A 57671-nucleotide genomic window follows, 5' to 3' on the forward strand; every position below is an offset into this window, starting at 1 on the left:
AGTGTCGATGTTTTGGTGTTTAATTTGTTGATTTTTCCACCGGTCCAGATGATGATATCTTCATTATTCGGCATCCAGTTGAAGTTGGGATACACGCCAAACATTGCCCAAGCCGTTTGCTGGTCTTTGTCGAGTTTGTCATACACCGGCCATTCTTCTCCGGTTTCCAAATCGTGTAAATACAAAACGGTACTCGTTCGCACTCTTTTGATAAAAGCCAGTTTCTTACCATCGGGAGAAATCTGTGGACGCGCTGCACCACCGGGTCCGCCGGTAATGTCTTCTGTTTTTCCGGTCTCAAATTCGTAACGTTTAATTACATAGATTTGGTTGTTTGGATCTTTGTTGTATTGGAAAAAACCTCCGGGATACATGTCTTCGCTGTAGTAGATGTATTTGCCGTCTCTGGAGATATTGGGTTCGTTTACGTCCTGTTGGTCATTTTTACGTTTGGTCAATTGTACGCCGCTTCCACCGCTGATATGGTATTGCCACATTTCTCCGGCACCGGCCGAGCGCTGTGACGTAAAGTTTTTTCTGCCTATGATATAATTCCCGTTGGGCATCCATGCCGGATTACTCATCAGCCTGAAATCTTCTTTGGAAACTTGCTTGGCATTGGTACCATCGGCATTCATTACCCAAAGGTTGTCACCGCCGCCGGCATCGCTCGTAAAGGCAATCTTCTTACCATCCGGGCTAAAACGCGGCTGTACTTCAAACGGAATTCCCGAGCGCAATACTTTGGCTTTGCCGCCCGCAACAGGTATGCTATAAATATCGCCCAACATATCAAAAATGATAGTCGTTCCATCGGGGCTGACATCGAGGTTCATCCAGGTTCCTTCGCTGGTGGTGAAGTTTTGGGTTTTATAGTTAAAGCTGTCTCCCGGTTTGGACACATCCCATTTGGGTGTTTCTTTATCGGCTTTGTCTTTTTCCTGAGCGTTGGTTGAACTGAAAGCGGTTAAGGCAACAAGTAAAAAGGGTATTTTTCTATACATCGAAGAAGTTGTTTGTTATTAAAGTGCATAAAAATAAAGAAAAATAGGGATAAGGGAAAAGAAAAAGGGATAAGCTTCATAACTGAAATACTTATCCCTTTTCCCTAATTACTGGTCCCTTATTTTTTATTGAGTTTACTGTTTTTGTAGCCATAGGCAAAGTAAAATACCAAACCGATAGCCAGCCAAATACCAAACCATCGCCAGTTAGATACCGCCATACCAGTAAGTAAATAACAACATGAGATAAGTCCAAGTAAAGGAATAAGAGACAGATTTTTAAGAAATGCCAATACAGCCATTACGATGCACAAAATAATAAAGACTACCATTGGTGCATTGGTTGCAAAAAAGTCATCAGAATAGCTAAAAGTATCTGGGAAGAATGTTGGCAGGAAGTACTGTACCGCACCAAAAGCCCCCAAACATATCAATGGGAATATATACTTTGAATTGATATAAGGAATTCTGAATTTGCCTTTGGTGGCACGCTCTGCTAATTCGGATTCGCTTTGCGGAGACAGCATCAACACACCGCCACAAACCAAAACGAAAGCAAACAAGGTTCCGATGCTGGTAAAATCGAGTACAAAGTTTTCATCGGTAAAGAATATCGGAATACCAACCACTAATCCGGTTACGATAGTAGCAAAGCCCGGGGTTTTGTGTTTAGGATGTATTTCTGCAAACCTCTTAGGCATTAATCCGTCACGACTCATGGTCATCCAAATACGCGGTTGCCCCATTTGGAATACCAGCATTACGCTGGTCATGGCGACCACGGCAGCGATTGAAACAATGAATAACATCCATTTCACACCTTTTAAGGCAAAGATTTCTGCCAATGGGTCGCTTACGCCAAGTAAGTCGTATTTCACCATTCCCGTTAGGACTAAGGCCAAAATGATATACACAATGGTACAAATCACCAACGAATAAATCATGCCTCGTGGCAAATCGCGTTGCGGGTTTTTGCTTTCTTCCGCCAAGGTTGATACGGCATCAAAACCAATATAGGCAAAGAACACGGCAGAAACTCCGGCCATCACACCGCCAAAACCATTAGGCATAAATGGTGTCCAGTTGTCGATATCCACATACATTGCCCCAACGATAATTACTAAAACAATAATGGCCAATTTAATGTAAACCATTACGTTACTGAAGTTTTTGGATTCTTTAGTGCCTTTATAAACCAAATAGGTGATCAGAATATTTATTACAACCGCTGGTAAATCAAAGATGATACGCAGTCCGCCAATGATAGGCGCATTGTTCCAGGCGGTCAAGCCTTCGCCCGGTTTATTGGCTTCCAAGGCATCATGCGCGGATTGGTAATTGATGGTCAGCCATTCGGGTAAGTGCAGGTGGAAACTCTCGAGTAAATTGGTAAAATAACCACTCCACGAAAAAGCGATATAGATATTCCCGATGGAATATTCCATCAGTAATGCCCAACCGATAATCCAGGCAAATACTTCTCCGAAAGACACATAGGCATAGGTATAAGCACTACCTGAAACCGGAACACGTGAGGCAAATTCGGCATAACACATGGCAGTAAAACCACAGGCAATAGCACAAATAATGTATAAAAACACCACGCCTGGACCGCCGGAAAAGCAGGCATTTCCAATGGCGCTAAATGTTCCGCCTCCGATGATGGCTGCGATTCCAAAGAAAGTTAAGTCTTTTACGGTAAGTACTTTATGTAAGCCGGAATGTTCTCCATCGCCGCCTTCTTTTAGAATTACTGAGGTCGACTTTTTTCGGAACAGGTTGGATAATGACATGGTTTCAATTTTGGTTTAGTAAAAAACAAATATATAAAAACTAAAGTCATGTCAAGTTTAATGATTTTGATTAATAAACAGCCTGGATAGTGAAAGGCTATTAACAAATAAAAAAATTTAATTGGCAGATACTTTTTTTGAAGGGATTAACTAAGTACTTTTGCGCCATCAAAAAAAATAACATTTAAACCATACACAATTATGTCATTAGTAGGTAAAAAATTCCCCAACATTACTGTAGATGCAATCTCTTTCAAAGGAAATGACTTGAGAATCAATGTGCTTGATGAAGCCACAAAAAACAACAAAAAAGTAATTTTATTTTGGTATCCAAAAGATTTTACTTTCGTATGTCCAACAGAATTGCATGCTTTTCAAGCGGCTTTAGGTGAGTTTGAAAACAGAAATACAATGGTAATTGGTGCTTCATGTGATACAAACGAAGTGCATTTTGCTTGGTTAAATACCCCAAAAAACAACGGTGGAATCGAAGGAATAACTTATCCACTTTTGGCTGATACGACCAGAAATTTATCAGCAGCGCTAGATATTTTAGATGCAGAATGGGTTTATGATGCAGAATTAAACGACGAAATCCTTGAAGGTTCAAATGTAACTTTCAGAGCAACTTATCTGATTGACGAAACCGGAAAAATATTCCACGAAAGCGTAAACGATATGCCGTTAGGAAGAAACGTAAATGAGTACTTGAGATTAATCGATGCTTATACACATGTGCAGACTGTAGGCGAAGTTTGTCCGGCCAACTGGCAACAAGGTAAAGAGGCCATGACTGCTGACCGTTTGAGTACTGCAGCTTATTTAAGCCAAAACTAAAAAGTCAATATTTGATAAATAAAAAGCGTCCCGGTTACCGGGACGCTTTTTTTATGGTGTGAAAACTGATTTGTAATTGTCCCAATAACGCCAAATCAAAAACAGATTGCCTATGAAAAGTGCTGCTGCAATGGGTAATGTTTCGGGTGACATAAAATAGTTAATCAGTAGAATATTGATAGTTACCGGTAAAATAACAATATTGGCTAAGGTTACATATCGACCTATAACATACGATAAGCCACATAATAGTTCAACGGCTTTTGCCAAAGGAATTAAATAAACAGAAGCAATCAAACCGGTGTTGAATGCTTTAAAGCTTCCGGTTGCTTCAGTTTCCGGCGCTAATTTCAAAAAGAAACTAATTGAGGCATACAGTAAAAATAATCCAATAAGTACTCTGATAATGATAGTTGTGATTTTCATGATGATTGTGATTTAATGATTGTTCTACCAAAGTTAAACAAAAAAAGGCTAAAGAATGTCAGAATTAGTATTTATTTAAGCGTCAGTATTTTACCAATTAAAGATGCTAATTCGTTGAAACAAAAATAAAAATATTGTAATTTTGAATGCCTTTAAATGCATACTGCTTGAGAACCATTATTTCCAAAAAAATTGACCAGACCGATACTTTTAAGAGCCAATTATTGGCTTGGTCTCAGCAGTTTCGGGAAGTGGTTTTTCTGGATTCCAATAGCTATAACCAACAGTATTCCAGCTATGACTGCGTGTTGGCAGTTGAAGCTTTTACTTCAGTAAAGACCGACTATCACAACGCTTTTGAGGATTTAAAACAATACCAACAGCAAACCAGGGATTGGCTGTTTGGTTATTTGTCCTATGATTTGAAAAATGATGTTGAGGTATTGCAATCCAATAATTTTGAAGGTTTGGATTTTCCAGATCTGTTTTTCTTCCAGCCCAAGAAGTTGTTTTTGCTCAAAGGCGATGTAGTGGAAATGCACTATCTCCGAATGTGCGATGATGAAATGAATTTTGATTTTGAAGAGATTGGGAAGTGTTCAGTGTCTAGTGTTCAGTGTTCAGAAATTAGTTTAAAACACAGAATTTCTAAGGAAAACTACATCGCCAAAGTCAGCAAAATGCTCGAGCATATCCATCGCGGTGATATTTACGAAGCCAATTTTTGCATGGAGTTTTATGCCGAACAGGCAAAGATTGAACCTCTGGAGATTTATCAGAAACTGAATGGCATTTCTCATCCGCCATTTGCGGCTTATTTTAAAAACAACCATCAGTATTTGCTTTGCGCTTCGCCCGAGCGGTATCTGAGAAAGGAAGCTGATAAAATCATTTCCCAACCGATAAAAGGTACTGCCAAGCGTTATGCTGACGCAGTTCAGGATGATAAAGCTAAAAATGATTTGTCCCAAAACCCAAAAGAACGTTCGGAAAACATCATGATTGTTGACTTAGTCCGCAATGATTTGTCTCATACGGCTACGAAAGGCTCAGTGGAAGTTGAAGAGCTTTGCGGTATTTATTCCTTTGAGCAAGTCCACCAAATGATCTCAACAGTAGTGTCAAACGTTGAAAATACAACTTCGCCCATAGAAATCCTGAGAACCACTTTCCCGATGGGAAGCATGACCGGAGCGCCAAAAATCTCCGCCATGAAAATCATCGAAGAGCTTGAGGAAACCAAACGCGGTCTCTACAGTGGCGCGGTTGGCTATTTTACACCAACGAATGATTTCGATTTCAATGTCGTCATCCGAAGCATTTTATACAATGCCCAAAACGGGTATTTGTCTTTTTCGGTAGGTAGTGCGATTACTTCGCAGGCTATTCCTGAATTGGAATATGAAGAATGCCTGTTGAAAGCTAAAGCGATGTTTGAAGTGTTGAAATAGAAATTATTACTACTTTTGGGCATGCTGTCAAAATTCCAAAATCACATCAACGCCAATCTTCCTTTTCTCAAAGAGAAGAAGTTGCTATTGGCTGTCAGCGGTGGTGTTGACAGTGTGGTTTTGGTGCAGTTGTGTCATGAATCCCAACTTGATTTTGCGGTGGCACATTGTAATTTTCAGTTGCGTGGTGAAGAAAGTAATGAAGATGAAGCCTTCGTGAAATCACAATGTGAAGCATTGAATATTCCAATTTTTATTCAAAAATTTGACACCAAAACCTTTGCGCAACAATATAAATTATCCATTCAGGTTGTAGCGCGTAACTTGCGTTATGAATGGTTTTTAACTATTTTAGAGAAACATAACTTCGATTATATTTTGACCGCGCATCATCTTGATGACAGCCTGGAAACTTTCCTGATTAATTTCACACGTGGTTCGGGTTTGGATGGCTTAACCGGCATTCCGGAGCAGAATGATAAAGTGATTCGCCCACTATTAGTTTTTTCCAGAAATGAGATTGAAGCTTTCGCTAGAGAAAAGAATATCAGTTGGCGTGAAGACAGCAGCAATGAGTCGGATAAATACCTTCGGAACAAATTGCGACACGATGTGATTCCGGTTTTAAAGGAACTGAATCCGGGTTTGTTGTCGTCTTTTGAAAACACCATCAACCATCTGAAACAATCTCAGTCATTGGTTCAGGATGCTTCAAAGGATTTGTTCCAAAAAGTGGTCAGTGAAGAGGAAAATCACACGACTATCGACTTAGTAAAGTTGTTAAAACACCGAAATTTTAAAGCCTATTTGTTTGATTGGCTGCAACCTTTTAGCTTTGCCGATTGGACTTCTGTTTATGATTTAATCAATGCACAATCGGGGAAGCAAGTGTTCTCAGACACCCATATTCTCTTGAAAAACAGGGATTCTTTGCTGTTGTTTCCAAAGCAGCAAATGACAAATGATGCCGTGTTTTGGGTACAAAAGGATCAAAATGAAGTTAAATTTCCCTTAAAACTTTCGTTTTGTAATGCAAATGACATTTCTCTTCAATCAACAAATACTATATTTGTCGATGAAGATAAGCTTCAATTTCCGTTGACGATTCGCCGTTGGCAGGAAGGTGATTTTTTTCATCCTTTGGGTATGGCCGGGAAAAAGAAATTGAGCAAATATTTCAAAGATGAAAAGCTCTCCTTGTTGGAAAAGACCAATGTTTGGCTACTGTGTTCGGATGATAAAATCGTTTGGATAGTAGGGAAAAGACAGGATGAGCGGTTTAAGGTAACAGAAACAACAACTAAAACACTTCAAATAAACTACATTAACTAATGAAGAAAGTACTATTTTTTCTTTTGACTTTTTTGGCTTTCGCCAATCTAAATGCCCAAATCGTAAACCCTGTAAAATGGACCAGTAAAGTTGAAAAAATCAGCGACACCGAATTTAATTTGGAGATGGAAGGGAAGATAGATGATAATTGGCATATGTATTCTCAATTTACGCCTGAAAACGGACCATTACCGGCCGAATTCAGTTTCAAAGATACCAAAGGCAACTATGAATTGGTAGGCAAAGTCAAAGAAACGCCATATAAAAAACAATACAATGAGGTTTTTGAAGTAGACGAATATTATTTTGATAAAAAAGTAAAGTTTACCCAAAAAGTTAAAATCATTAATGCCAGCCTGAAGGCCATCAAGGCTACGATTGATTATCAGGTTTGTAAGGACGTTTGTATCAATCAGGACAATGCCTTTACTTTTCAACTGCCAAAAATTGAAAAAACAAGTTCCGATGTAGCTGTAACAACTGTTGACACTGCAAAAGCGGATACAGTTCAAACTGCTCCGACAGAAGTAAAACAAGCTCCGCCAGCCGTTGTAACCGAGCCAGAGAAAGCAGAAGACAAAGGATTGTGGACGATTTTTATTTTTGCGCTTTTAGGCGGTTTTGCAGCAACGTTTACACCTTGTGTTTACCCGATGATTCCAATGACCGTTAGTTTCTTCCTGAAACAGTCGGATAATAAGTCGAAAGGAAGGTTTAACGCTATTTTCTATGGCGCCTGCATTGTTTTTATCTGTTTTGCGATTACGATACCATTTCACATTTTTGAAGGGATAAGCCGGGATATTTTCTCGGAGATTTCAACCAATGTTTACCTGAATATCTTCTTCTTTATCATCTTTGTGGTTTTTGCCATTTCTTTCTTTGGTGCTTTTGAAATCACCATGCCTTCCAGTTTGTCTAACAAAGTAGATAGAGCTTCTGATAAAGGCGGATTGATTGGGATATTCTTTATGGCCTTGACGCTGATTATAGTGTCATTCTCCTGTATCGGACCTGCTCTTGGTTTTGTATTTGGGACTTCGCTGAATTCTGATGGAGGTGCCTTGATTCTCTCCATTGCGATGCTGGGTTTTGGTTTTGGTTTGGCGCTGCCTTTTATGTTCTTTGCCTTGACACCCAATTTATTAGGTAATATGCCTAAATCGGGCGGATGGCTTAATACTGTTAAAGTGGTGTTTGGTTTTATCGAATTGGCTTTGGCATTTAAATTCTTATCAAACGCCGACATTGGATTGGATTTGCATTTACTCGAAAGAGAAGTGTTTATCGCAATCTGGATTGCTGTTTTTGGAGCGTTAGCGTTATACCTTTTTGGAAAAATTACTTTGCCACACGACAGTCCGTTATCGCATCTTTCTGTGGGAAGAATGCTTTTGGGAGTGACTTCTTTAGCTTTTGCAGTTTACTTGGTTCCCGGACTTTGGGGCGCGCCGTTAAAACTGATTTCTGCTTTTCCACCGCCAACTACCTATAGTGAAAGCCCACAGGGTTTTGGTAGTAAAGCAACTGTTATGAGCGAAGATAAATTGCCCGATGGCGCTGAATTAGCCGTTCACAATTTGGTTTCCTTCACCGATTATCAAACCGGATTGGCGTATGCCAAAAAAGTAAACAAACCTATCATGATTGACTTTACCGGTAAGCAATGCGTGAATTGTCGATTGATGGAAAATAACGTTTGGTCGAATGAAAAGGTTTTGGAAATCTTAAAAAATGATGTGGTACTGATTTCATTGTATGGCGATGACAAAAAAGAACTGCCAAAAGACGAACAATATGTTACCGCAAAAGGAAAAGAAATCAATACAATAGGGAAAAAATGGAGCGAATTTCAAATCACCCGATTTAATAATAATGCCCGACCGCTGTATGTTCTTTTGGATCTAAATGAAAAGGAATTAAACGTTCCCGTAGCTTATACACCCGATATTGAAGAGTATTTAACATGGCTTAAAGACGGTATTTCTAAATTCAAATAGGCAAATTCTAATTCAGAACGGGCAAATTCTCAATGGAATTACCATTTGGAATTTTCTGACGCAACCTAATCAGGATTTTAATATCTTTATATTGTCAAAACAAACAATATGAGGAAAATCAATACCTTTTTGTGTTTACTACTTTTGGTAGTTTCATTCTCCGCCTGTGAATCCAATGATGATTCTAATAGTAACGATCAAAACGACGATACTTTCGCTGAAAACTTCGGGAGTGAAGTCTCAAGAAACTTCATCGGTCAAATCGTCGGCACAGACAATCAACCTTTACAAGGTGCAACTGTACAAATAGGAACTTCTACTGTACAAACCGATCTAAATGGTGTTTTTATCATTAATGGCGCCAATGTGCATGAACGCTTTGCCTATATCACGGTAACCAAAGCCGGTTATATTGATGGTTCACGGGCTATGGTTCCGACAAACGGAATGAACAATATAAAGATTATGTTGATTCCCAATACACCATTGGAAACCATACAATCGGGAGTTCCGAGTGAAGTAGTCATGCCAAATGGAACTAAAGTGGTTTTTGACGGTGCTTTTCAGGATGAGAATGGATTGGATTATTCCGGTTCGGTTCAGGTCGCGATGTTCCATTTATTGCCAAGCGATGAGAATATCAGTAAATTAATGCCGGGCATGTTATACGCCCAAACTCAAAGCAATGAAGAAGCGGTTTTGCAAACTTTTGGCATGCTTAATGTTGAATTACGCGGCAGTGCCGGACAAAAATTAAATATCAAAGAAGGTCATACCGCAGAAATAACTTTAAAGATTGACGATAGTCAAATAGGAAGTGCTCCAAATTCAATTCCGTTATGGCATTTTGATGAAGCCAAAGGCTATTGGAAAGAAGATGGCGTAGCGACTAAAGTGGGTAATAAATATATGGGAGAAGTGTCTCATTTTTCGTGGTGGAATTGCGATGCTTCATTTCCAATAATTAATTTAACCGTAACCTTGGTCGATAGTAATGGGAATTCATTGCCTAATGCAGGAATTGGGTTGGTTGCCAATGGCATTAGTTACAATAATTCAGCGATGGGCCATACAGACAATAATGGAAGTGTTTCAGGTCTTGTTCCTTCCAATCAAACAATGACTTTAAATGTTTATCAAGAATGTGGTATTGTTTTCACGACAACCATTGGCCCGTTTAATAATGACACTGTAGTTCCAATTACATTGCCCAATTCATCAGTAATTATATCAAAGATTAATGGTTCTCTATTAAAATGCAATGGATCAAATGTAACCAATGGTTATATTGTACTCTCAAAAAATGGTGTTGAAGAAATTATAAATGTTACTAATGGAACTTTTAGTTTTAGCACAATGTTCTGTGCTGGAGCAACCTCTTTCACGCTGAATGCGATTGATATTGATAATCTTCAGGCGGTACCAACCAGCACTCACACAATAGCCACGCCTATTACCAATGTTGGCAATTTAACTGCCTGTAATTCTATTACAGAATATCTATATTATAAATTAGATAATAATCCTGTGAAATATATATTTTCGAATAAAGGCGGTGGGTATAATTCAGCTAGCTTGCCTTTCACTGCCTGGGGTTATGATTATTCTACAGGCGCCAGTTTGTTTGTAATCGGTTACAGCCTGGTTCCGGGAGTATATGACAGTAGTGTTTTTCAAATTGATCAATTAGGAGGCGCTTATGTTTATGCAAACGAAAACATTACTTTCAATTTATCCAAATTTGGAAACATTGGACAGCCCATACAGATGACATTGGCAGGAACTTTTGATGATCAATATGGTGTTAATCATACCGTTACTGCGACCATCAATGTTATAAGAAATCAATAGTAAAAACTCCCGATACAATTAGGGCTTTGTTGTTCAAAGTTTGGTTTTTATTTTTCTAGTGCAGCCAAATTAGGTTTTATTGTCTTTATGTAGTCAAATCAAATTATTATGAAAAAAATCCATTCTCTTTTATGGTTACTATTTTTGGTAGTTTCATTCTCCGCCTGTGAATCTAATGATGATTCTAACGGTAACCAACAAAATGACGACACTTTCGCTGAAAACTTCGGTAATGAAACTTCGAAAGATTTTATCGGTCAGGTTGTCGACACAGACAATCATCCTATCCAAGGCGCAACCATACAAATAGGTTCTTCCACAGTACAAACCGATGTCAATGGTGTTTTTATAATTAATGGTGCCAATGTGCATGATCGTTTTGCTTATATCACCGCAACCAAAGCCGGTTATATTAACGGTTCTCGCGCGATGGTGCCAACAGGCGGCAAAAACAATGTGAGAATAATGTTGATTCCAAATACTCCGATAGAAACGATTCAGTCAGGAGTAACAAGCGAAGTAGCGATGCCAAATGGAACCAAAGTTGTTTTTGATGGTGCTTTTCAGGATGAGAATGGAATGGATTATTCCGGTTCGGTTCAGGTGGCGATGTTTCACTTATTACCAAGCGATGAAAACATCAGCAAATTGATGCCTGGCATGTTATACGCCCAAACCGAAACCAATGAGGAAGCGGTTTTAGAAACTTATGGCATGCTCAATGTTGAATTACGAGGCAGTGGCGGACAAAAATTAAACATCAAAGAAGGTCATACGGCTGAAATTGAAATGAAAATTGATGATGCTCAAATGACAACGGCTCCAAGTTCGATTCCGTTATGGCATTTTGATGAGGAAAAAGGTTATTGGAAAGAAGATGGCGTTGCGACTAAAGTTGGGAACAAATACGTTGGTGAAGTATCTCATTTTTCCTGGTGGAATTGTGATGTTCAGTTCCCAACAGTTAATTTCACTGCAACGATTGTTGATGTAAACAATAACCCGGTTTCTAATATCGCTGTAGCCATAGTTTTTGACTTTCCAAGAACAAATCTTACGGATGACAGCGGAAATGTTTCAGGATTAATTCCGGCAAATCAGGTTATGACCCTAAACATCTATGATGTATGCGGTAATATTATTTATACTTCACAGATTGGGCCTTACTCACAGAACACTAATCTGGGTCAAATACAATTGCCTGGTTCGAGTATACAGACCGCTAATGTATCAGGTAGTTTGCTTAAATGTGACAATACAATCGTAACCAATGGTTATGTAGTACTTAAAAACGGCAATAGGATATTAATATCCGGGTTAGATAATGGAAATTATGATTTTACTACTGTTACTTGTTCGGGTTCAAATAATTTTACGATTGAAGGATTTGATTTTGATACATTACAGAGTACAGGAGAGTTAAATTATCAGTTTGAATTTCCTGAAACACATATTAATGCATTGCAAGCCTGCAATGCGATAACTGAGTATATTACGTTTAATATAAATGGAGAAAATACCATAGTCACCGGTAACATCAGTTCACAAATATTTTTGAATACTGTGACTTATGGAAATAATATTTTCGCAAACCAGATGACAATTTATGCCAATTATGGTAATGTTCCCGGAGGTGGTGCAATACAAACTCCGGGTGTAGCTATTGAATGCGGAAGCACGATTCCTGGAAATTATACCTTAAATAATACAAGTGTCAGGATAAGCACCCAACCGAGCAGTACTCCTAATCAATATTTTTTTATTTATGGACCACCGGAAATATCCAATTATAATTTTAGGATTATTAAGTTTGGGGCTGTTGGAGATTATATTGATGTTTCATTTACAGGAGACATTGAAATACTAGGAGTTTCTTACCTTGTTAATGGTATAGCCCATGTGATAAGGGATCATTAATACAGATAAAAGCCCCGATTCATTCGGGGCTTTTTGTTTATTCCTTTTTCTTATTTTTCTGACGCAACCAATATGACTTTTTTCTATCGTATAAGAAAACCAAAACCTAACGTTATGAAAAAAATCAATTCTCTCTTGTGTTTACTACTTTTGGCAGTCTCTTTTTCAGGTTGCGAGCCAAATGATTACAGCAACCATAATTCCGAACCTAATGACGAAACGTTTACTCAAAACTTTGGAAATGTTGTCCATCGGGATTTTATCGGCCAGATAGTCGATACAGATAATAATCCCATACAAAATGTAACCATTTCAATTGGTGATGCAACAGTCGAAACCGATGTCAATGGTGTTTTTATGATCAATGGCGCCAGTGTGCATGAACAATTCGCTTACATCAAGGCAACCAAAGCCGGTTATATTGATGGATCGCGCGCTATGGTTCCAACATCGGGTAAAAACAATGTGAGGATAATGTTGGTTCCCAATACGCCATTGGAAACCATACAATCCGGTGTAACCAGTGAAGTGGCTATGCCAAACGGAACCAAAGTTGTTTTCGATGGTGCTTTCCAGGACGAGGCTGGCAATAATTATTTGGGAAGCGTTCAGGTAACCATGTTTCATTTAGCTCCAAGCAATGAAAATATCAACAAACTAATGCCAGGCATGTTATACGCCCAAACCCAAACCAATGAAGAAGCCGTTTTAGAAACTTTTGGTATGCTCAACGTTGAATTGCGTAGCAGTGCAGGGCAAAAACTAAATATCAAAGAAGGCCACACCGCTGAGATTACCATGAAAATAGATGATAGTCAATTAGCAACTGCACCGAGTTCAATTCCATTATGGCATTTTGATGAGGAACGTGGTTATTGGAAAGAAGATGGCGTTGCAACCAAAGTGGGGAACAAATACGTAGGTGAAGTGTCTCATTTTTCTTGGTGGAATTGTGATGCTCCTTTTCCAACGGTTGCATTAACAGTTAACATAGTTGATTCCAATGGGAGACCACTGTCTAATATTGCTGTTGGCTTGACAGTAAACAACCTATTTCTTAACGCAAGTATCGCCTATACAGATGATCAAGGTCAAGTTTCGGGTTTAATTCCTGCCAATGAAATACTCACGCTTCAATTGTACTCTGACTGTGGTGTTTTTTATACTGCCACAATTGGGCCATTTAGTACAAATACAGTTTTACCGACAATTACAATTAATAATACAAACGTACAATCCACTCATATTACAGGCGCTTTGTTAAAATGTAACAACAATAATGTAACCAATGGTTATGTTTTGCTTTTAAGAAATGGTGTAACTAGCTTGGCAACAATCACTAATGGTAATTTTAGTTTTTATGAAGTTTATTGCCCGGGTGATACCGCATTTTCACTCAAAGGATATGATGTAGAAAATTCAGAGATGACAGATGTTATTAACTACAATTTTACACCTAACACCACTAATATTGGAAATATTCAAGCCTGTACAGTTGTTAATGAATTTATATCATACAGAATAGATAATGGCAATCCGGTTTTTCTTTTTGATAATTTGTATTTTTCTCTTGCGGCAGGAAATGTTGTTCAAATTGATGGTGAGCATTTATTTCAAAACAAAGTTTTACATATCCAAGGAGTAGCAGGTGGACCAAGCAATCCTGTTTTTGTAAATTATGTTATACAAGGCACTGATTTTGGTTATGTTCAATCCTCAAATGTTAATAATGATATCGTTTATGTTTTGAATGCCATTGGAAATCTTGGCGAAATGGTAGATATCACTTTCAACGGTACGTTTCATAATACCACTGGAATACACACCGTCACAGGATTAATCCATGTTCTTAGAGATAATTAAATAAAAAAGCCCCGATTCATTCGGGGCTTTTTTTATCCTAAAACTTCACTGACTTCACTTTTCAGGAACGCCAGTGCCACATTGGTTGCGCCTTCATCCTGAAGTAAATTGCTTAGTATTTTTTCTCTTAGTTTATCTGCATCAACAACCGAAGTATCCGCAGTTGTTTTTCTGATGTGTTGAATAATCGTGTTTTTTGCGGTCATGATGATTGTCCAACATTCATCAGTAATATAAACCTGTTGGGTCAGATTGTGCTCGAATTCCTGTTCGATATGGTGAATCAACAAGTTTTGATAAGCTACTTTATCGTCATTTACCGGTGCTACTCTAATTAACAATTTCGCCGGATTGATGCGTTCCAAAAACAAAGCCATTCGCTCATAAGCCTGCAAACGCAATGGCAAAGCGTGTTTCTGATTTTCCTTTTGTGAAATCCAACGGCGTGTGTGCTGTTGGTCTTTGAAATAACTGTCAAATAAATAATACGCCACACCGCCCGTAATCAAAGCAGGTAAGGTGTAAAAAGCTAACTCAAGGATTTTATCTGTACTCATGGTATAATGGACTAAAAATTGTTGACAAATATAATAGAAATACACTAAAAATGTATTGTAATTAAGGGTCAGTAATCATAAATTTGAGCTTTCTCAAAAATGATGATAGACAAATATATATCGCAACTGAACGAAGCCCAACAAGCACCTGTTTTCCAGAAAGATGGCCCGATGATTATCATTGCTGGTGCCGGTTCTGGGAAGACCCGTGTGCTGACCGTTCGTATTTCCTACCTGATGAGTTTGGGTGTGGATGCGTTTAATATTTTGGCACTGACTTTTACCAACAAAGCCGCCCGTGAAATGAAAAAGCGTATTGCGGATATTGTTGGGAATAATGAAGCCAAAAACCTTTGGATGGGAACTTTTCACTCGGTATTTGCCAAGATTCTGCGTATTGAAGCCGATAAATTGGGTTATCCGTCCAATTTTACGATTTATGATACACAGGATAGCGTTCGATTGATTTCGGCGATTATCAAGGAAATGCAATTGGACAAAGATATTTATAAACCCAAACAGGTTTACAGTAGGATATCATCATATAAAAATTCACTGATTACGGTCAAAGCTTATTTTAACAATCCCGAACTGATGGAAGCCGATGCGATGAGCAAAAAGCCGCGCATGGGTGAAATCTATCAGCAATATGTGGAACGTTGTTTCAAAAGCGGCGCGATGGATTTTGATGATTTGTTATTGAAAACCAATGAACTGCTGAACCGTTTTCCCGATGTTTTGGCTAAATACCAGGACCGTTTCCGTTATATTTTAGTGGATGAGTACCAGGATACTAATCATTCGCAGTACTTGATTGTTCGCGCATTGTCTGACCGATTCCAGAATATTTGTGTCGTAGGCGATGATGCGCAGAGTATTTATGCGTTTCGGGGCGCCAATATCAATAACATTCTCAACTTCCAAAAGGATTATGAGAATGTAAAAACTTATCGTTTGGAGCAAAACTACCGTTCGACCAAGAACATTGTGGAAGCCGCTAATTCGATTATAGACAAGAACAAAACCAAGTTGGAGAAAGTGGTTTGGACCGCGAACGACTTTGGACCCAAAATAAAAATCCACCGCAGCATTACCGATGGAGAAGAAGGCCGGTTTGTAGCCGGAGAAATCTTTGAGCAAAAAATGCGCAATCAGATGATGAACGGACAGTTTGCCATTTTGTATAGAACCAATGCGCAATCCCGAGCCATGGAAGACGCTTTGCGCAAGCGCGACATTCCATACCGAATTTATGGAGGCTTGTCTTTCTATCAAAGAAAGGAAATCAAAGACGTACTGTGCTATTTGCGTTTGGTGATTAATCCAAAAGACGAAGAAGCTTTGGTGCGCGTCATCAATTATCCGGCAAGAGGAATAGGTGATACGACAGTAGAAAAACTAACGGTTGCGGCCAATCATTACAAGCGTTCTATCTTTGAGGTGATGGAACACATCGATAAGATTGATTTGAAACTCAACTCGGGAACCAAACAAAAGATAGAAGACTTTGTCACGATGATTAAGAGTTTTCAGGTGATTAATGAGCAGCAGGATGCTTTTGTCTTGACCGAACATGTTGCCAAGAAAACCGGATTGATTCAGGAACTTAAAAAAGACGCTACTCCGGAAGGCATTGCCCGTATTGAGAATATCGAAACCTTGATGGGCGGTATCAAGGACTTTATCGAAGGACAAAGAGAAATTGATGGTGCGCGTGGTGCGTTGTCTGAATTCCTCGAAGATGTAGCCTTGGCCACCGATTTGGATAATGATACCGGTGACGATGACCGGGTAGCGTTGATGACGATTCACCTGGCCAAAGGTTTGGAATTCCCCTATGTGTTTGTCGTTGGGATGGAAGAAGATTTGTTCCCGAGTGCGATGAGTATGAATACGCGAAGCGAATTGGAAGAAGAACGCCGTTTGTTCTATGTAGCGTTGACCCGTGCCGAACATCAGGCGTATTTGACTTATGCGCAATCGCGTTACCGCTGGGGCAAACTGACAGACGCCGAACCATCGCGTTTTATAGAAGAGATTAATGATGAGTATTTGGAATATATCAATCCAATGGACAACAGAGGTTATCAATACAAACCAACCATTGACTTGGATATTTTTGGCGATATCGACAAATCGAAATTGCGTTTGGCCAAACCCATAGCCGGAACACCGCCAAAAACTTATGGAGAAGAACCATCATCTTCGGTAAATATTCGTAAATTGAAACCAGTTTCGAGTCAGGCGCCCGGAAACACCAACTTATTCGATAGTAAATTAACCGTTGGCAATAAAGTAATGCACGAACGCTTCGGCAAAGGTGAAATCGTAAATCTCGAAGGCATTGGCGCCGACAGAAAAGCCGAAATCAAGTTTGAAGTCGGCGGCATCAAGAAATTGTTGTTGAGGTTTGCGAAGTTGGATGTGATAGGGTAAAAAAAAGATGAAAGAACATAGAGAAAAGAATATAGACTTTTGTTTGTTTCAAATGTTGTGGCTTAGTTTTTTAAAATAATTATCTTTTTTCTATATTCTATTTTCTATATTCTAAAAAAATTATGGCCGAATTCATCAAAATATACGAAGACAATCCTAACGAAGCCGCAATCAAAAAAGTGGTTGATTTATTGCGCAATGGCGGTTTGGTGATTTATCCGACGGATACCGTTTATGGATTGGGTTGCGACATTACCAATAGCAAAGCTTTGGAACGCATTGCCAAAATCAAGGATGTCAAACTGGAGAAAGCCAATTTTTCTTTTGTTTGCAGCGATTTAAGCAATCTTTCCGATTATGTGAAGCAAATTGACACTTCGACTTTTAAAATCCTTAAAAGAGCGCTTCCCGGACCGTATACCTTTATTCTTCCGGGCAATAACGATTTGCCAAAAGAATTCCGCAAAAAGAAAACTGTCGGTATTCGTGTGCCGGACAACAATATTGCTTTAGATATTGTGAGAATGCTTGGAAACCCAATTGTTTCAACCTCTATTCACGATGATGATGAGGTGTTGGAATATTCCACAGATCCCGAATTGATTTTTGAAAAGTGGCAAAACCGTGTTGACATGGTCATTGATGGCGGTTATGGCGACAATGTTGGTTCCACCGTAATTGATTTGTCAGGCTATGAACCGATTGTTTTAAGAGAAGGAAAAGGCGATCCTGATATTTTTTAGTATTCAGTTTACCTTTATTGTTATAAATAAAAAACGTCTCGATTTCTCGGGACGTTTTTTTTATCTGAGCACTGCTCACTGAATCCTGAATCCTGAACACTATTTTTTCTGGTTCTTCATTTCTTTCTCAACCATATCGTAAAACTCGTCAATTTTAGGAAGTACTACAATACGGGTTCTTCTGTTTTTCGAACGATTGTCAGCCGAGTTGTTTTCCACTAACGGAATATATTCTCCGCGACCTGCAGCAATCAATTGAGAAGGTTTTACGCCTAACTCTTTGGTCAATACCCTGATAATCGCTGTTGAACGTTTTACGCTCAAATCCCAGTTGTCAACCAAAATCGCATTACCTGTAAAAGGAACATTATCGGTGTGGCCTTCAACCATACATTCAAAGGTTGGTTTATCATTAATCACTTTCGCTACTTTCGCCAAAACTTCTTTGGCTCTGTCACTCACCACATAACTACCGCTTTTGAACAATAGTTTATCAGCAATAGAAATGAAAACCACTCCTTTTTCTACATTCACTTCGATATCCGGATCAGATATGCCTACAGAGCTTTTCAGACTGGTAACCAAAGCTAAGGTAACGCTGTCTTTTCTGGTCAATGCATCCTGAAGACGGGTGATTTTTAAATCTTTTTCTTTTAAACTCTCAAGAGATTTTTCTAAGTTTTGTGCACCTTTTGAAGTCAACATGGTCAACTCTTTTTGGTTGTTGATCAAATCTGAATTGTTTTGTTTCAGATAATCATTTTGCTTCGATAATGCCTCTTTTTCAGAAAGACACAAATTCAATTTGACAGTAGTTGAATTTAATAAATCGTTACATTCCTTGTTCTTTGCTTCGAGTGCAGCAATTTTTTTCTTTGTTCCACACGATGTCAACGTTAAGGCGACTAATGAAAGGGCAAAAATTACTTTTTTCATAGGTGTTTGATTAAAATTTTAACAAAAATACGATTATTTTGGTTTTGACAGGTTGAATTTATTGATAAACTCTTGTTAAAATCATTGCTCAAAAACGGTGCCGTTCTTCACGAAGTAGCGGTATACAATGCTTCCAGAGTGATAGTAGTTTTCAGTCGTTGTTCCGCTACGTTTTTTTAACATCTTGTTAATCAGTCTGTAAAAAGCAAAATGCGCTTTGATAATGGCCCAGCAATGAACAAATCTTCCCTTGAAAATAAATTGGATTCCGGCAATGCCATCTAGGCAAAGTCGGGTCAAAAGTACCGGAAACAGCTTGTTATCGGGTAAATTCTTCACCAGCATGAATAAAGAATTTCTGAAATTTAGGAATGTTTTTCTCGGATTGCTTTCGTTTAAAGTGGCACCACCAACGTGATATACTACCGATTTTGAAGTGTATTTTGCCTTATAGCCCAAATTAAAAGCACGCCAACACAAATCAATCTCTTCCTGATGGGCAAAGAAATCATCGTCAAAGCCTTTTAGCGCACTGAAAACTTCCTTCCGGATGAACAAACAGGCACCGCTCGCCCAAAAGATTTTGGTTTCGTCATCGTATTGACCATGGTCTTTTTCAATCGATTCAAAAATACGGCCACGACAATATGGATAGCCAAACTGGTCAATATAACCGCCTGCGGCTCCGGCATACTCAAAGTATTCTTTGTTTTTATAATCTAAAACTTTCGGTTGGACAATCCCAATGTTGGGTTCGTTGTCAAAAATGGATAGGACAGGAGTGAGCCAGTTTTTCGTCACTTCAATATCAGAATTGACTAAGGCATAATAAGGTTCTTCGACTTGTTGCAACGCCATGTTATAGCCTTTGGCAAAGCCATAATTGCCTTCGTTTTGAATAATTGTAATCTGAGGGAATTGGGCTTTGATCACTTCAATGGAATCATCTGTTGAAGCATTATCGGCAACATATATTTTAGCTTCATCGGAGAATGCCACCACTGAAGGCAGAAATTGCTCCAACAATTTGGCTCCATTCCAATTGAGTATGACAACAGCTATTTTTTTCAAGGTTTATAAGTTTGTAAAATCAGGTAACTCTTTTAGGAAAACATATTGTTCTTTTTCAAAGTCCATTTGACAAAAGTAATGATTTAGACCGTTGGTTACCATTAAGTATTGTGCATTCAATTTGAGGTTGTAGCGTGCAATTTGGTCAAAAGTGTTTTGGGTAATATTGATTTCCGGTGCTTTGCATTCAATTAATAAAAATATTTCTCCATTAGGCTGAAAAACAACAATATCGTAACGTTTACTTATGCCATTGATTTTTATTAATTTTTCAACGTTGAGGTATGATTTAGGGTATTTTTTTTCCTGAAGCAAAAACTGAACGGTATGTTGACGAACCCATTCTTCGGGTGTGAGAATGATAAACTTTTTCCTGATGTCATCAAAAATGGACACTTTATTTTCACTATTTTTGAAGCGAAACGAATAAGCAGGAAAGTTGAGGTTTTGCATATAGCAAATCTATCATCAAATAAGCGAATAACCAAATAACCAATTCAACTTATTTTGGACGAAGTAGTAAAGATTATCAACGATATAAAATCCGGAAAAGTCAAGCCCATCTATTTTTTGATGGGTGAAGAGCCTTATTATATTGATCGGATTACGGAATATTTGGAGCACAACCTTTTGACAGAAGACGAGAAAGGTTTCAACCAAATGGTCTTATATGGCCGTGATACTTCCATTGATGAGATTGTTTCCAATGCAAAGCGTTATCCGATGATGGCCGAACGCCAGGTGGTGATTGTAAAAGAAGCGCAGGATTTGGCCAAAACCATTGATAAATTGGAACCTTATGCCGAGAATCCACAACCGACAACGGTTTTGGTAATGGCTTACAAATACAAAACCCTTGACAAGCGTAAAAAAGTAACCAAGACCTTAGAAAAACACGGTTTGGTTTACGAAAGTAAAAAAATGTATGAAAACCAGGTCGGGCAATGGATTACCAGGGTTTTACAGGGTAGAGGTTATACCATTGAGCCCAAAGCCAATGCAATGCTGGTGGCTTTCTTAGGAAATGATCTAAGCCGAATTGCCAATGAGTTGACCAAGCTTGAAATCATTTTGCCAAAAGGAAGCACCATTACGCCGCATCATATTGAGGAAAATATTGGATTCAGCAAGGATTTTAATGTGTTTGAGTTTCGGAAAGCGATTGGTGAAGGCAATCAAATAAAAGCGTATCAGATTGCCACTTATTTTGCCCAAAACCAAAAAGAAAATCCTATGGTTGTGGTCAATGGTCAGGTTTTTTCTTTTTTCTCAGCTTTGTTGCAATACCATGGACTGAAAGATAAATCACCATCAAATGTGGCCAAGGTTTTAAAGGTAAACCCTTATTTTGTTAATGATTATATTGGTGCCGCCCGAAATTATCCAATGCGAAAAGTGAGCGGTATTGTGGCTACTTTGCGAGACATTGATGTCAAAGGGAAAGGAGTAGGCGCGGCTAATCTGGATGACGCCGATTTGTACAAAGAGATGTTAGTTAGCATATTCAGATAAAAAAAAGAAACCCTCATTAAATTAATAATGAGGGTTTTTTATTGAATTTAAAAGCTGAGAGTTATCTCTTTACTACACGAAGTGTTTTTACTACTTCATCCTGAGTGATTACTACATTGTAAACACCGCTTGGATATTGTGATCCAATAGCTGAAGATTCCATACTGTTCACTCCGATTTGTTGTTGGTCTACCAATCTTCCAATCATATCGTAAACTTTAATGCTTACCGGTGAATTACTTTCGGTAGTCACATCAATCAGGAAGTTGTTGGCAAATGGATTTGGATAAGCCGTTGCATTAAATGCTCTATCGGTTTGTGTTTTAACAATGACACCGCCTTCATCATTTCCATCACCATTTCCACCCGGAACAATCAATTGACAATCCTTACCAGAGTAATAATTACCAAATAACTGAACATCAACAAAAACTGAATAAGTTGCTCCAGGAGTTAAAGGCGCTAACGCTTCAAAATCACTCAATCTGAAATTGTTAAAGGTATGCTCCACAAATTGATTGTATCCTAACTCTTCACTGGTTAGGGTAAAGCGATACATTGTAGTGTAATTTACAGTATTAGAATACAATATTGTACTCATAGTCGCGGGTGTGATTCCGTCTTCGTCACAAGCAGTCATAAAGGCTTCCGGAGCCGGTGGTGTTGTAACCGTACATGGATCACCATATACTCCCCAAACTTCTTCACCGTCAATCAATACTTTTGCTTTTACTCTAACTATATAATCAGTATCGTAAGTTAGTGGTAATGCATTTGGTGCAGTACCAGCCATTATCATTGAGAAGTTGTTGTAAAGTCTTTCAAACTCTTTAACAACACCAGGATTAGAGGCCAATGCAACTTCATATCGGTAACCAAGAGCATAGCTCACGGAAGTACAAGCAATAGAAGATGACATAGAAGTAGCGGTTGTACCACAATGAACCAATTTAGTCAATGGAACACCAGGTGTTGAGATTAAACAAGGTGTGCTAAATGGTTGTTCTTCACCGTTTATCACAACAGCAACCATTACTGAATACTGAGTGTTGTAAGCAAGAATATCAGTCATTCCAAAGTTAAAGTTTCTGAATGCCCTTGGCAAATCAACAGTTGTATTTGTAGATAAATTAGTTATTCTGAACAAATAAGATAGTCCAGGACCTGTATAGTTTGCATTCGTAGCTGTGATGGTTGCTTTTGCTTTTGGCAAAGTACTGCCACAGAAGCTAGGTAAAATATTCACCAGGACTGGTGCGCAACCTTCTGATAAAAATCCGTCACAGTCATCATCGATACCATTGAAACAAACTTCAGTCGCATTAGGATGTACATTTGGATCATTGTCATCACAGTCACCACCAACTATAGCAGCGCCAGGAATAATTCCACAAAAATCAAGTGCAGTGTTATCATCTCCATAACCATCGCCATCAATATCTCCGTAATAAGTATAACAATCGTTGCTAAAGAATACATTGTCAAGATAAATCTGAGTAGGAGTGGTCGTATTTTGCTCTAATTTTATTCCGGCAACCTGATTTAAAATAGCATTAGTATATTGAGATAACTCAATGTTTATTGAATTCCAACCTGCTGTAAGATTAGTCTTTTCGATTAATTGCTCTCCACCATTCCATAAAAGAGAAATGAATATTCTTGAGGTAGCAGGATTCGAAGTTAAAGGCGCATTAAGATAAATATCTAAATGTAGATTCGTCATGCCTTCAACGTTGAAATTAGCATAGGTTTCAACTGCAGGATTTGGTCGGTGAACTAAACCAAGGTATCCGAAGTTTTCTAATTTCAAACAGTTATTTGTACCATTTGGAACTTCAGTCATCGTTGTTGCTGCTGTCCAATTGGCTCGTACTGCTTTAATATCAGTTGGGTAAAGCGTTGGTGAGCCTGTATACATCGAAACATATCTGTCCGGTGTTCTTGGATATGGCGCCGGAGAAGCAGTTGGTGGCCCATAAGCAACTACAAATTGAGCAGTTACACTTCCCGCAGCATAAGTTGCTGTTGCCGCTTGAGTAGCTGTAATAGTTGCAGTTCCGCCACCTACAATTGTTATGGTGTTTCCTGAAATTGTGGCTACTGATGGAGCACTACTGGTATAAGTGAAAGCACCTGCACTATTAGAAGTTGGCTGCGTTATTGTGAATGCCGGATCTCCTGCCGTTTTTGCCGGAATCGAGAATCCGGTAATCGTTGGCGGCTCAAGGGTTGGAGCTCTGTAGAAATAAATGTTGTCTACATAAATATTTTTTAAAGGTGTAACCGCACCGGTTGGGCTAACAAACTGAATATTATTAATTGCAGTTAATGGTGCGCCTGCAAAAGATGCCAATGGAATATCAAAGCTTGCCCATGTATTCACAGGTGTAATCGCTATATATTGCACATTGTTCAATCTTACCCAAACCGTACCATTATCAAGAGAATGAATATCAAAATGCAACGTTGACATAGGGGAAACATCTGTATTAGCAAAACTCATCTGAGCTAGAACATAATTTTGCAAATATTTTGTTGCATCTCCGGAAAGAGACACGTCACTTATTGTTGCGTTACCACCCCAAGTAGGTGTTGGTGTAATATTAGTATAAGCTCCACTATAACAAGAGATAACATCCCAGGCATTTCTGGCCGGTGGTGTAGGTGCTGGTGTATTTAATGGTGGAACAGCAACATTTAATGTAGCAGTTATTGATCCTGCTTCAAAAGATCCGCTAGCAGCTTGTGAAGCTGTAATGGTTGATGTACCAGGAGCTACTAAATGCACAGTGCTACCACTAATTGTTGCTACTGCAGGATTACTACTGGTATATGTCCAGGCACCTGGGCTATTTGAAGTTGGTTGGGTTAATGCAAAGTCAGCATCACCAAAAACTTTTGATGGAACCGTGAAGTTAGTAATCGTTGGTGGAGTACCGGCAACGTAGAAATAAATATTATCTACAAACATATTTCTTAAAGTACCTGCTCCAAGTGGATTTTCAATCTTAACAACATTAACTGAAGTTAAATTCACTCCAATTGCTGAATATTGAGACAAAGGAATATCTATACTCGTCCATGAATTTACACCGACATTAATGTCTTTTCTGTTAGTTCCTACCCATAACCATAAAAGAGTGGCATCCATTGAATAGATATCAACGTGTATGTGGGTCATAGTTGAAACATTTTTTGCAGCAAATGCAATTTGTCCAAAAGTAAAATTGTTTACATATCTGGCATTATTACCGGCTAATGAAACATCTGTAGTTGTAGTATTAGCGCTCCAGGTTGGCGTAGCTTCAAGAGCATAAGCGCCACTGTAGTAAGAAATAACGTTTGTTGCTACTCTTGCCGGAGGCGTTGGTGCTGCTGCAGGTGTTACCAATAACGAAGCCGTTTTACTTAATGCACCATAAGTTCCGTCTGAAGCTTGAGTTGCAGTAATAGTTGTTGTTCCACCGGCTAAAATAGTTACTGTATTCCCGCTGATAGTTGCAACTGCTGTATTACTACTGGTGTATGACCAAGTACCTGAACTATTAGATGTTGGTGCAGTTAAGGCAAATGCTGCGTCTCCAACAGCTTTTGGTGATGGAACGGTGAAGGCGCCTTGTGTTGGCGGTTGCAAAGAAGCTGGTCTATAGAAATAAATATTATCAAAATAAGAATTTCTTAAAGGACTTGCTCCCTGTGGGTTTTCAATCCTAACATTATTAACCGAAGTTAAATCAACGCCAATCGCTGAATATTGCGATAAAGGAATGTCAATACTAGTCCATGTATTTGGTGTAACAGAAATATCCTTTCTGTTAGTCCCTACCCACAACCATAAAAGAGTCGCGTCTAATGAATAAACATCAATGTGAACAGTGGTCATGGCAGAAACATTTACAGCGGTAAAATTGCACTGCCCGAAAGTATAAGTACTTATGTATCTAGTCGTATTGCCTCCTATAGAAACATCTGTATTACTTCCTCCACCGCCATTAGTCCAATTGACCCCTGCGGTATTTGTATAAGAATTGCTATATGCAGAAACAACATCCCAAGTGTTTCTTGCAGGTGGTACTGGTGCAGCGGCTGGGGTTACAGCAAATGTAGCTGTCGTACTTCCGGCACTGTAAGCTCCATTGGCAGCTTGTGTAGCTGTAATGGTTGATGTTCCCAATCCAACAACAGTTAAGGTGTTTCCACTAATAGTGGCCACTGCAGGATTACTACTGGTGTAAGAGAAAGCACCTGCGCTGTTAGAAGTTGGAGGGGTTAAAGTGAAAGGAGCATCACCAACCTGTTTGGAAGGAACTGTAAAGGCTCCTAATGTTGGAGCAATCGGTGCAGCCGGATCTCTCCAGAAATAAAGGTTGTCAATGATTAAAATTTGATTGGTTGTTGTGGTAGTACCCACTTTAAACTCGTCATACTTTATCTCGCGAATTTGTGTTAAATCCAAGCCAGGGAAAGTAGTCGAATTTACGTTGATGTTAACGCTTGTCCACGCTCCCGGTGTTAAAGTTATCGTCTGAGAGGTTTCAAAAGTACCTCCGGTAGTTTTAATTAAAAAGAGTCTTATTGAATTTAAGGTTGGAGAATAAATATCAACGTGTAATTTATTGATTAGCGAAACATTTATGTCAGATCCAATTCGAGTACCTTGATAAGTTGTGTTTGGATTTTGATATTGTTTTACAGGATCACCACCATATGAAGGTGTTGTCATGTTATTAGGGTAATTTGATGCTTGACCCCAGTTTGGGTTAAAATCAGTTCCTGCTACATCAGTGTATGCACCGGAAAAAATGGAAATAACATCCACGGCGTTTCTGGCCGGTTGTGTTGGAGCTGCGGGAATTACAGCTGATACGACAAGTGAGGCAGTTGTACTTCCTGCAGTATAGCTTGAGGTAAAAGCCTGAGTAGCAGTAATGGTTGTTGTTCCTGCGCCTACAATATGTATCTGGTTGCCGCTTACAATAGTCGCAACAGCCGTGTTGCTGCTGGTATATGAAAAAGTACCTGCGCTATTAGAAGTTGGGGGTGTAATAACAAAATCTGGATCAGTAGTTAACTTAGGGCCGACTGTAAATGCCCCAAATGTAGGAGCAGGATTTGGTGAAGTTACCGTAAGTGTTGCTGTTGTGTTACCTCCAATATGGGTCGCATCTGCAGCCTGAATTGCTGTAATGGTAGAAGTTCCTGTAAAACCTGTAATGCGTAATTGATTACCACTAACAATAGTGGCTACGTTTGCATTGCTACTGGTATAAGTAAAAGCCCCCGAACTATCAGAAGTTGGCGGAGTTATAACAGAATCAGCATCACCTACTACTTTAGGGCCAACCGTAAAGGGTCCGAATACCGGAGCAGGTAATGTCGCACAAGAAGCGGCAAAATTTGCATTGGTAGGAAGGTCCCATCTTACTTCTGTTCCGCTTATGATTACAAAAATAGTAGCAACATAAAGGGAAGGGGTTGAGGCTGCCGTAAAAGTATAGGTCAATGTTTTATTAGCATTACTCCATACAGGAGTTGCTGCTACATTAACTCCTCCCGGATTTGCTCCTATATTTGCGTTTGCAATACTAGAAACTGTATTTGCAAACTCTAGCTTCATTTCATAAGTTGTACCACTTACATTTCGACAGGTATAATTAAGTGTATACGTCGTGGGGTTTGCAGAAGTCCTTGGAGAAGCACAGTAAGTAACTTGTGCCAAACAATCATACCCGGTGGCTAGTAAAATGACTAACAAGAATATTAGTTTTTTAATTTTCTTCATAATATTTCATTAAATAATTAATAATGTTTCTTTTGTCTACAATAAACCAAGCAATATTTTGGGGTTGCTTTACATTTATTTAAAACTAGTAGGTAGATTATATCAGTTTTCTTTCTGTTGTTTTGGGAACAAGCTGAGCGAAAGATCAACTGGGTGAAGCCGGAGTAATTTTTTTCATAGTATTCATATTTTAGTGGAAAGTAAATTTATAGTTTTTGCGATTTCATCTACAACGATTGAGTATACAAAAACTATACACAGGGTCGTAAATATAAAAACCGGTTGTCAATTCACATTTCGCAAACGTTATAGTGTTGAGAAATTGTGAAATAAGGCTGTTGTAGTTGTGGAAATTCGCACTTTTTAAGATTAATGTTGTGTTAATGTTGTGTTATCTATTTGTTATATTCAATGATGTATGGAATTAAACTGTTTGCGAATGTGTCAAATTCTAATTTTTTTGACCTAAAAAAAACACATTGCAAAAAAATAATATTAATATTTTGAACTTTTGACAAATTGCGTAAAGGTTTTTTTTGGCTATTGTAGTAGGGATTAGCCGAAAAAAATCTCGTGAATAATTTAAAAACCAAAACTAAAGCTTCAAAATAATCACTCATTCAAATAAAGATTGGGTGAAGTTTTGTATCCCTTATAAAGGAATTTTTAGGTTTTAACTGAGCTATTTTATTGGGGAAGGTTGGTGCCGAATTAAATCAGAAGAATTCAATTTGGTGTTATTTGTGCGCATTAGTTATTATTTTTTCTCTAATGCCTCTAATCTTTTGATGATGGCTTCGTTAGCTTTGGTAAGCTCTTCATTTTTCTTTTTTAGCTCTTCTATTTGTGCTTGTTGCTCCTGAATTGCTTTTACACTGATTGATATAAAGTCGTTATAACGAACACCAAGCATGCCTTTGTCATCTTTAGTGATAACAGCATTATTGGCATCTCCGGCATCAATAAAGGCTTTTTCTAATTCCTGAGCGATAAATCCGTATTCTGTTTTGCCTTTAGCATCATTGTTACGGGTGTAAGATACAGGGCGAAGGGTTTTGATAAAGTCTAATCCCAAACCAGAATCCTTGATATTGTCTTTCCATCTTTTATCAGAAGTTATGGTCCAGGCTACCTGAACTCCTGCATAGCCGATAGCAGTGTTTCCAAGGCGAATCTGTCCATTAGTTGTTGCTGAAGGTACAGTTGCTCCATATCCTAAGGCAAGATTGTTTTCTCCTGTGGTGATGTTGTTCCCGGCCTGATAACCAACTGCTGTATTCCATAATCCTCTCATGCCTGATACATCTGTAACGGCATTCAGTGCCTGATAACCTACCGCTGTACAATAACTGATGTCCCCAGTTGTAGTGCCCATTGCTTCAGCACCAATAACAGTATTTCCGTTTGCTGCCCCGTTATTTAGGCCTTGTAAGGCATTGGTTCCAACTGCAGTGTTGTTTGTTGCTGTTCCTGCCGATCCTGCCGTACTATATCTTAAAGCATTAAGACCAATCGCGACATTATTACTTCCTATAGTAGTCGCCAATGCATTTTGACCTACTGCTACATTTCCACTTGCTCCGTTAGCTGCTGTTAAAGCATACTGACCAACTGCCACATTGTTACTTCCTGTCGTGTTGGTGGTTAAAGCATTATGGCCGATAGCGGTATTGTTTGCACCGGCGCCAAGAGTTGAAGCGGCAATAGCGCCTAATCCAAACCCAGTATTGGTAAGCCCGATTCTCCCCGCAACTGAATTGTTTCTTCTAAAAAACACGTCAACATTGGTACTCGCACCCGTTCCTATGTAATTCGCTGAAGTTACACCCGTATTTCCTGTGATGTTCCATGCATTGGATGATGATCCTGTTAATGCTGTCCAGGCAGATCCGTTATAATAATAAAAACCAACAGCAGTAACAGCCGCAGTAATGCCTGATGCTGTACCTGTTGCCACACTATTAACATAAATTATGGTAGATGTTGGAATGCTGGTCATGCTTTGTGCACGTTGTCTGTCTACTCTTGGAATTAAAATACCATCAATACTTGTAGCTGTTCCGGTTGGGTTTGCAGCCGTGACATCAAGTGTTGAACTTGGGGAAGTTGTTCCTATACCAACCTGTGCATTAGCAAAGTACGATAAGAATAAAACAGTTGATGAAAGTAAAAATCGTTTCATGGTTTTTATATTTTAATTTTAGAATTCATAAATTTTTTTTAAATGATTTCTAAAAGTTATGTTTTGTGTTAAAAGTTTTTGACAGCGAAAAATACGTAAGTTATTCTAAAAAACATTTTTATCGAAGTATATATTAACTATACAGATTTTAAATAGGGAATCTTTCTTGTTAAGTTATCCAAATATCAGGTTATCAGTGTGTTTACTCTGACTTTCTGTTTTGTATGGTTATTATTGATTTTTTTATTTGTTAAAATTGTTGAGTTGATGTATTGGTAATACAACGTTGTAGTGTTTGTTTATTTAAGTTTTTTCTTTAAAAAATAATTGAGTATTTAGCATTTATCCAATATTGATAATTATTTATCCTTAAAAATGTGCAATAATAGGAGAGAAATCAATAATTATTGTATTTCAACTTTTATGGCATATTAATTAGATATAATAAAAAAAATCAGAATTATTTTTATTAAAAATCAAAGCCTCAGTTTCGTTTCCGAAAAGAGGCTTTGATAAAAAAAAATACTCTGGGTTAATTATCGTTTTACTACACGAAGTGTTTTTACTTCTTCATCTTGTGTAATTACTACATTATAAACACCACTTGGATATTGATCTCCAATGGTTGTTGTTTCCATTTCAGAAACGTTTGTTTTTCTCTGTTCGATCAATCGCCCTACCATATCATAAACTTTAATGTCAATAACTGTTTCACTTTCAGTTCTAACTTCAATCATAAAGCTTTCTCCAAATGGGTTTGGATAGGCTTTTGCTTCAAATGGCATTTCGATCAATTCTGTTTTGGCCGGGAATGGAACGATTAACTGACAATCTTTTCCGGAATAATAATTGCCAAACAACATGACATCAACATAAATGGAGTAGGTTGCTCCTGGAGTTAACGGACTTAAAGCGGCAAAATCATTTAGCCTGAAAAAATTATAGGTATGCTCTACTGATTGACTATATCCCGTATCGTTGTATAGCGTAAATCGATACATACTGGTGTAGTTTACTATATTAGCATACAATATAGTACTCATGCTGGCCGGTGTAATTCCATCTTCGTCACAAGCCGTCATAAAGGCTTCCGGTGCCGGTGGTGTTGTAATCGTACATGGTTCACCATATACTCCCCAAATTTCTTCACCGTCAATCAATACTTTTGCTCTTGCTCTAACGATATAATCAGTGTCGTAAGTTAGTGGTAAAGCATTTGGCGCACTACCAGCCATTATCATTGAGAAGTTGTTGTAAAATCGGGTAAACTCTTTAACAACACCTGGGTTAGAGGCCAATGCAACTTCAAATTGATAACCGATGGCGTAACTCACAGAATTACAAGCAATAGATGACGACATCGAAGTGATGGTTCCGCCACAATGAACCAATTTTGTATTTGGAATCGAAGGTGTTGAAATGATGCATGGAGCACTAAAAGGCTGTTGCTCTCCATTTACAACTGCAGCTACCATTACCGAATACTGGCTGTTATAAGCAAGAATATCAGTCATTCCAAGATTAAAGTTTCTGAAGGCTCTTGGTAAATCAACGGTAACATGTGGCATTACAGACAAATTGGTTATCCTGAACAGATATGACACTGCATACGGTCCCGAATATGTTGCCGCAGATGCTGTAATGGTTGTTTTTGCTTTTGGTAAAGTATTACCACAGAAACTTGGCAATATACTTGTAAGCGCTGGTGGGCAACCTTCTGAAAATAGACCATCACAATCATCATCAATGCCATTGAAACAAATTTCTGTTGCATTTGGATGTACAGCCAATTTAGTATCATCACAATCAGAGTTATTGGCAACATATCCAACAGGTTGTGTACAGGATAAAATCGTAACATCAGGATTTCCATAACCATCATTGTCTGAATCTTGATACCATGAATCTGGGATTAAAGTTACAGTATGTGATGCAGTAGCACTACATCCGTTGGCACTGGTACCAGTTACGGTATAGGTTGTTGTTGCAGTTGGTGAAACCGTGATATTAGGAGTGCTGGCCAATTCGTAATAATTTTTAATAGAGTTTTCAACCAAAGCACGATTCGCATTAGAAAGCACAGAATCAAATAGCATCACATCGGTAAAATCACAATCTGAATATTCGCCATATAAACCACTTCCATTCAACTGAATTCCCTGCGGACCGCTAACACCATTGGAGTTATTTTCCAGTAATATTCCATTCTCATAGAATTGGGAAGTGTTGCCATCACTGGCCCCTGAATAGATATAGAAATTATTATCTGCAGGAGGATTACCGGGATTAGAAGTTAACCATCCATCAAAATAAGCCTGCCCTTTGGCACCGCCCCAAAATCCTAAAAGCCAGTTGTTACTTGTGGCAGAGAGTACCCGTTGACGTTCACCACCGGTTTGACGGGCACCATAAATGGCAGTGTAGGAAGGCGCATAGTAAGTTAGATTATATAAAAATTGTTCAAAGGAGAAATGCAAAATAGGTTTTTCTCCTCTTATAGTGAAGGATGGCTGATAAGATATATTATTATTAGACACATCGCCACCGCTACCTGATTGATCATATAAAGTTACACAATATCCTGTGGCTCCATTTAGCCAAGTGTTTATTGCAGCCATATCTAAATGATTACCGCTAAAGCCAAAATCCATTTCAGCATTATCTGTACTTCTTCTCAAGCGGATACAAAATCCTGCATAACTGCTTTTTAGTTTGCGTAGCCCTAAAGCCAACGTAGCGTTGGTCACTGTATTCAATGGAGGTGCTGAAGTTGTATTATAGATGTTCCAAACATAATTGTCAGCACCGTTTCCGGATAATGTTACCGACTGTCCGCAGGAAACAGTAGCGTTACCGGTTATATTTACCATAGGCGCCTGAATCACATTGACCACAACGGGTAATGAAGAAGTACTCACAAAATCAGGAGCATTTGTAATTTGGACGCTATAATTTCCTGCTGAAGAAACGATAATACTTTGAGTAGTAGCTCCGTTAGACCATAAATAACCTGGACCGGCGCTCGCGGTCAAAAGGACAGTGCTATTGTCACAAATTGTTGTCGAACCACTAGCAGTTATTGTTGGGAGAGCCGGATGGAAAGAAATAGCGCCAACTGAAAGTCCAACGCCTTCAGTAGTTTTAAACTCTACCTTGTCGTTTGGACCCAGAAATCCTGTCCAAACATTGGAATGGAAATCACAACAACCGGTGTCAATCCAAACTCTGGTGCCATTAATCCAAAGTTCGGCCCAGTCATCATGGGTATCAATGTCAATACTGTAATAACCACTTGGGAAACCTTGACGCTTGGCGCTCCAGGAATGATTGTCAACCCTAACAAAGCAACCCTGATATCCGGGAGCCGCAGATGGAGAACTGTTTAAGCCCCATTGGTTCTGGGTATTAAAATCAGTACCTGAAGCGGTATAATATCCTGCATAATTGGCATTCCAGGCTTGTCCGTCATCATAGCTGTCTCCTGTATTCCAGGCGTACACATTCCAAACATTATTCCCAAAAACAGTTGGGTTGCCCACCGGAGGTAATACCTCAATTGTTACCGTGGCCGTTGGAGCACAAGCAATATTTGGATTAAAGGTATAAGTTGTGGTCGCTGTATTATTAAATGCCGGTGACCAAGTGCCTGAAGCGCCTTCTAAAGAAGTCGAAGGCAATGGAAAATCAACAGTTCCGGGACAAACCGCGGAAATCGGTTCAAATGTTGTGGTATCGGCTACTGTAACTACAATGTTTAAGCCATAATTACCGGTATTGATGTAATAGCCTTCAACAATTACATAAACATAGCTACGTCCAAATATATTGAGATCGATGGTAGATTGAACTCCACAAGAATCATCATTATAGGCTAACAGCGTGGCTCCGTCTTCAGCATAAACACGTAAGACGCTATCGTAATTGGTTCCTGTACAAGTGTTCGCGCTTAATCGCATGGCACAAGATTCTAAATTCACTTTATACCATACATCAGGTGACAGAGCGCCTGTTGTATTAAAGAAACAATTGGCAGCTAAATTGTTTCCCGAAGTGGTATAATTTCGTGTAGAAACATTGATGGCATTGGCCATTGTAGCACCGGGAGGATTATTAATGGTTACTGTAGCTGCGCTTGAAACAGCTTCAGAACAAAGACCGGTGCTAACAACCGCCCTGAATTGTGTTGTTTCGGTTATTGGTGGCGTGGTATAAGTATCGGAGGTATTGGTTATTGGATTCCATGTAGCAAAAGGCACTGTAGCACTTTCCCAGCGAATGACCTGGCCTGTATTTCCGGCTAAGGATAATTGGGTACCGCTATTGTTGAAGCATAATGATGTGTCGCTATTAACCGTACCTCCAACAGCTGTTGGAGGTGTATTAAGCGTAACGGTTTGGGTACAGCTGCTTGAATTACCGCATACATCAACAGCAGTCCAAACCACAGAAGTAGTGCCCAAATCATATATTCCGCTGGCATCAGAAGTGTCGGTGAGATTGTTTGTAATCGTGTAAGGGGGTATTACATAGGTTCTAAAAACCAAATCAGATTCGTCATAGCCAATATTGCCACCCGGATAAGGATTTTGCCAATTAATTGGCGCCAGTATATTTGTTGATCCGATCATGATTGTATATTGATGACCGAATTCTACGTTTATAGCGGGGGTTAAAACATAACTGTTTGTAGTATTTAATTGGATAGATATCAGTTGCGAGTACCGCAAAGTGCCCGTTGGAGCTCCCGATGAAGATACTCCTCCATCATAAATCTCCAAGACGCCTGAACCATTACAACTTATTATACCTACATCAACTTGTTTCAGCAAACCGGTAATGCCTGCAGTAAAAGATTGACACATCGTGGAGCCAAAAAACATATTGATATTAGTCGATAAATTGGATTGATCCAGAACAGGTGAATTCATTTCAGGTCCTGGGACGCTGACTGTAGTAGCACAAGCGCTCGTTATTTCAATGTTGGCCGGACAATTGATAGGAGGAGCAACACATTGTGCAGTAGCGTAAAAACTAACAAGCACAAATACAAATTGCAAAAAAGTACTTTTGAATTTCATGGTTTTTTATTTAAAGTTGGTTTTGATAAGATTTTGTCTTGTAGGTTACAATAACAAATAAGTGCCGGGGGGATGCACATTAACAACTCAAAATAACACACTATTACTTACAACGACAATAGCGGTTTTCCCTGACAGAAATCAAAAAAAAAGAAATCGATAAATTTTAAGATTAAGCTTGTGACAGGTAGCCCAGTTTGGCCACTTCTCTAATCATACCGGCAACATTTTTAACATCAAGTTTAGCGAAGATGCTTTTGCGGTGGTTTTCTACCGTATTGACAGAAATATTAAGTTGTGTAGCAATGTCACTGGTGGTAAATTCTTTGGCGATAAGCTGAATGATTTCAACTTCACGTTCGCTCAAAGCATTGGGTTTGTTTTGAAAGCTTTTTTTGATCAGGAAGTCATAATCGTCGGGCAGTGAAATATGACCATCATAAACTTTATGGATAGCGGCCGATAAATCTTCCAAATCCTGATTTTTATTGACATAACCTCTCACGCCAACGGCTAAAAGATTTTCGACTAAAACAGCACTCGCCAGTGATGTGAAGGAAATGACTTTGATGGTTGGATAATTTTTACAGAGGTATTCATACACTTCCAATCCTCTGATTTCAATGCCAAGCAAATCCACCACAAAGATGTCAATTTCATTATTGATACTCAGATTTTCGTGCAGCTCAAATTTGGTCTTGGCAGTAAAAACCACCTCGATGCCTTCCTCTTCAGAGAGGAAACTCACCAAACTTCTCAAGACCACCGGATGGTCTTCAAAAAGAGCTACTTTTATCATTTTACAAATATTGCTATTTATTTAAAACTAAACCATAGCGGTTTTCCTTGACTATGGCAAGATAATCGAAAATGTGCAACCGCCCATTTTGTGATTCTCCACTTTGATATCTCCTTTGTTTTTCTGCATTAATTCATAAGACAGGTATAAACCAAGACCAAATCCCGATTCCTGATTGGTTCCCAATCCCGGACTTGTTACTTGCTTGAATAATTTATCCATTTTTTTTTCCGGGATACCGCTACCGTAATCCCTGACTTTAATGGCACCTTCGATGCAATACACTTCAATGATGCCATTTGGATTCGAAAATTTTAAGGCATTATTGATGATGTTTCTCAGCACAATCCTTAGAACCTCTGTGGGAAAAACAACTTTATCGTGCTCCAGGATGGCGTTGCGAACATTAATATTTTTTTCCTTGATTTTGGTTTCCAATTGTTTGATGACTTCTTCCACTAAATCGTTTAAATTGATTTCTGTTGTGCCGCTTACTTTGATGTTGAGCTCGGTTTTAGCCCAGTCGAGCAAACTCTCCAGCATTGCATCGGATTGTTCCAATTGTAAGCCGATTTCCTTGATATAGGAAGCAATGACCGGATTCTCGGACTTTTCTATTTCCTTGTTGGATAACAAAAGTTTTAAAGTGGTAATTGGTCCTTTGAAATCATGTGAGATTACCGAAAATATTTTCTGGTTCAGCACATTCAAACGAAGCAGTTCTTTGTTGTTTTTTTCAATTTGATCTTTTTGCAATGCCAATTCAGAATTGGTTGCTTCCTGTTTGCGCGAAAATTTAAAGAGATAAAAAATCAAAACACTAAATACCAAAATGGCGAATACAGTACCATATAAAATAATCCGTTGTCTTTTGATTACATCATTATTTTGTTTATTGATCAGTTTGAGCGATTCATTCTGCTGGGTTTTTAACTGATTCTGATATTTGGCTTCCAGCTCATCTATTTTCTGATTTCGCTTATTGAAGGCATAATCGTTTTCCAATTCCCTGATTTCATCCATCAGCATATTGGCTTCCTTGTACTTTTGATTGTTCTGAAGAATGCTGTATTTGGACATGCGGGTATTGATGCGATTGACTTCCAGTTTGCTCGAATCAGCTTCAGCAATGGCATGGTTCACTACGTTTAAGGCCTTTTTAAAATTGCCCATTTTGTCATAAACTTTGGCAATCTTATATTGTATTTCCGGGCTTTTCCATTCCAATTGGTATTCTTTGGTCAATTGATTGGCAATTTCATATTCAATTAAGCTTTTGGCATATTGGCCTTTCAGAAACAAACAGTAACCTAAAATGGAACTGTTGTCAATTTCGATATACAAACCGGAAAGATAAGGCTTGGCTTTAATCGCATATTCATAAGCCATATCATATTGCTGCATGGTGAAGTAATTGTCTGCCAAACTATAATAGATGAATTTGTTGGAGGAATCATCCCCTGAAGTCTTAAATTTCAATGCCTTTTTGCTACAATCAACAGCATCCTGATAACGGCCGATGTGTTTATAGTAAAGCCCTTTGCTGTAGTTTAATGTCTTAAGTTCTTCATTGGTCAGATTGTCATTTTGGGAAAATCGGTTCAGCATAATCAACATGCTGTCAACATCACTGTCACTTTCGAGATAACCATATTCTCTTTCAAAAGTGATTAAGCGTTTGGATTTTGCCTGAGAAAAAGCCGTCATTACCATAGACAACAACAGTATCATGGTGAAAAGATAATTTTGAGAAATTTTGGCTTTCATATGTTTCAAATTTAACAGAATTTCTCTATTAAAAAAAAATTGAGCATAATTAATAGCTTAAGAATCAATATCATCGATTAAAAAAACAATTAGTAGAGAAATCACTTAATTTTAAACCTGAATAAGAATTACTATCTTTATCAGTCTAATTGTATATCCATGAAAAAACTATTTCTCTTCGTTTCCTTATTTATTACCTCCGTTTTATTTGCACAGGAAACCTATATCCATTGTGGCAAGCTCATTGATACCAAAATCGGTAAGGTGTTTACCAATAAAACCATCATCGTTTCGGGTAAAACCATCAAAAGATTAGAAGATGGTTTTGTCAATCCGAAAGACAGCAGCACTAAGGTTGTCGATTTAAAAAACAATACGGTCATGCCGGGTTGGATTGACATGCACGTCCATTTAGAAGGAGAAACCAGTCCGTCAGCATATTTGGAAGAATTCACGCTGAACGATGCCGATGTAGCTTATAATGCGGAAGGTTTTGCCAAAACCACTTTGATGGCTGGGTTTACTACCGTCAGGGATTTGGGCGGAACTGGAGTGAATGTGTCGTTGAGAAATGCCATTAATAGTGGAAAAGTTATCGGACCGAGAATTTTTACAGTTGAAAAAGCCATTGGTTCTACTGGTGGTCATGCCGATCCTACGAGTGGTTACCGCAAAGATTTAATGGGCAATCCCGGACCAAAAGAAGGTGTGGTAAACAGTATTGATGATGCCAAACAAGCGGTTCGCCAACGCTATAAAAATGGTGCCGATTGGATTAAGATAACTGTAACCGGTGGTGTTTTGAGTATGGCCAAAAGTGGTTCTAATCCTCAATTCACCGAAGAAGAAATCGCAGCCATTGTAAGCACTGCCAAAGATTACGGAATGAAAGTCGCCGCCCACGCCCACGGCGATGAAGGAATGCAGCGCGCCGTAAGAGCCGGTGTAAAAACCATCGAACACGGAACAGAAATGAGTGAGGCAACAATGGACTTGATGATAAAAAACAATGCCTATTTGGTACCAACCATAACCGCCGGGAAAGCGGTAGCAGAAAACGCTGAAAAAGAAAATTATTATCCGGCGGTAGTTGTGCCTAAAGCTCGGGCTATTGGACCAAAAATTCAGGGAACATTTGCGAAGGCATATAAACGTGGTGTTCCAATTGCTTTCGGAACCGATGCCAGTGTTTTTGAGCATGGCCTGAATGCTAAAGAATTTATGTATATGGCTGAAGCCGGAATGCCGATAATGAAAGCCATTCAGGCGGCTACAGTAACCAATGCGATGTTATTGGATATGGATAAAAAAATAGGGGTAATCGAACCCGGTTTTTTGGCAGATATCATTGCCACCGAACTCGATCCGACACAAGATGTCAATGCAGTGATGAAGGTCGTTTTTGTGATGAAAGATGGTGTGATTTACAAGTAATTATTTAATTGAAATGAACTAATAATTCATAACTCATAATTTATAATTTTTACCTAAATTTGCTCTCCTAAAATTAAACACCACAAAATATGGGAATGAATAAAAATACAGTCCTTGGCTGGGCTACTTTTATTATGATTATCATGGGATTGCTCCTGATTGCTTTAGGTGCTTTCCGCTATGATGATACAGCCGGTTGGGGATTTGGCGCCGTTGGGGTTGGTTTCTTAGCCAATGCCTGGGTATTCAGTTCACTCAAAGGAAGAGTTTAAAAATCTCTAATGTTTCTAGTAATCCAATAATCTAAAAATCTAAAATATGTCAGATGATAAGAAAGTGATTTTCTCAATGCAACGCTTGAGCAAATCTTATCAAGGAAGTGATAAGCAAGTATTAAAAAACATCTATTTGAGTTTCTTTTATGGAGCCAAAATCGGGATACTGGGTCTTAATGGTTCGGGAAAATCTTCGTTGTTGAAAATCATTGCCGGCGTAGATAAAAACTACCAAGGTGATGTGGTTTTCCAACCGGGATATACTGTTGGTTATTTGGAACAGGAACCACAATTGGATGATACCAAAACCGTAATTGAAGTCGTTCGCGAAGGGGTTGCAGAAACCATGGCCATCCTTGATGAGTTCAACAAAATCAACGATATGTTTGGTTTGCCTGAAGTGTATGAAGATGCCGATAAGATGCAAAAACTGATGGACAGACAAGCTGATCTTCAGGACAAAATTGACGCTGCAGGCGCTTGGGAAATCGACAACAAATTAGAAGTAGCCATGGATGCTTTGCGCACACCGGAAGGTGATACGCCAATCAAACATTTATCCGGTGGAGAAAAACGCCGTGTGGCTTTATGCCGTTTGTTATTGCAACAACCTGATGTATTGTTATTGGATGAGCCAACCAATCACTTGGATGCGGAAAGCGTTCTTTGGTTAGAGCAACATTTAGCACAATATGCCGGAACGGTAATTGCCGTAACGCACGACCGTTATTTCTTAGATAACGTTGCCGGATGGATTTTGGAACTCGATAGAGGAGAAGGTATTCCTTGGAAAGGAAACTATTCTTCTTGGTTAGACCAAAAATCAAAACGTATGGAGCAAGAAGAAAAAGTAGCTTCCAAACGCAGAAAAACACTAGAACGCGAGTTGGATTGGGTTCGTCAAGGTGCCAAAGGCCGTCAGACCAAACAAAAAGCGCGTTTGCAGAACTATGACAAATTGTTAAACGAAGACCAAAAAGAACTGGACGAGAAATTGGAAATCTATATTCCGAATGGTCCAAGATTAGGGACCAATGTAATCGAAGCCAAAGGCGTAGCCAAAGCTTTTGGAGACAAATTATTATATGACAACCTAAACTTCACTTTACCACAGGCGGGAATCGTTGGGATTATCGGACCAAATGGTGCCGGTAAGTCAACTATCTTCCGAATGATTATGGGTGAAGAGAAAGCTGATGCCGGAGAATTTGTGGTTGGTGACACCGTAAAGATTGCCTACGTGGATCAGGCGCACTCCAATATCAATCCTGATAAATCAATTTGGGAAAACTTCTGTGACGGACAGGAATTGATTATGATGGGCGGAAGACAAGTGAATTCAAGAGCTTATTTATCTCGTTTTAACTTTGGCGGAAGCGATCAAAACAAAAAAGTAGCAACATTGTCCGGTGGTGAACGTAACCGTTTGCATTTGGCGATGACTTTGAAAGAAGAAGGAAACGTATTGTTGCTGGATGAGCCAACGAATGACTTGGATATCAATACACTTCGAGCTTTGGAAGAAGGTTTGGAGAATTTTGCCGGTTGTGCCGTGGTAATCAGCCACGACAGATGGTTCCTGGACAGGATTTGTACTCACATTTTAGCCTTTGAAGGTGACTCTGAAGTGTACTATTTTGAAGGTGGTTTCTCAGAGTATGAAGAAAACAAAAAGAAACGTTTGGGTACCGATGTGACACCAAAACGAATCAAATATAGAAAGTTGATTAGAAATTAACGAATTCTGTTGAAAATCCTGAGTAATCAGGATTTTTTTTTGAATAAAAACTTTATATTTGAAGTATCTAACTAACCCAATGAATAAGACTAAACTCCTTAGTTTACTTTTATTTTTACTGTTTTCCCTAACCATGGTTTATTCCCAAGAGAATAAAACGGAGAAAGCAGTAATTAAAAAATTACTTGATCAGGCAGTTGTTGATTTTGGTGATGCTGAATATGATAAGGCGCTGGAATCTTCAAAGCAGGCTTTGGTTAAGTCATTTGCTATTAATAACGATTTGCTAATAGCGCAATCCTATAATATCATTGGGGCCATCTTTAACGAATGTTCAGACTCGGCAAAAGCTATCGAGTTTTACAACAAAGCTTTAATTTACGCCAAGAAACTCAAGAATGACAAGATGCTCAACTGGATTTACGGAAACTTGGGCAGTGTTTATTATTTCAGTGAGATTGATGTTCCCAAAGGAATCAATTACTACAAAAAATCATTGTACTATGCCGTAAAGATCAAGGATACGGTTCAGATAGAATATACCAAGCTGAACTTAGCCAGTGCTTATTTTGCCATCGGAAAATATGATTTAGGCAATGACCAGATAGATGATATCAAAGAACAGGTTTTCAGGAAAGATAATGCAGAAGCTAAAATGTCATTGCATTTGTTATTGGGGATTTATGGCAGCAACAACAACCAAAAAGCCGAAAGCGAGGAGCATTTTTTTACCGCCAAAGCAATCGCAGAAAAGAATGAATTCAATTCCAACCTGATTAACATTTATGAGAATTTGGTCAGACATTATAAGTTGTATGATGACGATAAAAACATGCAGCTGTACCAGGCCAAATTAGATTCGCTAAATAAAGTAGTGTATTCTGAAGAGAAACTTGACAATCTTAAAAAAGCGGCTTCTCAAATTGAATTGCAGGAATACAAAATACAATTGGGCAGAATTGAAAAGGAAAATGAACAACATCAAAAGACCTTAAAGGATTCTAAGTTGATTGTAATCCTGTTCATCGTCATTTTGATTATTTTATTATTGCTTTTACTGACGTTGTATAAAAACATAAAGCTGAGAGAGCAGGCCAATTTTGAACTGATGCAAGCCAATGAAGCTTTGCAGGATGCCAAAGAAAAAGCAGAAGAAGCTTCCCAACTCAAATCCCAGTTTGTTTCGACCATTACCCACGAATTGAGAACACCATTATATGGCGTAATCGGAATTACTAATATCATTACCGATGAACATCGTGAATTGACCAATAGTCCGCATTTAAAATCACTCAAGTTTTCGGCCAAATACTTACTGTCATTGGTTAATGACATTCTTCAGATCAATAAGATTGAGGAGAAAAGAGTGGTTTTGGAGAATTTGATTTTTAATCTTACCGATGAAATCACTACTATTCAAAATTCGGTGGAATACATAGCCGATAAAAACAACAATAAGTTAATTATTGAAATCGATACGGCCATTCCGGAGTTCTTAATTGGTGACAAACTTCGGCTGTCTCAAATCATCATGAATTTAATGAGTAACGCTTTGAAGTTTACCAAGAACGGAGAAGTATCACTTTCCGCTGATTTGAAGCAAGTAGTTGATAAAAAATATTTCATCGAATTTAAAGTAAAAGATACCGGAATAGGAATTGCCAAAGAACATCAGCAAAAAATCTTTGATAAGTTTGTTCAAATCGAGCGCAAAGAAGAAGACTATCAAGGCACCGGATTGGGACTCTCAATCGTTTCCCGATTGGTACAGCTTTTTGAAAGTGAGATTCATTTGGAAAGCGAAGAGAATGTTGGGTCAACTTTTTATTTTACCATCGGTTTTGAATACGACGAAGAAAAATCAAGAGAGATTATCAATAACATCGAAGTGGATTTGTCGGATACACACATGCACAATATTTTGGTAGTGGAAGACAATAAAATCAACCAGATGGTGACCAAAAAGATCATCCAAAACAGCAATATGACTTGTACTATTGTAGATGATGGTTATGCTGCAATTGTAGCTTTGGAAAGAGAAAGATTTGATTTGATTTTGATGGATATCAATATGCCATTAATCAACGGGTTTGACACTACGAGAAGAATCAGAGAGAAAGGCATTATGATTCCGGTGATTGCGTTGACCGCTTTCGATAAGCAAGAAGTCACAGAAGAAGCCATTTCTGCGGGAATGAATGACATTATGGTCAAGCCTTTTGAGCCATCCAAGTTATTCCAGGTGATTACCAATAACATCAAAAACAAAGAAAGCGTTGATTAATACCAACGCTTTTTATTTTTTTTAGAAGTTTCTGATTTTCTCGACTTATTTTGTCCTTCAGGTTTCTTTTTATTTCTCAAATCAGGTTTTGCATTCGGATCCGGAACTTCGTCTTTCCACGGAAACGGATGGTCTTTGATGATTTTCACATTAACCTTAATCAGTTTCTGAATGTCTTTCCAGTAGGGTTCTTCGTCTTTTCCACAGAATGAAATAGAAATTCCGCCATTTCCGGCACGACCGGTTCTACCGATACGGTGAACATATGTCTCAGGAATATTGGGCAAATCAAAATTGATGACATAAGGCAGACTTTCAATGTCAATTCCACGCGCCGCAATATCTGTAGCAACCAAAACTGAGATTTCCTTGTTTTTAAAATGGTCTAAAACACGTTGACGTGCCGTTTGCGATTTGTCACCGTGTATGGCTTCGGCATTTACACCGTGTTTTTTCAAAGCTTTTACGACATTGTCTGCACCGTGTTTGGTTCTTACGAATACCAAAACATTGCTCAGGTTTTCATTGCGTATCAAATGATACAGCAAACCGCGCTTGTCTGATTTGTCCACAAAATAGATTTGCTGTTCAATGATTTCTGCCGTGGAAGAAACCGGAGTCACCGAAACATATTCGGGTTTGTTCAGAAAAGTATCGGCTAGTTCACGAATCGCCATAGGCATCGTCGCCGAGAATAAAAGCGTTTGTCTGTTGGTTGGCACCAATTTCACAATCTTTCTCACATCATTGATAAAGCCCATGTCGAGCATCAAATCGGATTCGTCCAAAACCAAAAAGTGCAAATGGTCAAAATCAACAAAACCTTGTTTGTGTAGGTCGAGCAATCTTCCCGGTGTTGCGATTAGAATATCAACGCCTTTTTTCAATTGGTCTACTTGTGGCACTTGAGAAACTCCGCCAAAAATGGTAAGTTGTCTCAGGTTGGTGTATTTTCCATACGTGTCAAAGCTTTCTCCAATCTGGACAGCTAATTCACGCGTTGGCGTCACGACAAGGCAACGGATTTGTTTTGTTTTTTTGGATGAACCTACCATTCTGTGTAGGTTGTGTATGATTGGAATAGCAAAAGCAGCTGTTTTCCCTGTACCGGTTTGGGCACAACCTACCAAGTCTTTTCCCGCTAAAATAAAGGGAATCGCTTTTTCCTGGATAGGTGTTGGGCTTGTATATCCTTCTTCAAAGACTGCTCTCTGAATACTATTGGATAATGATAAATCTTCGAATAACATAAATTGGGATTACGATTAAGTGTAAACCGCAGCAAAGATAAGGTTTTATGAGTTATGAATTAAGAGTTATAAGTTATGAGTTAAAATTCGGGATAAGGACAAGCGAAACAACTCATAATTCATAATTTATAACTCATAACTAAACGAGTTCTTTCCTCGACTTGATAAAATCTGTCACTAAATAACCTATCAATTTTCCGATAAGATGGTTGTTTTTTTCTTCGCCCAAATCGGGTGCGCCTTCGCAGATATGGATATAGGTCGCATTTTTATTTTTGCCAAAGAAAGAAACAAACTGACGCAATTCTTCAATCGAAAAACCGCTCATCGTCATGGCGCTGCTGGCAATATTAGGCAAAGCATCCAAATCGATTTCTATGCCGTAAGCGTCATTTTTGATAAAATCGTAAGCAGTATTCAGTTCCTGCTGGAAGTTTTTCTGCTGGCGTACCTTAATCTCATCATACGTATTGTAGTTTACGCGGTCTTCCATTTTTTTCAGGATGTCGATTACATTTTTGGAAGTATAGTTTTCATGTAAGCCAAAGATGAAATATTTTTTGAGGAAACCTTCTTCATAAGCATACGAAAAGCCATTCCCGCTGTGTCTTCCTTCCAATATTCTGAAATCGGAATGGGCATCAAAATTCACGGCATTGATGGGCTTGCCCAATCCAAGTGCGGTTCCTTTAATGTTTCCGTAAGCATTATTGTGTCCACCGCCAATGATGATTGGGGTTTTACCACATTTGATGATAGTCGTAACAATGTGCACTACTTCTTTATCGATTCTTTCAACTAGTGTGCTTAATAATTTTCTGTCAGCTGTTTTATGGAAATCGAGGTCTTTTGCTTCTTCCATTTCGGGTGTAGCATCCAATTTTCCCAACACCACAATCTGACTGCCTTTACAAAAACGATTGTGCTGAATATTGGCAATGCTGCTGATGGCGCTTTGCCAGGCCGATGCTGCTCCGGGACGACCAAAATTAGCGCGGACACCAACATCTTCGGGAATTCCCAGTAAAACATACTTGGCTTCGCATCTTTTGAGGAAGTCCACATAATTTTCATCTTTTGGGATTGTCAACATCTTTTCTCCAAATTTTACCTCGCCACTTCGGTGGTTGGTAACCTTTGCTAAGTCAGTAATTGTGAAAGGAATTAATCTTTCCATCTTGAAAAATATTTTCTCAAAAATATAATATAATTACTTATTTAACGTTAGTATGTTAAATATTATTAATTTTGTTAAAACAAAAAAACTATAACCTATGGAAAATCAAAACGGTAATTCGAAACTTAAAGCAATCGTAGCAATTTTAGCTATATTATTAGTGGGAAGTCTGGTTTACATTTTCAAATTGACCTCAGATGCTAAAAACTTAGAAACAGTTGTAACCACAACAAAATCCGAAAAAGAGGATGTACTAAAAGACCTATCAGAATTAAAAGCCACTTATGATGCGGCCATTGCAGAAAACACATCAATGTCTGATGAGCTAATCGCAGAGAGAGAAAAAGTTGTAAAACTAATGTCTGATTTAAAGTCAGCCAAAGGTGATGCAAACTCTTTGAGAAAGTACAAAGAGCAATACAAGCAAATGGAGGGAAAAATGAAAAACCTCATGCAGGAAGTTGAAGTGTTGAAAGCCCAAAATCAAACTTTAACAACCAAAATAGACAGTACCACCGTAGTTTTGGAAGATTCTAAGAAATACAACCAGGTATTAGTTGGTCAAAACGAAGAATTGGCTAAAACTGTTGAGAAAGGTCAAAAATTATCGGTGACCAATTTGAAAACTGCCGCTTACAAACAAAGAAGTTCAGGAAAGCAAATCGAGACTGACAAAGCCAGTAGAGCCGACTTGTTGCAAATTAGCTTCACTATAGCAGAAAACGCTATCGCAAAATCAGGAGATAAAGTATACTATGTTCAGGTAATCGATGCTAAAAACAATGTGTTGGGAGATAAAGCAACCATTTCATTTGGTGATACATCGTTGACTTACAGCTTTACAACTACTGTAAAATATGAAAATAAAACAGTAAATGTAAAAGAGCAATTACCAGGAAAAGACTTTGCCAAAGGAACTTATTTTGTCAATGTATTTGACAAAGGTGAATTGGTTTCAAAAAGCAGTTTCTCTTTGAAATAATAGAAATTTATATAATTGAAAAAGTCCCGAGCAATCGGGACTTTTTTTTATGCTATACTTTTTCCGTTGAGGATAACCTGGTCGATTAAATTACTGCCAAAGGCATAAGGCAATTCATAATAGGAGTTAAGCGGTTTGGTGATGATCAGATTGGCTTTTTTGCCCACCGTAATACTTCCATGGGTTTCTGATAATCCCATAGCATACGCACCGTTAATGGTTGCAGCATTGATCGCTTCTTCGGGTGTCATTTTCATTTTGATGCAGGCCGTAGCTACCACAAAATTCATATTTCCCGAAGGCGTAGTGCCCGGATTGAAATCGGAAGCCAAAGCCAATGGCAAACCGGCATTGAGCATTTTCCTGGCCGGCGTATATGGAATGCTTATAAAGTAAGAACAACTCGGTAAAGCGACAGCTATGGTTTCAACGCCTTTTAAAGCTTCAATATCTTCATCGGTTACAATCTCGAGATGATCTACTGAAAGTGCGTTATGCTTCACACAAGCGGCAATGCCGTTGATGGCGGTAAATTGGTTGACATGTATTTTAGATGGCAAGCCATATTTTTTCCCTGCTTCCATAATCCGCTGGGTTTCTTCCACAGAGAAATAGCCGGTTTCCAAAAAGGCATCGATATAATCGGCGAGTTTTTCTTCGGCAATCTTGGGTAACATTTCATTGATGATTAAATCAATATAAGCCGAATGGTTTTCTTTGTATGCTAATGGAAAAGCGTGCGCACCGAGAAAAGTGGCTTTGATGGCAATCGGATAATTTTGGGCCAGTTTCTTAATGACGCGCAACATTTTCAATTCGCCTTCAACGGTCAAGCCGTAACCCGATTTGATTTCGACTGCGCCTGTTCCTTGTTGGATGACTTCTTCCAAACGTTTCCTGGATTGGTTGTAGATTTCATCTTCGGAAGTTTCATTGAGTTTTTTAGCGGAGTTTAAGATTCCGCCACCGCGATTGGCAATTTCCTCATAGGTCAAGCCGTTGATTCGGTCCACAAATTCCTGTTCACGATTCCCAGCATAAACAATGTGTGTATGGCTATCGCACCAAGAAGGCAAGATGGTTTTTCCAGTGGCATCAATCGTTTTATCGGCATTGATTTTTGGACAATCATTCATTGAACCAAAAGCAGCGATCACCTCATTTTCAATCAAAAGAAAAGCGTTTTTTATTGAGGGCAAAATGGCCATTTCGCTTCCGGACACTTTATCAATGTTGGCTTCCCTGATTTGGAGTAATTCTTTTATATTGATGATTAGCGTTTGCATACAATGATTTTTGGTAAAAATAGTTTGAAAAAAATAAATATTCTTAATTTTAAACAAATTTAGAATTCGTGAGAAAAATAAAATATAAAAAAGGGAAGAAAGTTCAGCCTACTTTTTTGGATTATACCGGAACGCATAAGCAAGTAAAGACTGAAATGCAGTTATTTGTTTATGACACCAATGATTTGACGGAGTATAATGAATTTACCAAATCACAATTGGACAAATGTTTTGAAACTTCAAAAGTGAACTGGCTCAATATTCACGGATTGAATGATACCGAGGTTATCAAATCGGTTGGTGATTTTCTCAATGTGGACAATTTCATGTTGGGCGATATTTTGAATACCACCAAAAGAACCAAGCTGGATGAAAATCACGACGTTTTATTTTTTAACATCAAGTCTTTGCTGCCCATTGAAAACACCGATAATATTAGTGTGGAGCAAGTGAGTTTTTTATTAAAGAACGGCATTTTGGTTTCGTTTCAGGAAAAGCGAAGTGAGTATTTTGCCCACATCCGCGAGCGCATCAGATCTCATTCGGGGATTGTAAGAGACAAGAAAGCGGATTATCTTTTGTATTTGCTTTTGGATGCCATCATGGAGAATTTCTACATTACCATTGAAAATGAAGAAGACAGAGTAGAAGAGCTGATAGATATTTCAAAGACCAGCACCAAACCAGAAATTTTGGAACAAATAGAAAAGCATCGCGATAACTTCAATTTTTTAAAGCGTTCGATTATTCCGCTGCGTGATTCTTTGTATTCCATCAAAAGCATGAAAGACGATAATGTTTTCAATGCCATTGAACCTGAGAATTACAGTTTCTTTTCACGTTTGCATCAAAAGAGCTTGGAACTTTTGGAACAGATAGAATACGACTTGACTTCGTTGGATAGTGCGTCCAGTTTTTATTTTTCTACCCAAAATCACAAGATGAACGAAGTCATGAAAACCCTGACCGTAGTTTCGGTATTCTTTATGCCTTTGACATTCATTGTTGGTGTTTACGGAATGAACTTCGATAACATGCCCGAACTGCATTGGAAATATGGCTATTTCATTGTTGTGGGATTTATGTTCCTGTTGCTGCTCGGTATGATTTACTATTTCAAAAAGAAAAAGTGGTATTAATCTTTTTTAAGAGTCGCCTTTAAGTAGAGCAATCCAAATAGTCCGGCGACCAATGACGAAATCAGGATCATGATTTTGGCATTGTTGATATGCTCAACATCCGAAAAGGCGAGCAATGTGATAAAGATGGACATGGTAAACCCAATGCCACCCAAAAAGCTTACGCCAAAAATGGATCTCCAATTCAGCGTTGCAGGAAGTTGACTTATCTTTAGTTTTATGGCCAAATAACTGAACAGCCAAATGCCAATCGGTTTCCCAATGATTAAACCTGCGGCAATTCCTAAAGTATAATTGTGGCTTAAGGCATAATGCCAATCGGAATTTAAGATAATGGCGGTATTGGCCAAAGCAAAAAGCGGTAAGATGATAAAAGCGACCGGTTTGTGGAGAAAGTGCTGCAGTAAATAAGAAGATGATTTTTCATCGCCGTTCCCGAAAGGTATGGCAAAAGCCAATAAAACGCCGGTAATGGTAGCGTGAACACCTGAGTTCAACATGAAATACCACATGACAACACCAAGCACTAAATAGGGAATAAGGTTGCGGACTTTTAGTCTATTCATTACAAGCAAGACAAAAAAGATGCCTAGTGCTATCAGCAGATTACTCCAGATTAAATTTTTGGTATAGAAAATGGCAATAATCAATATGGCGCCTAAGTCATCAATAACCGCTAAAGCCGTTAGGAATATTTTTAGCGAAAGCGGCACACGGTTTCCCAATAAGGACAAAATCCCTAGGGCAAAAGCAATATCGGTAGCCATTGGAATTCCGGCTCCCGATTGGGTTTCGGTTCCATAATTCAAATATAAATACAATCCGGCAGGAATGAGCATGCCACCCAAAGCGGCAAAAATGGGCAATAGGGCATTTTTTAAATTGGATAGCTCACCGGCATAAATTTCCCGTTCCAATTCCAAACCAATCAATAAAAAGAAAATGGTCATCAGGCCATCATTGATCCAATGTTCGAAGGAATGTGTCCCAATTTGAAAATGCCAAACGTTTGTGTATTGCTGGCTCCAACCGGAGTTGGCTAAAAGCAATGAAAACAAGGTACAGGCTATAAGGACAAATCCGCCGGCTCTTTCACTTTCAAAAAAGTCTTTGAAAAGTTTGGTCATACTCATATTTCAAAGATAAAAAAAAAGCACCCGGAAACGGGTGCTTTTAGAGTTAATAAGTGTTTTTTAAATTTTATAGTGCAGTAATGATGAATTCTGATCTTCTGTTTAACTGGTGTTCAGCTTCAGTACATTTTACACCATCAGCACATTTGTTTACCAATTCTGTTTCACCCAAACCTTCTGAAGTTAAACGATCTGCAGCAATACCATTTTTGATCAACCAATCTCTGGTTGATTTTGCTCTACGGTCAGATAGTTTTTCGTTGTAGGCATGTGAAGCACGGCTATCAGTATGCGAACGAATATTGATTTTCATTGATGGGTTTTGGTTCAATACATCTAACAATTTAGCTAAGTCAATGGCTGCATCAGGTCTGATGTTCCATTTGTCTAAGTCGAAATAGATGATGTTGATTTTGAAACAATCTGCAATATCATCACCAATTTTGGCTTTACAAACTTTAGTTTTAAGTTCGATGTTCAATTCAGTTTTACCTGATTCAGAACCGATGATTGTTGCAACTTCTTTGGTTTCATAATCCTCAAGAGAAGCATTTACATAGTATTTTTTACCACATTCTACTTCTAGGAATTCATATTTACCTTCAGCATCAGAAACGGTTTCTTTTAGTTTGTTGAATTTCTCATCAAACAGCACCAATTTAGTGTTTGGTAATACGGCTTTAGTATCTTCATCTGTGATTACTCCATATAGGATTTGGTCACAGAATATAGGACGTGTTTCTAAGAATTTATAGATATCATCACTTCCTTGTCCACCATCTCTGTTAGAGCTTACGAAACCTCTTTTGGTTTTGGAGTCAATGATTAAGGCGAAATCGTCTTTTGGACTGTTTGCTTCTTCACCAACGTTAAGCACTTGTTTGAAATTAAGGCTGCCGTCTTTAGGGATTCTTGTGATGAAAACATCTAAACCTCCTAAACCAGGTTGACCGTCTGAAGCAAAGTACAATTCATTGTCATTAGAAATGAAAGGATAAGTTTCTCTACCAGGCGTATTGATTGATTCACCAAGGTTTTCAGGAGTTCCTAAAGTACCATCTTCGTTGATTTTTACTCTGTAAAGGTCAGACTGGCCAAAAGATCCAGGCATGTCTGAAGCAAAGTACAGAGTTTTTTCATCCGGAGACAGGGCAGGATGTGCCGCTTGGTAACTATCACTGTTAAAGTTTAACGGTGTGATGTTGATCCAATTGCCTTCAGCATCAAGATTGGCTTTATAGATTTTTAATAAAGTTACTTTGTTGGCATCAAAACCTCTTCCATCTAAGTAGTTATTTCTGGTGAAATAAACTGTCTTTCCGTCTTTGGTAAAGGCCGGAGTATCTTCGTGAAATTTGGTGTTGATTTTTTTGCCAAATTTATCTACAGGGCCTAAAGAACCATCTTCACTTAAATTTGAACCATATAAATTGGTAAAATACTGACCTGTCCAGGTATGGATTCTTTTAGAGAAGTTACCGGTATCACGGGCAGAAGTAAAGATTACTTTTGTTCCCATAAATGCAGTACCATAATCTGAATACTTGGTGTTTATCCCGGCATTTTCGATTTTGTAACGACCTGAATTCTTTTTGATTTCAGCCAAATAGTCTTTCTTCTTAGCGAAGATTTTTGCTCTGGCGTCATTACCACTTTTTTCGTTGAACTTGGCCATCATGGCATCCGCTTTCGGATAATCCTTGGTAGCTCTTAAAGTTTGTGCAAAGCGATAATAGAATTCAGCTTCTTGCTCTGGGTTTGTTGTATATAGTTCGCTATACCATTTGTTTGCTTTTTCTAATTCGGCATTGAAATAGTAGGCGTTACCAATTTTAAGTAACATATCAGGAGACTTGTATCCTTTTTCATAGATGCGTTCATAAGTCTTAATGGCATCTATATAAGCATACTTCCCATACTCTTTATCACCTTTTGCTTCTTTGTTACTAAGTTGTGAATAACTGTTCACAGTAGCGAAAGTTAATAGTACTAAATATATAATTTTATTTTTCATAATCGTAGTGTTATTAGAAGAATCTAGGTGATACCATTTTATTAACTTTATTGAACAATTCAAAACGTAAGAATATCTCATGCGAACCTGAGTTATAATTTTTCAATTCAGTTGTTTCTCTGTCATAACTGTAACCAATGAATAAACCATCAGTTATCTGAAATCCTGCCAATGCACTAAATGCGGCATCCCAACGATAAGCACCACCAAGCATTAACTTGTCAAAGAATAAAAAGTTAGCGGATGCATCAACCTGTAAAGGTGAACCGGTAACCAATTTAGTCAAGACTGCCGGTTTGAATTTAACCGAAGGGGAAAGATCAAATACATAACCTCCAATGGCATAAAAGTTCATTCTTTCCTGGAACACCGCAACTTCGTTATCGTTGTATTTTGTATCCTGTAAAAAGTTTGGCACAGAAAGACCAAAATAACCTTTTTCAGAATGTAAATATACACCGGCTCCAAAGTTAGGAGAAATCTCGTTGTCAAAACCCTGAAGATTTGGATCATTGGCATCCTCCGGATTCAATCTGTTAACATCTAATTTGAATTGATTAGCCGAGGCTTTAAGACCAAAGGATAATTTAGCGTTTTCAGATACCGGGATTGAATACGATAGATCAGCTGAAAGCGTATTGTCTTTTGTAGGACCGATTTTATCACTTACTACTGACAAACCAAAACCTAAATTACTATTGTTAATAGGAGTATTGATAGACGCAGTATTTGTCGTTGGTGCTCCGTCTAATCCTACCCATTGGGTACGATGCAACAGGAAAATACTCATAACTCCTCTCGATCCGGCGTAAGCGGGATTGATATTGATAGTGTTATACATGTATTGGGTATACTGTGCGTCTTGCTGAGCAAAACCAGTATAACACGTTAACATCAAAGCGAAAATTAAAATTTTTGTTCTCATATTTTCTTTTTTTGTCCTGAGGGTTTTTACACCCTCAGGGTTAGTAGGTTTATCGGGTTAAGTATAAATATCCGTCTTTAGTTACTTTAGTACCATCAAGAGCGATAGTCCACTCAATGATGTAGAAATAAGTTCCTGCAGGCAATTCTTCAGATTTGCTAACAGTAACCCTTCCTTCAGAGATACCTTCAAATCTTCGGGTATTGTTGTCATAGTCCTTAGTTTCGTAAACTAATACTCCCCAGCGATTGTAAATTTGAACATTATTTGTTGGATAACAATCAAAATCCTCAATATTTTCAATGCTAAAGTACTCGTTTAATCCATCACCATTTGGTGTAAAGGCATTGTGAATTACAACGGTATCACACGCTTCAACAGCACCAATGATGATTAGAACATTATAACTTATAGGACATAAACCATCACTAATAATATAGCTGAATAAGTACTCTCCCGGAGTAACTCCAAATGGATTGAATGTGTTATTCACCGGATCAAATCCTGGAGTAACATTATTTACATTCGTCCAAGTTCCACCGGTAACACCAGCTGGTAATAAACCATCTAATGATACAACTATATCATCTCCAGTACTTAACTGTAGTGGATCAAGTGTGATTACATCCGTGATTTCATCTACGAATACAAATTGTGTATAAGTTTGAGATAAATTACCACAAGCATCAGTAGCAACCCATGTTCTGGTGATAGTATAAGAACCATTCACAACACTTGATACTGTTATTGTTGGCTCAGGAGTTGTTACAGTTCCTGAACAGTTGTCTGTAAATACTAATACAGGAACTGGTGGGATTTGATCACAAGTAGCATCTACTTTCGGATCAAGTTCTGTAACTAATACCGGTCCGGTAGTGTCAGAAACAGTTATCGTTTGTGTTTGTGAACTAGTGTTATTACAAGCATCAGTTGCAGTCCAGGTTCTAACTATTTGATAGTTTGAAGGACAGTTTCCTTGAATGATTGTCTCACTCATGGTTACTGAAGCAGTACCACAGTTATCGGTTGCAGTTAATACCGCAGCTGTTGGAATATTATCACATGAAGCAGTAGTATTAGCCGGAGCCACTTCAACAAATGCTGGAGCAATATTGTCATTTACAGTAATGATTTGCTCTACAGAAGAAGTGTTACCACAAGCATCAGCGAAAGTCCATGTTCTGGTTACAGTAAACATGTTTGCACAAGTTCCTGCAGTTACAACATCAACACCTTCTACAGTGATTGCGCCACCACAGTTGTCAGTAGCAGTCAATGAAATCATTGCAGGTACGTCACCGGAACAAGCCACAGTTACATCGAATGGCTCAGTTGGTATAGTAGGTGCAACATTATCATTTACATTAATGATTTGCTCTACAGATGAAGTGTTACCACAAACATCAGCAAATGTCCATGTTCTGGTAATAGTATAACTACCAACGCATCCTCCTTGTTGTGTAACAGCATCAACACCTTCTACCGTAATGAAATCACCACAGTTGTCAGTAGCGGTAAGCGAAACCATTGCAGGTACATCACCGTCACAGGTTACAGTAACATCAGCCGGAGCTTGAGGAGCTGTCGGAGCCACATCATCAACCACGTTAATAGTTTGTGATACAGAAGATGAGTTATCACAAGCATCAGTGAATGTCCATGTTCTTGTTACAGTAAATGTCCCCGAACATTCTCCCGGAGTTGTTGCATCAACACCTTCAACAGTGATTGAAGCACCACAGTTATCAGTTGCAGTAAGCGAAATCATTGCAGGAACATCAGCCGCACAAGCTACAGTTATATTAGCCGGAGCTTCAGGAGCTGTTGGAGCAACGTCATCTACTACGTTTATTATTTGAGATACAGAAGATGAGTTTCCACAAGCATCAGCGAAAGTCCAGGTTCTGGTTACAGTGAACGAGTTAGGACATGCACCTTGCGTTGTAGCATCAACACCTTCAACAGTGATAGACGTACCACAGTTATCAGTAGCAGTAAGCGAAATCATCGCAGGAACATCACCCGCACAAGCTACAGTTACAGAAGCCGGAGCTTCAGGAGCTGTTGGAGCGACGTCGTCTACTACGTTTATTATTTGAGATACAGACGAAGTGTTGTTACAAGCATCAGTAAAAGTCCATGTTCTTGTTACAGAAAATGTACCTGAACATTCTCCCTGAGTTGTAGCATCAACACCTTCAACAGTGATTGAAGCACCACAGTTGTCAGTAGCAGTAAGTGAAATCATTGCAGGAACATCAGCCGCACAAGCTACAGTTACAGAAGCCGGAGCTTCAGGAGCTGTCGGAGCAACGTCATCTACTACGTTTATTATTTGTGATACAGATGAAGAATTGTTACAAGCATCAACGAAAGTCCAAGTTCTTGTTATAGAGAACGTACCAGGACAGTTACCTTGCGTTGTAGCATCAACACCTTCAACAGTGATAGCAGCACCACAGTTGTCAGTAGCAGTAAGTGAAATCATTGCAGGTACATCAGCCACACAAGCAACAGTTACAGAAGCCGGAGCTTGAGGAGCTGTCGGAGCAACATCATCTACTACGTTTATTGTTTGTGATACAGATGAAGAATTGTTACAAGCATCAGTGAATGTCCAAGTTCTTGTTATAGAGAACGTACCAGGACAGTTACCTTGAGTTGTAGCATCAACACCTTCAACAGTGATAGAAGCACCACAGTTGTCAGTAGCAGTAAGCGAAATCATTGCAGGAACATCAGCCGCACAAGCTACAGTTACAGAAGCCGGAGCTTCAGGAGCTGTTGGAGCAACATCATCTACTACGTTTATTGTTTGCGATACAGAAGATGAATTTCCACAAGCATCAATGAAAGTCCAAGTTCTGGTTACAGTAAATGTACCTGAGCATTGTCCCGGAGTTGTAGCATCAACACCTTCAACAGTGATAGGAGCTGAACAGTTGTCTGTCGCTGTAAGCGAAATCATCGCAGGAACATCGGCAGCACAAGCTACAGTTACAGAAGCCGGAGCCTCAGGAGCCACAGGATCTTGAGTATCATTTATGGTAAAGGTTGCTGAAGTTGAAGAAGCGTTTCCACATTCATCAGTTGCAGTAAATACAACAGTTACAGCAGCCGAACAGTCATTAGCGATTTCACTAAAGTCATTTGACCAGGTTACAGCTGAACATTCGTCAGTTGCAGTGGCACCACCATTTGTGGTTAACCAGGTAAACAATGCAAGTTCATTACCATTACCATCACATTCCACAATGATATTTGAAGCCTGACCAGTAATTACAGGAGCAGTTTCATCTTGTACATTGATAGTTTGAGAAGCTGTAGCAGTATTTCCACAGGCATCAACAGCGGTCCAGGTTCTGGTTACAGAATAGTTACCGGCACAGTTGGTGTTTGTAGTCACATCTTCGAAAGTCAATTCGAAAGCAGAACCACACTCATCTGTTGCAGTAGCTTGAGCGAACTCAGGCACAGCAGGACAGTTGATAGTAGAAGCAGCAGGTAATTCAGCAATTACCGGAGCATTTATGTCTTGTACATTGATAGTTTGAGAAGCTGTAGCAGTATTTCCACAAGCGTCAACAGCGGTCCAGGTTCTGGTTACAGAATAAGAACCGGCACAAGCACCATTTGTAGTTACATCTTCGAAAGTCAATTCGAAAGCAGAACCACACTCATCTGTTGCAGTAGCTTGAGCGAACTCAGGCGAAGCAGGACAGTTGATAGTTGAAGTTGCAGGCAATTCAGCAATTACCGGAGCAGTGATGTCTTGTACATTGATAGTTTGAGAAGCTGTAGCAGTATTTCCACAGGCGTCAACAGCGGTCCAGGTTCTGGTTACAGAATAAGAACCTGCACAAGCACCATTTGTAGTTACATCTTCGAAAGTCAATTCGAAAGCAGAACCACACTCATCTGTTGCAGTAGCTTGAGTGAACTCAGGCGAAGCAGGACAGTCGATAGTTGAAGTTGCAGGTAATTCAGCAATTACCGGAGCAGTTACGTCTTGTACATTAATAGTTTGAGAAGCTGTAGCAGTATTTCCACAAGCATCAGTAGCCGTCCATGTTCTGGTTACAGAATAAGAACCTGCACAAGCACCATTTGTAGTCACATCCGCGAAAGTCAATTCGAAAGCTGAACCACACTCATCTGTTGCAGTAGCTTGAGCGAACTCAGGAGCAGCAGGACAGTTGATAGTTGAAGTTGCGGGTAATTCAGCAATTACCGGAGCAGTTACGTCTTGTACATTAATAGTTTGAGAAGCTGTAGATGTATTTCCACAGGCGTCAACAGCGGTCCAGGTTCTGGTTACAGAATAAGAACCTGCACAAGCACCATTTGTAGTTACATCAGCGAAAGTCAATTCGAATGAAGAACCACACTCATCTGTTGCAGTAGCAGTGGCAAATGAAGGTGTTGCAGGACAGTTGATAGTTGAAGTCGCAGGTAAAGTTGCAATAACCGGAGCTGAAATATCTTGTACATTAATAGTTTGAGAAGCTGTAGCAGTATTTCCACAAGCGTCAGTAGCGGTCCAAGTTCTGGTTACAGAATAAGAACCTGCACACGCACCATTAGTAGTTACGTCAGCAAAAGTTAAACTAGGATTTGCATCACAATTATCAGTCACTGTAGCTTGAGCGAACTCAGGAGCAGCAGGACAGTTGATAGTTGAAGTTCCAGGCAATGTT

At 38.8% G+C, this 57671-nt stretch carries 35 protein-coding genes (2 of these 35 running past the window's edge); 16 read left to right on the top strand and 19 right to left on the bottom strand.

Annotation, left to right across the window (positions count from 1 at the left end; all coding sequences use genetic code 11):
* Window positions 1–1004: the beginning of an amidohydrolase family protein gene (locus P1K33_RS08895; protein WP_284652597.1), read on the bottom strand. The gene continues 2296 nt to the left of window position 1, outside the view; only the first 1004 of its 3300 coding nucleotides appear in the window; the start codon lies at window positions 1002–1004; the stop codon falls past the left edge of the window.
* A 119-nt stretch (window positions 1005–1123) separates the two neighbouring features.
* Window positions 1124–2797: an amino acid permease gene (locus P1K33_RS08900; RefSeq protein WP_284652598.1), complete on the bottom strand. Its 1674-nt coding sequence runs from the start codon at window positions 2795–2797 to the stop codon at window positions 1124–1126.
* A gap of 201 nt (window positions 2798–2998) precedes the next feature.
* On the opposite strand from P1K33_RS08900, the gene P1K33_RS08905 reads away from it, so the two are divergent.
* Window positions 2999–3634, top strand: a complete 636-nt coding sequence (locus tag P1K33_RS08905; protein ID WP_284652599.1) for a peroxiredoxin — start codon at window positions 2999–3001, stop codon at window positions 3632–3634.
* A gap of 51 nt (window positions 3635–3685) precedes the next feature.
* On the opposite strand, the gene P1K33_RS08910 is transcribed toward P1K33_RS08905, so the two are convergent.
* A complete protein-coding gene (locus P1K33_RS08910; protein WP_284652600.1) occupies window positions 3686–4060 on the bottom strand; it encodes a DoxX family membrane protein in 375 nt (124 codons plus the stop codon).
* Between the two features lie 167 nt (window positions 4061–4227).
* Here P1K33_RS08910 and P1K33_RS08915 point away from each other — a divergent pair, with 167 nt between their 5' ends.
* The 6 genes from P1K33_RS08915 to P1K33_RS08940 all read left to right on the top strand — a co-directional run bounded on the left by P1K33_RS08915 (window position 4228) and on the right by P1K33_RS08940 (window position 14474).
* Window positions 4228–5511, top strand: a complete 1284-nt coding sequence (locus P1K33_RS08915; RefSeq protein WP_284652601.1) for an anthranilate synthase component I family protein — start codon at window positions 4228–4230, stop codon at window positions 5509–5511.
* A 21-nt stretch (window positions 5512–5532) separates the two neighbouring features.
* Window positions 5533–6843: a tRNA lysidine(34) synthetase TilS gene (tilS, locus tag P1K33_RS08920; RefSeq protein ID WP_284652602.1), complete on the top strand. Its 1311-nt coding sequence runs from the start codon at window positions 5533–5535 to the stop codon at window positions 6841–6843.
* A complete protein-coding gene (locus tag P1K33_RS08925; RefSeq protein ID WP_284652603.1) occupies window positions 6843–8843 on the top strand; it encodes a protein-disulfide reductase DsbD family protein in 2001 nt (666 codons plus the stop codon). The genes tilS and P1K33_RS08925 overlap by 1 nt, the downstream gene beginning before the upstream one ends.
* 108 nt (window positions 8844–8951) lie before the next feature.
* Window positions 8952–10694 carry a hypothetical protein gene (locus tag P1K33_RS08930; protein ID WP_284652604.1) on the top strand — a complete coding sequence of 581 codons (1743 nt, stop codon included), beginning with the start codon at window positions 8952–8954 and terminating at the stop codon, window positions 10692–10694.
* 108 nt (window positions 10695–10802) lie between these two features.
* Window positions 10803–12611, top strand: coding sequence for a hypothetical protein (locus P1K33_RS08935; protein ID WP_284652605.1), 1809 nt, complete (start codon window positions 10803–10805; stop codon window positions 12609–12611).
* Window positions 12612–12725: 114 nt separating this feature from the next.
* The gene (locus tag P1K33_RS08940) at window positions 12726–14474 is read left to right on the top strand and encodes an Ig-like domain-containing protein (RefSeq protein WP_284652606.1); all 1749 of its coding nucleotides are present in this window, start codon (window positions 12726–12728) and stop codon (window positions 14472–14474) included.
* A 32-nt stretch (window positions 14475–14506) separates the two neighbouring features.
* Here P1K33_RS08940 and P1K33_RS08945 read toward each other — a convergent pair whose 3' ends face one another.
* Window positions 14507–15031, bottom strand: coding sequence for a DUF7935 family protein (locus P1K33_RS08945; RefSeq protein WP_284652607.1), 525 nt, complete (start codon window positions 15029–15031; stop codon window positions 14507–14509).
* Window positions 15032–15136: 105 nt separating this feature from the next.
* On the opposite strand from P1K33_RS08945, the gene P1K33_RS08950 reads away from it, so the two are divergent.
* Together P1K33_RS08950 and P1K33_RS08955 are read left to right on the top strand one after the other, a co-directional pair.
* Complete coding sequence (locus tag P1K33_RS08950) at window positions 15137–17467, top strand: ATP-dependent helicase (protein WP_284652636.1); 2331 nt, start codon at window positions 15137–15139, stop codon at window positions 17465–17467.
* Between the two features lie 122 nt (window positions 17468–17589).
* A complete protein-coding gene (locus P1K33_RS08955; protein ID WP_284652608.1) occupies window positions 17590–18210 on the top strand; it encodes an L-threonylcarbamoyladenylate synthase in 621 nt (206 codons plus the stop codon).
* A gap of 99 nt (window positions 18211–18309) precedes the next feature.
* On the opposite strand, the gene P1K33_RS08960 is transcribed toward P1K33_RS08955, so the two are convergent.
* From P1K33_RS08960 to P1K33_RS08970, 3 genes are all read right to left on the bottom strand, one after another.
* Window positions 18310–19146: an OmpA/MotB family protein gene (locus P1K33_RS08960; protein ID WP_284652609.1), complete on the bottom strand. Its 837-nt coding sequence runs from the start codon at window positions 19144–19146 to the stop codon at window positions 18310–18312.
* Window positions 19147–19227: 81 nt separating this feature from the next.
* A complete protein-coding gene (locus P1K33_RS08965) occupies window positions 19228–20217 on the bottom strand; it encodes a glycosyltransferase family 2 protein (RefSeq protein WP_284652610.1) in 990 nt (329 codons plus the stop codon).
* A 3-nt stretch (window positions 20218–20220) separates the two neighbouring features.
* On the bottom strand, window positions 20221–20670 hold the full coding sequence (locus P1K33_RS08970; RefSeq protein ID WP_284652611.1) for a type I restriction enzyme HsdR N-terminal domain-containing protein: 450 nt from the start codon (window positions 20668–20670) through the stop codon (window positions 20221–20223).
* Between the two features lie 54 nt (window positions 20671–20724).
* Here P1K33_RS08970 and holA point away from each other — a divergent pair, with 54 nt between their 5' ends.
* Complete coding sequence (gene holA, locus P1K33_RS08975; RefSeq protein WP_284652612.1) at window positions 20725–21729, top strand: DNA polymerase III subunit delta; 1005 nt, start codon at window positions 20725–20727, stop codon at window positions 21727–21729.
* Between the two features lie 61 nt (window positions 21730–21790).
* Here holA and P1K33_RS08980 read toward each other — a convergent pair whose 3' ends face one another.
* From P1K33_RS08980 to P1K33_RS09000, 5 genes are all read right to left on the bottom strand, one after another.
* Entirely contained in the window at window positions 21791–27511 is a 5721-nt protein-coding gene (locus P1K33_RS08980; RefSeq protein ID WP_284652613.1) for a T9SS type A sorting domain-containing protein, read from the bottom strand.
* A 757-nt stretch (window positions 27512–28268) separates the two neighbouring features.
* Window positions 28269–29693: a tail fiber domain-containing protein gene (locus tag P1K33_RS08985; protein WP_284652614.1), complete on the bottom strand. Its 1425-nt coding sequence runs from the start codon at window positions 29691–29693 to the stop codon at window positions 28269–28271.
* Between the two features lie 536 nt (window positions 29694–30229).
* The gene (locus tag P1K33_RS08990; protein ID WP_284652615.1) at window positions 30230–34771 is read right to left on the bottom strand and encodes a DUF8696 domain-containing protein; all 4542 of its coding nucleotides are present in this window, start codon (window positions 34769–34771) and stop codon (window positions 30230–30232) included.
* Window positions 34772–34943: 172 nt separating this feature from the next.
* The gene (locus P1K33_RS08995) at window positions 34944–35570 is read right to left on the bottom strand and encodes a response regulator transcription factor (RefSeq protein ID WP_284652616.1); all 627 of its coding nucleotides are present in this window, start codon (window positions 35568–35570) and stop codon (window positions 34944–34946) included.
* Window positions 35571–35621: 51 nt separating this feature from the next.
* Window positions 35622–37337: a tetratricopeptide repeat-containing sensor histidine kinase gene (locus P1K33_RS09000; RefSeq protein WP_284652617.1), complete on the bottom strand. Its 1716-nt coding sequence runs from the start codon at window positions 37335–37337 to the stop codon at window positions 35622–35624.
* Window positions 37338–37496: 159 nt separating this feature from the next.
* On the opposite strand from P1K33_RS09000, the gene P1K33_RS09005 reads away from it, so the two are divergent.
* From P1K33_RS09005 to P1K33_RS09020, 4 genes are all read left to right on the top strand, one after another.
* A complete protein-coding gene (locus tag P1K33_RS09005) occupies window positions 37497–38771 on the top strand; it encodes a metal-dependent hydrolase family protein (RefSeq protein ID WP_284652618.1) in 1275 nt (424 codons plus the stop codon).
* A gap of 89 nt (window positions 38772–38860) precedes the next feature.
* Window positions 38861–39043 carry a CAL67264 family membrane protein gene (locus P1K33_RS09010; protein WP_284652619.1) on the top strand — a complete coding sequence of 61 codons (183 nt, stop codon included), beginning with the start codon at window positions 38861–38863 and terminating at the stop codon, window positions 39041–39043.
* 46 nt (window positions 39044–39089) lie between these two features.
* Complete coding sequence (gene ettA, locus P1K33_RS09015) at window positions 39090–40784, top strand: energy-dependent translational throttle protein EttA (RefSeq protein ID WP_284652620.1); 1695 nt, start codon at window positions 39090–39092, stop codon at window positions 40782–40784.
* Between the two features lie 133 nt (window positions 40785–40917).
* Window positions 40918–43068, top strand: coding sequence for a response regulator (locus tag P1K33_RS09020; protein ID WP_284652621.1), 2151 nt, complete (start codon window positions 40918–40920; stop codon window positions 43066–43068).
* On the opposite strand, the gene P1K33_RS09025 is transcribed toward P1K33_RS09020, so the two are convergent.
* Both P1K33_RS09025 and P1K33_RS09030 read right to left on the bottom strand, forming a co-directional pair.
* Entirely contained in the window at window positions 43065–44318 is a 1254-nt protein-coding gene (locus P1K33_RS09025; protein ID WP_284652622.1) for a DEAD/DEAH box helicase, read from the bottom strand. The two genes, P1K33_RS09020 and P1K33_RS09025, sit on opposite strands and share 4 nt — an antisense overlap.
* Window positions 44319–44457: 139 nt before the next feature.
* Window positions 44458–45495: a formimidoylglutamase gene (locus P1K33_RS09030; protein WP_284652623.1), complete on the bottom strand. Its 1038-nt coding sequence runs from the start codon at window positions 45493–45495 to the stop codon at window positions 44458–44460.
* 97 nt (window positions 45496–45592) lie between these two features.
* Here P1K33_RS09030 and P1K33_RS09035 point away from each other — a divergent pair, with 97 nt between their 5' ends.
* Entirely contained in the window at window positions 45593–46477 is an 885-nt protein-coding gene (locus P1K33_RS09035) for a DUF8428 domain-containing protein (protein WP_284652624.1), read from the top strand.
* Between the two features lie 47 nt (window positions 46478–46524).
* Here P1K33_RS09035 and hutI read toward each other — a convergent pair whose 3' ends face one another.
* Window positions 46525–47763: an imidazolonepropionase gene (gene hutI / locus P1K33_RS09040; protein WP_284652625.1), complete on the bottom strand. Its 1239-nt coding sequence runs from the start codon at window positions 47761–47763 to the stop codon at window positions 46525–46527.
* Window positions 47764–47831: 68 nt separating this feature from the next.
* Here hutI and corA point away from each other — a divergent pair, with 68 nt between their 5' ends.
* The gene (gene corA / locus P1K33_RS09045) at window positions 47832–48902 is read left to right on the top strand and encodes a magnesium/cobalt transporter CorA (RefSeq protein ID WP_284652626.1); all 1071 of its coding nucleotides are present in this window, start codon (window positions 47832–47834) and stop codon (window positions 48900–48902) included.
* Here the strand turns inward: corA and nhaA are convergent.
* The 4 genes from nhaA to P1K33_RS09065 all read right to left on the bottom strand — a co-directional run.
* Window positions 48899–50035 (bottom strand): Na+/H+ antiporter NhaA, encoded by a 1137-nt coding sequence (gene nhaA / locus P1K33_RS09050; protein WP_284652627.1) that lies wholly within the window; start codon window positions 50033–50035, stop codon window positions 48899–48901. The genes corA and nhaA overlap by 4 nt on opposite strands.
* 67 nt (window positions 50036–50102) lie before the next feature.
* Window positions 50103–52049: an OmpA family protein gene (locus tag P1K33_RS09055; protein WP_284652628.1), complete on the bottom strand. Its 1947-nt coding sequence runs from the start codon at window positions 52047–52049 to the stop codon at window positions 50103–50105.
* 13 nt (window positions 52050–52062) lie between these two features.
* Window positions 52063–52974 carry a PorP/SprF family type IX secretion system membrane protein gene (locus P1K33_RS09060; protein WP_284652629.1) on the bottom strand — a complete coding sequence of 304 codons (912 nt, stop codon included), beginning with the start codon at window positions 52972–52974 and terminating at the stop codon, window positions 52063–52065.
* A 49-nt stretch (window positions 52975–53023) separates the two neighbouring features.
* The coding region annotated (locus P1K33_RS09065; RefSeq protein WP_284652630.1) for an HYR-like domain-containing protein crosses the window boundary (this coding region is incomplete at its 5' end): on the bottom strand, window positions 53024–57671 show 4648 of its 6023 nt. The annotated region continues 1375 nt past the right edge of the window.

The organism is Flavobacterium terrisoli (assembly GCF_030167905.1).
In the GTDB taxonomy this organism is placed as follows: Bacteria; Bacteroidota; Bacteroidia; order Flavobacteriales; family Flavobacteriaceae; genus Flavobacterium; species Flavobacterium terrisoli.

What these genes read in the sequence shown, in the direction of transcription:
- P1K33_RS08900 (WP_284652598.1), bottom strand. Translation starts at nt 2,797, where the DNA reads ATGTCATTATCCAACCTGTTCCGAAAAAAGTCGACCTCAGTAATTCTA.
- P1K33_RS08905 (WP_284652599.1), top strand. Translation starts at nt 2,999, where the DNA reads ATGTCATTAGTAGGTAAAAAATTCCCCAACATTACTGTAGATGCAATC.
- P1K33_RS08910 (WP_284652600.1), bottom strand. Translation starts at nt 4,060, where the DNA reads ATGAAAATCACAACTATCATTATCAGAGTACTTATTGGATTATTTTTA.
- tilS (WP_284652602.1), top strand. Translation starts at nt 5,533, where the DNA reads ATGCTGTCAAAATTCCAAAATCACATCAACGCCAATCTTCCTTTTCTC.
- P1K33_RS08925 (WP_284652603.1), top strand. Translation starts at nt 6,843, where the DNA reads ATGAAGAAAGTACTATTTTTTCTTTTGACTTTTTTGGCTTTCGCCAAT.
- P1K33_RS08930 (WP_284652604.1), top strand. Translation starts at nt 8,952, where the DNA reads ATGAGGAAAATCAATACCTTTTTGTGTTTACTACTTTTGGTAGTTTCA.
- P1K33_RS08935 (WP_284652605.1), top strand. Translation starts at nt 10,803, where the DNA reads ATGAAAAAAATCCATTCTCTTTTATGGTTACTATTTTTGGTAGTTTCA.
- P1K33_RS08940 (WP_284652606.1), top strand. Translation starts at nt 12,726, where the DNA reads ATGAAAAAAATCAATTCTCTCTTGTGTTTACTACTTTTGGCAGTCTCT.
- P1K33_RS08945 (WP_284652607.1), bottom strand. Translation starts at nt 15,031, where the DNA reads ATGAGTACAGATAAAATCCTTGAGTTAGCTTTTTACACCTTACCTGCT.
- P1K33_RS08955 (WP_284652608.1), top strand. Translation starts at nt 17,590, where the DNA reads ATGGCCGAATTCATCAAAATATACGAAGACAATCCTAACGAAGCCGCA.
- P1K33_RS08960 (WP_284652609.1), bottom strand. Translation starts at nt 19,146, where the DNA reads ATGAAAAAAGTAATTTTTGCCCTTTCATTAGTCGCCTTAACGTTGACA.
- P1K33_RS08970 (WP_284652611.1), bottom strand. Translation starts at nt 20,670, where the DNA reads ATGCAAAACCTCAACTTTCCTGCTTATTCGTTTCGCTTCAAAAATAGT.
- P1K33_RS08980 (WP_284652613.1), bottom strand. Translation starts at nt 27,511, where the DNA reads ATGAAGAAAATTAAAAAACTAATATTCTTGTTAGTCATTTTACTAGCC.
- P1K33_RS08985 (WP_284652614.1), bottom strand. Translation starts at nt 29,693, where the DNA reads ATGAAACGATTTTTACTTTCATCAACTGTTTTATTCTTATCGTACTTT.
- P1K33_RS08990 (WP_284652615.1), bottom strand. Translation starts at nt 34,771, where the DNA reads ATGAAATTCAAAAGTACTTTTTTGCAATTTGTATTTGTGCTTGTTAGT.
- P1K33_RS08995 (WP_284652616.1), bottom strand. Translation starts at nt 35,570, where the DNA reads ATGATAAAAGTAGCTCTTTTTGAAGACCATCCGGTGGTCTTGAGAAGT.
- P1K33_RS09000 (WP_284652617.1), bottom strand. Translation starts at nt 37,337, where the DNA reads ATGAAAGCCAAAATTTCTCAAAATTATCTTTTCACCATGATACTGTTG.
- P1K33_RS09005 (WP_284652618.1), top strand. Translation starts at nt 37,497, where the DNA reads ATGAAAAAACTATTTCTCTTCGTTTCCTTATTTATTACCTCCGTTTTA.
- P1K33_RS09010 (WP_284652619.1), top strand. Translation starts at nt 38,861, where the DNA reads ATGGGAATGAATAAAAATACAGTCCTTGGCTGGGCTACTTTTATTATG.
- ettA (WP_284652620.1), top strand. Translation starts at nt 39,090, where the DNA reads ATGTCAGATGATAAGAAAGTGATTTTCTCAATGCAACGCTTGAGCAAA.
- P1K33_RS09020 (WP_284652621.1), top strand. Translation starts at nt 40,918, where the DNA reads ATGGTTTATTCCCAAGAGAATAAAACGGAGAAAGCAGTAATTAAAAAA.
- P1K33_RS09025 (WP_284652622.1), bottom strand. Translation starts at nt 44,318, where the DNA reads ATGTTATTCGAAGATTTATCATTATCCAATAGTATTCAGAGAGCAGTC.
- P1K33_RS09030 (WP_284652623.1), bottom strand. Translation starts at nt 45,495, where the DNA reads ATGGAAAGATTAATTCCTTTCACAATTACTGACTTAGCAAAGGTTACC.
- P1K33_RS09035 (WP_284652624.1), top strand. Translation starts at nt 45,593, where the DNA reads ATGGAAAATCAAAACGGTAATTCGAAACTTAAAGCAATCGTAGCAATT.
- hutI (WP_284652625.1), bottom strand. Translation starts at nt 47,763, where the DNA reads ATGCAAACGCTAATCATCAATATAAAAGAATTACTCCAAATCAGGGAA.
- nhaA (WP_284652627.1), bottom strand. Translation starts at nt 50,035, where the DNA reads ATGAGTATGACCAAACTTTTCAAAGACTTTTTTGAAAGTGAAAGAGCC.
- P1K33_RS09055 (WP_284652628.1), bottom strand. Translation starts at nt 52,049, where the DNA reads ATGAAAAATAAAATTATATATTTAGTACTATTAACTTTCGCTACTGTG.
- P1K33_RS09060 (WP_284652629.1), bottom strand. Translation starts at nt 52,974, where the DNA reads ATGAGAACAAAAATTTTAATTTTCGCTTTGATGTTAACGTGTTATACT.